44 protein-coding genes, 9 tRNA genes and 2 pseudogenes (2 of these 55 only partly in view) are annotated in these 57,671 nt (G+C 43.4%); 36 read left to right on the top strand and 19 right to left on the bottom strand.

Translation table 11 applies throughout. The annotated features are described in order from the left end of the window. Nucleotides 1-722, top strand: partial view of a type I glyceraldehyde-3-phosphate dehydrogenase gene (gene gap, locus C2M32_RS12360; RefSeq protein ID WP_105168681.1) — the 3' portion only. The gene continues 283 nt to the left of window position 1, outside the view; the window shows 722 of its 1,005 coding nt (coding positions 284-1,005); the start codon falls outside the window, past its left edge; the stop codon is at nt 720-722. Between the two features lie 106 nt (nt 723-828). Further along, nucleotides 829-2,625, top strand: a complete 1,797-nt coding sequence (locus C2M32_RS12355; RefSeq protein WP_105168680.1) for a tetratricopeptide repeat protein — start codon at nt 829-831, stop codon at nt 2,623-2,625. 19 nt (nt 2,626-2,644) lie between these two features. On the opposite strand, the gene rnt is transcribed toward C2M32_RS12355, so the two are convergent. After that, nucleotides 2,645-3,313 carry a ribonuclease T gene (gene rnt, locus C2M32_RS12350; protein WP_105169295.1) on the bottom strand — a complete coding sequence of 223 codons (669 nt, stop codon included), beginning with the start codon at nt 3,311-3,313 and terminating at the stop codon, nt 2,645-2,647. A gap of 199 nt (nt 3,314-3,512) precedes the next feature. On the opposite strand from rnt, the gene C2M32_RS12345 reads away from it, so the two are divergent. Beyond that, a complete protein-coding gene (locus tag C2M32_RS12345; protein WP_105168679.1) occupies nt 3,513-4,349 on the top strand; it encodes an OmpA family protein in 837 nt (278 codons plus the stop codon). Between the two features lie 65 nt (nt 4,350-4,414). On the opposite strand, the gene mnmC is transcribed toward C2M32_RS12345, so the two are convergent. After that, nucleotides 4,415-6,400 carry a bifunctional tRNA (5-methylaminomethyl-2-thiouridine)(34)-methyltransferase MnmD/FAD-dependent 5-carboxymethylaminomethyl-2-thiouridine(34) oxidoreductase MnmC gene (gene mnmC, locus C2M32_RS12340; RefSeq protein ID WP_105168678.1) on the bottom strand — a complete coding sequence of 662 codons (1,986 nt, stop codon included), beginning with the start codon at nt 6,398-6,400 and terminating at the stop codon, nt 4,415-4,417. A gap of 175 nt (nt 6,401-6,575) precedes the next feature. Between mnmC and fabB the strand changes: the two genes are divergently transcribed. Continuing rightward, the gene (gene fabB / locus C2M32_RS12335) at nt 6,576-7,790 is read left to right on the top strand and encodes a beta-ketoacyl-ACP synthase I (protein ID WP_105168677.1); all 1,215 of its coding nucleotides are present in this window, start codon (nt 6,576-6,578) and stop codon (nt 7,788-7,790) included. A gap of 103 nt (nt 7,791-7,893) precedes the next feature. Here fabB and smpB read toward each other — a convergent pair whose 3' ends face one another. Continuing rightward, nucleotides 7,894-8,376, bottom strand: a complete 483-nt coding sequence (gene smpB / locus C2M32_RS12330) for an SsrA-binding protein SmpB (RefSeq protein ID WP_070984725.1) — start codon at nt 8,374-8,376, stop codon at nt 7,894-7,896. A 140-nt stretch (nt 8,377-8,516) separates the two neighbouring features. Between smpB and C2M32_RS12325 the strand changes: the two genes are divergently transcribed. After that, entirely contained in the window at nt 8,517-8,951 is a 435-nt protein-coding gene (locus tag C2M32_RS12325; protein ID WP_070991484.1) for a type II toxin-antitoxin system RatA family toxin, read from the top strand. After that, nucleotides 8,951-9,271, top strand: coding sequence for an RnfH family protein (locus C2M32_RS12320; RefSeq protein WP_105168676.1), 321 nt, complete (start codon nt 8,951-8,953; stop codon nt 9,269-9,271). The genes C2M32_RS12325 and C2M32_RS12320 overlap by 1 nt, the downstream gene beginning before the upstream one ends. Before the next feature lie 86 nt (nt 9,272-9,357). Here the strand turns inward: C2M32_RS12320 and C2M32_RS12315 are convergent, their stop codons facing one another. Continuing rightward, nucleotides 9,358-9,717 (bottom strand): outer membrane protein assembly factor BamE, encoded by a 360-nt coding sequence (locus C2M32_RS12315; protein WP_105168675.1) that lies wholly within the window; start codon nt 9,715-9,717, stop codon nt 9,358-9,360. A 122-nt stretch (nt 9,718-9,839) separates the two neighbouring features. On the opposite strand from C2M32_RS12315, the gene C2M32_RS12310 reads away from it, so the two are divergent. Then, nucleotides 9,840-10,160, top strand: a complete 321-nt coding sequence (locus C2M32_RS12310) for a GIY-YIG nuclease family protein (protein ID WP_105168674.1) — start codon at nt 9,840-9,842, stop codon at nt 10,158-10,160. On the opposite strand, the gene C2M32_RS12305 is transcribed toward C2M32_RS12310, so the two are convergent. From C2M32_RS12305 to ilvC, 4 genes and pseudogenes are all read right to left on the bottom strand, one after another. Beyond that, entirely contained in the window at nt 10,088-11,023 is a 936-nt protein-coding gene (locus C2M32_RS12305; RefSeq protein ID WP_234401288.1) for a M28 family peptidase, read from the bottom strand. The genes C2M32_RS12310 and C2M32_RS12305 overlap by 73 nt on opposite strands. Beyond that, the gene (locus C2M32_RS12300; RefSeq protein ID WP_105168673.1) at nt 10,965-12,143 is read right to left on the bottom strand and encodes a tetratricopeptide repeat protein; all 1,179 of its coding nucleotides are present in this window, start codon (nt 12,141-12,143) and stop codon (nt 10,965-10,967) included. The genes C2M32_RS12305 and C2M32_RS12300 overlap by 59 nt, the downstream gene beginning before the upstream one ends. Nucleotides 12,144-12,344: 201 nt before the next feature. After that, nucleotides 12,345-14,257: pseudogene (locus C2M32_RS12295) on the bottom strand (methyl-accepting chemotaxis protein). A 284-nt stretch (nt 14,258-14,541) separates the two neighbouring features. Further along, nucleotides 14,542-16,014 carry a ketol-acid reductoisomerase gene (ilvC, locus tag C2M32_RS12290; RefSeq protein WP_105168672.1) on the bottom strand — a complete coding sequence of 491 codons (1,473 nt, stop codon included), beginning with the start codon at nt 16,012-16,014 and terminating at the stop codon, nt 14,542-14,544. A gap of 124 nt (nt 16,015-16,138) precedes the next feature. Between ilvC and ilvY the strand changes: the two genes are divergently transcribed. The 5 genes and pseudogenes from ilvY (at nt 16,139) to C2M32_RS12265 (ending at nt 23,697) form a co-directional block, all read left to right on the top strand. Next, nucleotides 16,139-17,032: an HTH-type transcriptional activator IlvY gene (ilvY, locus tag C2M32_RS12285; RefSeq protein ID WP_105168671.1), complete on the top strand. Its 894-nt coding sequence runs from the start codon at nt 16,139-16,141 to the stop codon at nt 17,030-17,032. Nucleotides 17,033-17,324: 292 nt separating this feature from the next. After that, entirely contained in the window at nt 17,325-19,070 is a 1,746-nt protein-coding gene (locus C2M32_RS12280) for a DUF4856 domain-containing protein (RefSeq protein ID WP_199886158.1), read from the top strand. Between the two features lie 87 nt (nt 19,071-19,157). After that, nucleotides 19,158-20,426, top strand: coding sequence for an imelysin family protein (locus C2M32_RS12275; protein ID WP_105168669.1), 1,269 nt, complete (start codon nt 19,158-19,160; stop codon nt 20,424-20,426). Next, a pseudogene (locus tag C2M32_RS12270) lies at nt 20,419-22,645 on the top strand (TonB-dependent receptor family protein). The gene C2M32_RS12275 and the pseudogene C2M32_RS12270 overlap by 8 nt, the downstream one beginning before the upstream one ends. 65 nt (nt 22,646-22,710) lie before the next feature. Further along, nucleotides 22,711-23,697 carry a sterol desaturase family protein gene (locus C2M32_RS12265; protein ID WP_105168668.1) on the top strand — a complete coding sequence of 329 codons (987 nt, stop codon included), beginning with the start codon at nt 22,711-22,713 and terminating at the stop codon, nt 23,695-23,697. Here C2M32_RS12265 and C2M32_RS12260 read toward each other — a convergent pair. Both C2M32_RS12260 and C2M32_RS12255 read right to left on the bottom strand, forming a co-directional pair. Beyond that, a complete protein-coding gene (locus C2M32_RS12260) occupies nt 23,694-23,921 on the bottom strand; it encodes a DUF3820 family protein (protein WP_105168667.1) in 228 nt (75 codons plus the stop codon). The two genes, C2M32_RS12265 and C2M32_RS12260, sit on opposite strands and share 4 nt — an antisense overlap. 127 nt (nt 23,922-24,048) lie before the next feature. Next, nucleotides 24,049-25,281, bottom strand: a complete 1,233-nt coding sequence (locus C2M32_RS12255) for an EAL and HDOD domain-containing protein (RefSeq protein WP_105169293.1) — start codon at nt 25,279-25,281, stop codon at nt 24,049-24,051. Between the two features lie 279 nt (nt 25,282-25,560). Between C2M32_RS12255 and putP the strand changes: the two genes are divergently transcribed. Further along, the gene (gene putP / locus C2M32_RS12250; protein WP_105168666.1) at nt 25,561-27,039 is read left to right on the top strand and encodes a sodium/proline symporter PutP; all 1,479 of its coding nucleotides are present in this window, start codon (nt 25,561-25,563) and stop codon (nt 27,037-27,039) included. A gap of 46 nt (nt 27,040-27,085) precedes the next feature. Here the strand turns inward: putP and C2M32_RS12245 are convergent, their stop codons facing one another. The 3 genes from C2M32_RS12245 to C2M32_RS12235 form a co-directional block, all read right to left on the bottom strand. Then, on the bottom strand, nt 27,086-27,985 hold the full coding sequence (locus C2M32_RS12245) for a substrate-binding periplasmic protein (protein ID WP_199886157.1): 900 nt from the start codon (nt 27,983-27,985) through the stop codon (nt 27,086-27,088). Between the two features lie 119 nt (nt 27,986-28,104). Then, on the bottom strand, nt 28,105-29,073 hold the full coding sequence (gene cysK, locus C2M32_RS12240; protein WP_105168665.1) for a cysteine synthase A: 969 nt from the start codon (nt 29,071-29,073) through the stop codon (nt 28,105-28,107). A gap of 134 nt (nt 29,074-29,207) precedes the next feature. Continuing rightward, a complete protein-coding gene (locus C2M32_RS12235) occupies nt 29,208-31,547 on the bottom strand; it encodes a carbohydrate binding family 9 domain-containing protein (RefSeq protein ID WP_105168664.1) in 2,340 nt (779 codons plus the stop codon). Between the two features lie 216 nt (nt 31,548-31,763). On the opposite strand from C2M32_RS12235, the gene C2M32_RS12230 reads away from it, so the two are divergent. The 13 genes from C2M32_RS12230 (at nt 31,764) to C2M32_RS12170 (ending at nt 37,428) form a co-directional block, all read left to right on the top strand. Further along, a complete protein-coding gene (locus tag C2M32_RS12230) occupies nt 31,764-32,909 on the top strand; it encodes a dicarboxylate/amino acid:cation symporter (protein ID WP_105168663.1) in 1,146 nt (381 codons plus the stop codon). A 176-nt stretch (nt 32,910-33,085) separates the two neighbouring features. Further along, nucleotides 33,086-33,736, top strand: coding sequence for a UvrY/SirA/GacA family response regulator transcription factor (gene uvrY, locus C2M32_RS12225; protein WP_105168662.1), 651 nt, complete (start codon nt 33,086-33,088; stop codon nt 33,734-33,736). A gap of 12 nt (nt 33,737-33,748) precedes the next feature. Next, a complete protein-coding gene (gene uvrC / locus C2M32_RS12220; RefSeq protein ID WP_105168661.1) occupies nt 33,749-35,572 on the top strand; it encodes an excinuclease ABC subunit UvrC in 1,824 nt (607 codons plus the stop codon). Between the two features lie 42 nt (nt 35,573-35,614). Further along, on the top strand, nt 35,615-36,160 hold the full coding sequence (pgsA, locus tag C2M32_RS12215) for a CDP-diacylglycerol--glycerol-3-phosphate 3-phosphatidyltransferase (RefSeq protein WP_105168660.1): 546 nt from the start codon (nt 35,615-35,617) through the stop codon (nt 36,158-36,160). Between the two features lie 222 nt (nt 36,161-36,382). Continuing rightward, nucleotides 36,383-36,458: transfer RNA gene (locus C2M32_RS12210), tRNA-Gly, on the top strand. A 15-nt stretch (nt 36,459-36,473) separates the two neighbouring features. Further along, a tRNA-Cys gene (locus C2M32_RS12205) sits at nt 36,474-36,547 on the top strand. Nucleotides 36,548-36,582: 35 nt separating this feature from the next. Then, a tRNA-Leu gene (locus C2M32_RS12200) sits at nt 36,583-36,669 on the top strand. Nucleotides 36,670-36,698: 29 nt separating this feature from the next. Beyond that, nucleotides 36,699-36,774 (top strand) — tRNA-Gly (locus C2M32_RS12195). Nucleotides 36,775-36,801: 27 nt separating this feature from the next. Beyond that, nucleotides 36,802-36,888 (top strand) — tRNA-Leu (locus C2M32_RS12190). Between the two features lie 86 nt (nt 36,889-36,974). Beyond that, nucleotides 36,975-37,050, top strand: a tRNA-Gly gene (locus C2M32_RS12185). A 91-nt stretch (nt 37,051-37,141) separates the two neighbouring features. Beyond that, a tRNA-Gly gene (locus C2M32_RS12180) sits at nt 37,142-37,217 on the top strand. Nucleotides 37,218-37,232: 15 nt separating this feature from the next. Next, nucleotides 37,233-37,306, top strand: a tRNA-Cys gene (locus C2M32_RS12175). Between the two features lie 35 nt (nt 37,307-37,341). Further along, nucleotides 37,342-37,428: transfer RNA gene (locus tag C2M32_RS12170), tRNA-Leu, on the top strand. Between the two features lie 271 nt (nt 37,429-37,699). Here C2M32_RS12170 and C2M32_RS12165 read toward each other — a convergent pair. The 3 genes from C2M32_RS12165 to C2M32_RS12155 all read right to left on the bottom strand — a co-directional run bounded on the left by C2M32_RS12165 (nt 37,700) and on the right by C2M32_RS12155 (nt 41,078). Further along, nucleotides 37,700-38,746 carry a hypothetical protein gene (locus tag C2M32_RS12165; RefSeq protein ID WP_105168659.1) on the bottom strand — a complete coding sequence of 349 codons (1,047 nt, stop codon included), beginning with the start codon at nt 38,744-38,746 and terminating at the stop codon, nt 37,700-37,702. 153 nt (nt 38,747-38,899) lie between these two features. Continuing rightward, entirely contained in the window at nt 38,900-39,688 is a 789-nt protein-coding gene (locus tag C2M32_RS12160) for a nucleoside-binding protein (RefSeq protein ID WP_105168658.1), read from the bottom strand. A gap of 82 nt (nt 39,689-39,770) precedes the next feature. After that, nucleotides 39,771-41,078: a Na+/H+ antiporter NhaC family protein gene (locus tag C2M32_RS12155; protein ID WP_105168657.1), complete on the bottom strand. Its 1,308-nt coding sequence runs from the start codon at nt 41,076-41,078 to the stop codon at nt 39,771-39,773. A 226-nt stretch (nt 41,079-41,304) separates the two neighbouring features. On the opposite strand from C2M32_RS12155, the gene dapB reads away from it, so the two are divergent. The 5 genes from dapB to C2M32_RS12130 all read left to right on the top strand — a co-directional run bounded on the left by dapB (nt 41,305) and on the right by C2M32_RS12130 (nt 47,924). Continuing rightward, nucleotides 41,305-42,108: a 4-hydroxy-tetrahydrodipicolinate reductase gene (dapB, locus tag C2M32_RS12150; protein WP_105168656.1), complete on the top strand. Its 804-nt coding sequence runs from the start codon at nt 41,305-41,307 to the stop codon at nt 42,106-42,108. 209 nt (nt 42,109-42,317) lie between these two features. Continuing rightward, nucleotides 42,318-43,454, top strand: coding sequence for a glutamine-hydrolyzing carbamoyl-phosphate synthase small subunit (gene carA, locus C2M32_RS12145; RefSeq protein ID WP_105168655.1), 1,137 nt, complete (start codon nt 42,318-42,320; stop codon nt 43,452-43,454). Nucleotides 43,455-43,469: 15 nt separating this feature from the next. Continuing rightward, nucleotides 43,470-46,652 (top strand): carbamoyl-phosphate synthase large subunit, encoded by a 3,183-nt coding sequence (carB, locus tag C2M32_RS12140; RefSeq protein WP_234401287.1) that lies wholly within the window; start codon nt 43,470-43,472, stop codon nt 46,650-46,652. An 80-nt stretch (nt 46,653-46,732) separates the two neighbouring features. Next, entirely contained in the window at nt 46,733-47,209 is a 477-nt protein-coding gene (greA, locus tag C2M32_RS12135) for a transcription elongation factor GreA (protein ID WP_105168654.1), read from the top strand. Between the two features lie 130 nt (nt 47,210-47,339). Next, the gene (locus C2M32_RS12130; RefSeq protein WP_105168653.1) at nt 47,340-47,924 is read left to right on the top strand and encodes a rhomboid family intramembrane serine protease; all 585 of its coding nucleotides are present in this window, start codon (nt 47,340-47,342) and stop codon (nt 47,922-47,924) included. A gap of 139 nt (nt 47,925-48,063) precedes the next feature. On the opposite strand, the gene C2M32_RS12125 is transcribed toward C2M32_RS12130, so the two are convergent. The 3 genes from C2M32_RS12125 to pabB form a co-directional block, all read right to left on the bottom strand. Next, on the bottom strand, nt 48,064-49,440 hold the full coding sequence (locus C2M32_RS12125; protein WP_105168652.1) for an L-serine ammonia-lyase: 1,377 nt from the start codon (nt 49,438-49,440) through the stop codon (nt 48,064-48,066). A gap of 89 nt (nt 49,441-49,529) precedes the next feature. Beyond that, nucleotides 49,530-50,099 carry an NUDIX hydrolase gene (locus tag C2M32_RS12120; protein ID WP_234401286.1) on the bottom strand — a complete coding sequence of 190 codons (570 nt, stop codon included), beginning with the start codon at nt 50,097-50,099 and terminating at the stop codon, nt 49,530-49,532. An 11-nt stretch (nt 50,100-50,110) separates the two neighbouring features. Then, on the bottom strand, nt 50,111-51,460 hold the full coding sequence (gene pabB / locus C2M32_RS12115) for an aminodeoxychorismate synthase component I (protein WP_105168651.1): 1,350 nt from the start codon (nt 51,458-51,460) through the stop codon (nt 50,111-50,113). Between the two features lie 156 nt (nt 51,461-51,616). Between pabB and C2M32_RS12110 the strand changes: the two genes are divergently transcribed. The 5 genes from C2M32_RS12110 to C2M32_RS12090 all read left to right on the top strand — a co-directional run. Continuing rightward, complete coding sequence (locus C2M32_RS12110; protein WP_105168650.1) at nt 51,617-53,143, top strand: fumarate hydratase; 1,527 nt, start codon at nt 51,617-51,619, stop codon at nt 53,141-53,143. Nucleotides 53,144-53,472: 329 nt separating this feature from the next. Beyond that, nucleotides 53,473-54,513, top strand: a complete 1,041-nt coding sequence (locus C2M32_RS12105; RefSeq protein ID WP_105168649.1) for a Leu/Phe/Val dehydrogenase — start codon at nt 53,473-53,475, stop codon at nt 54,511-54,513. A 72-nt stretch (nt 54,514-54,585) separates the two neighbouring features. Then, nucleotides 54,586-55,224 (top strand): CatA-like O-acetyltransferase, encoded by a 639-nt coding sequence (locus C2M32_RS12100; RefSeq protein WP_158678214.1) that lies wholly within the window; start codon nt 54,586-54,588, stop codon nt 55,222-55,224. Nucleotides 55,225-55,637: 413 nt separating this feature from the next. Continuing rightward, complete coding sequence (locus C2M32_RS12095; RefSeq protein WP_105168647.1) at nt 55,638-56,408, top strand: DUF3450 domain-containing protein; 771 nt, start codon at nt 55,638-55,640, stop codon at nt 56,406-56,408. A gap of 6 nt (nt 56,409-56,414) precedes the next feature. Then, on the top strand, nt 56,415-57,671 hold the 5' portion of the coding sequence (locus C2M32_RS12090) for a MotA/TolQ/ExbB proton channel family protein (protein ID WP_105169290.1). Its footprint extends 108 nt past the window's final position; 1,257 of the gene's 1,365 nt are visible here — the first part of the coding sequence; its start codon is at nt 56,415-56,417; its stop codon lies off the right edge, out of view.

Here is a 57,671-nt window from a genome sequence, read left to right as displayed (position 1 = left end):
TTTTAGAGTGTACGGGCTTGTTCACATCAAGAGAAGCGGCGGCGAAACACATTGAAGCCGGCGCGAAGAAGGTGATTGTATCTGCACCTGGCACAGACATGGATGCAACCGTAGTACATGGTGTAAACAGCGACGTGCTAAATGCACAGAGCAACATCATTTCTAATGCCTCATGTACGACTAACTGTTTAGCACCTGTTGCAAAAGCGTTGAACGATGTCATTGGTATCGAACAAGGCAGCATGACAACGATTCACGCTTACACCAATGATCAAAATCTAAGTGACGTTTATCACCCAGATTTATATCGTGCTCGTAGTGCGACTCAGTCGATGATCCCAACGAAAACGGGGGCGGCTAAAGCGGTCGGTTTGGTATTGCCTGAGCTTGCAGGTAAGTTAGATGGTATGGCGGTACGCGTACCAACCATCAACGTATCTTTGGTTGATTTAACCTTTATTGCTAAACGCGAGACAACCATTGAAGAAGTGAATCAGGTTGTTAAGGCTGCATCTGAAGGTGCCATGGCCGGTATTTTGGAGTACAACGAATTACCATTGGTTTCTATCGACTTTAACCACAATCCAGCGTCGTCAGTGTTTGACGCAACGCAAACTAAAGCCGATGGCAAACTCGTTAAAGTGATGGCTTGGTATGATAACGAATGGGGTTTCTCAAACCGCATGTTAGACCAAGTAAAAGCGTTGGGTCAGTTCTTGTAATATCCCACACGCTAGTCATTATATTAAAGAGCCGCTGTATAGCGGCTTTTTAATTTGCCTATTACATGGTAGCATCCGCGGCCGTTTCTCTTTTGCCTTAAAGCCTATGAATCAGTTATCGCGTATAAGCATGTTGCTGTGCTTAATTATTATTTTGTATACATTAACAGGTTGTAAAAGCTCGGCTGTTGCTCCTGTGAGCAACGAAGAGCACGATGAGAAATTCACTTTACTCATACAGCAATACAAAAAAAGTAGTGACGCAGTAAGCTACAAAGAGTTGTTTAATGCTTACTTGTCTACGAGTTTTATCAATATGTCGGCTAAATTAGATGCTCAGTATTTACAGCAAATGGAGACCATTAGTTTAGACCCCACGCTAGAGTGCGATGATTTCATCGATTGGCAACGGTATACCGTCAATAATTTTTTCTCGGTCAAACCACATCTTTCAGCGGCATCCTGTTATGAATCAATTGGCGATTTAGAACAAGCTCAATACCATGCTCAAACAGCAGAATTTCTGATAGAAGGAATTAAAAGTAGTGGTTCTGGAGAGCAATATTACTCTTCTTATGAGGTGGTTCTATGGGATGATGCGTATGATTTCATAGAGTTGTCTGAATTTGAAGTTATTGATGTGTATGCAAAATCAGGCGACCAATACCAAAGTGCTTATCTCATCTTTGTGGTCAATGACAGGTCAAGTGGTCAGCAGAGGGAAATAATTTTTGAAAATAATCGTGTTGTTCATAGGTTGCTAGATATCCCTTATCCTTTTGCAGCACTTAACAATAGCATAGAAACAAAGCTAGTAGAGCCGCTTATAGAAATTTCATCGGCAATGAAAATGCTAAAGGCAGGCACTTTTGCATCGCGCGGAGAATGGCATAAGGCTGCTTCGTTCTTTAGCGAAGTTGCCCAGCAGCAAAGCGCAGTAGCGAACTATAAGCTGAGCTTGTTGTGTTTAAAAGGGGTGGCAGCAGATGTTATGACGCAAGAGTGTAGCCAATACGCGTTACAAAGTGCTGATATGGGTTACCTCAATGGTCATGCGCTGTTGTCTATTATGTACGACCATGGACTTAGTGTTAGCAAAAATGCCAGGCTAGCTGATTGGCACCGACAAGCGGCAATACAAGGTAGTACAGCAGGGCAAGTTTGGTATGAACAAGCTGCGACAGTCAGATTAATAGATGGGCAGTTCACTAACTATTATTTGGCTAAGGCCGCTTCTTTGGGGCATTTAGGAGCGCAGTATGAAATGCTAATCCAAGATACTCGCGATGATGAAAATAAAATACCAAAAAGGCTGCAAGGTCTATTACCGCTGGCAGAGCAAGGTTATGTACAAGCTCAAACTATGTTAGGGAGAATGCTCGTCCAACATGGCAGTCATGATTCTGAACAATTATTACAGGCAAAATATTGGATTGATAAAGCCGCTGAATCTGGTGAACCGAGTGCACACTACTTGAAAGGTCAAGCGATGCAGTATGGCTACTTTTCAGAAAAAAACCTTACTGAAGCCTATAAGCACTACGAAAAGGCGGCATATCAGTTTCACCCATATGCACAATGGAAACTTGGCGAATACTATTTATCATCTAAGACGCCGCTTATTGGGGTGGCTTGGAATGGTATGTGTGCGTTAGCTAAGATTGCTGGTTGTCAATATAGCTTAGGAATGTTTTACAAAAATAACCTTCTCGCTTACGAAAAAGCATATGCGTACTTTAACTTGGCGGCACAACAGGCTCACGCTAAAAGTGAGTATGAATTGGCTTATATGTATGAGCGAGGGCTGGGTGTAAAAATAGATATTAGCAAGGCAAGAGCGCTATATCAGCGCTCGTGTAAGCAAAATTATACAAAGGCATGCAAGGCGTTGAATAACCTATAAGCACAAGCAGCCGAATGTCTTATGCGGGGTTGTTCGTTGTTGATTCGCTCTCCTCTACCACTGGCAACGGCCAGCCACCTAGCTCTTGCCACCTATTAACGATATGGCAAAATAGCTCAGCAGTGCGCTCAGTATCATATAAAGCTGAGTGTGCTTGCGCGTTGTCAAACTCAATACCTGCCGTGCGACAGGCCTTGGCAAGTACAGTTTGTCCAAGTGCAAGGCCGGCCAGTGACGTTGTATCAAAACTAACGAACGGATGAAAAGGTGTGCGTTTGATGTTGTTACGCTCGATAGCGGCATTTAAAAAGCCATGATCGAATGCGGCATTATGGGCCACTACCACTGAGCGCGAACAGCCCGCTGCTTTTTGCGCCTTTCTCACCATTTTACAGATTTCTTTAATCGCATCAGCTTCTACGACTGCTCCACGAAGCGCAGAGAACGGGTCTATTCCATTAAACTCTATGGCAGATTGTTCAATATTGGCGCCTTCAAAAGGCTCAACATGAAAGTGTAAAGTTTGATCTAAACTAAGGATGCCTTGCTCGTCCATTTTTAAGGTGGTAACGGCGATTTCTAACAAAGCATCAGTATCTTTATTAAAGCCTGCGGTTTCTACGTCGATAACTACAGGAAAGAAGCCACGAAAACGTTGTGAGTATAGAGTTTGCTCTTGATCTGCCATAATCTTATTGGTTGCTAAATTTGAGCCGCCCATTATACAAGGTGCATCAAAATATGCGAATCAGAGTTTGTGGGGATGACTGAGTTATGGGCATAATTATTGCATTTCAAGAACACAGTAGTGACGCCATAGCAATAAATTGGCAAAGCGGAGTAGAGCGGTGAGTATACGGGTTAATATTTTTGGAGTTGGAGTACTGATGGTTGTGATGAGTCAGCCGCAGGCGGCAATGCGGCAATATAGCGCCGATGCTGACTCATCTCATTGGGCAGTTGATAAGAAAGCGCGGCTCGAGTGTAGTCTAAACCATGAAGTACCTTACTATGGTGAAGCGGTTTTTAGTGTGACTGCCAGCAAAAATAAAGATCTAACCTTTAACCTCGATATGGTAGTACGTCCGGAGACGTATGCATTTGCTGGCTTGCAATCGGTTCCGCCAGTGTGGCGACCCGGTGTGCCTGCCCGTGATATCGGCCAGATGCAGCTACTGAAAAAATTTGATGGTGAACTGGATAATGTGTTGTCTTGGGAAATGCTCAGCGAATTAGAGAAAGGGTATTTTCCCACTTTTCATTATAAGGACTGGCAAAACAGCCAAGACCAGATCTCAGTGGCTTTATCATCCGTCAATTTTAAGCAGGCCTATTGGGCATTTTTACAGTGTAGAGACAACCTATTACCTTATAGTTTTGAAGATATTTCGTTTACGGTAATGAACTATAAGAAGAATTCTAGCGAACTGACTAAGTCTTCACGCAAGCGTTTGGACATGATAGGTGAGTATCTCAATAATGATCCAAACATCGAATCTATTTATATTTCGGCCTACACAGACAGTCACGGTGGGCGCTGGCCTAACTTGGAGCTGTCTCGCAAACGCGCAGAGGCAATCAAGGAATATATTACTGCAAAAGGTGTCGCCGCAGAGCGTATCGTGACCGAAGGGTTGGGTGAAAAGCGCCATGTGGCACCCAATGACAATGAGATTGGCCGAAATCGTAACCGCCGTGTGGTCATTCAAATCTCTCGACCTTAAAGGTTTCGGGTTACTCGACAATTGAACAACGCCGCTGATAAAGCGGCGTTGTTCATTTTAAGTGGTTAAATCTTATTACGAATGAGATCGCGTACAATAAACCGGTTTGGGTGGATCGCTTGATGAACGCGCTCGCTGTATGGGCGAGGCTCATTACATAAACTGGCTACTAAATGCTCGGTTGCCAGTGGCGCTGTACACAAACCTCGTGCACCAAACCCAGTGACAATATGAAGACCTGTATGTGGTTGTTGAGGCGCTGTAAAGCCATAGTGTTTACCTTTGCGCAAATTTGCAAAAGCTGTCATCAAATCTTGATTATCAGGTACTTGCCCTAGCATAGGAATATGATCCGCAAAACAGCAACGAACCGCCGCCTTGGCACCGCTTATTTCCCCGAGAGTTTTGGCGAAGTCACAATCGCCATAGAATTTATTCAGCTGTGCACGATTACTGTGATCGTCTTGTTCAGTCACCCTGCGGCTTTTGCTGTTCTTTTCAAATGTCGCACCCATACAATGCAACCCGTCATTGGCAGGGGTAAAGTAACCTTTGTGACATAGCACAGTTTGCAATTGAGATGAGTACTCGCTGGCTCGAACATGAGACACCTGACCGCGTACCCCTTGAATAGGGATGTCTTGAGTTTGCGCAAATCTGTCACTGTGTTCACCAGCACAGACAAAAACATCACTGAATGGACCAAATGACGCATTGGATGTGTGCAACAACCACCCCTCATCCGTTTTTTCAAGGCGTTCAACATCGGTGTTAAAGTGGCTTTGACATTGTCCTGTCTGTTTAGCCGCCTCATATATTGCCTGAGTAAGCTGAGCAGGATTAACCCATCCCGCTTGTTCGATATACAGCCCTGAGTATGGCAGCGTCACCCCCGCAATATCGCTGGCTTGCTCCGCCGTTACACTGCGGATCAGTGCCTCGGGCCAATTGTATTTCTCTACCAAGTTTTGTTGCTGTGCTTGTTTTGCGTCACTGACGGCTTGTAGTAACACACCACACCAATCATGGTCGAAATGAAAGCCCAAAGATGCAATATGTTGATAAAAGCGCTTTGCATATAAAAAGCTATGAGCGTAAAACTCGCTAGGTGGTGTGTTGTCAGCCTGTAGGTTAGGGTAAATCGCACCTTGGCGGTTGTGAGATGCGCCCTTGGCCAATGCGTTATCTTGGCACAGCAGTGTGCTGTGTATATTACGCTTACTTAGTTGATAAGCAAGGCAAGCGCTGGCGATACCGCCACCAATGATTGCTACTTGGCTAAGTTGTGATGGGGTCGTTGCGTAATAATCGGGCGTACTGGCGTAGCGATTGGCCGCGGCAAGTGTACCAACGACCATTTCTCTTTTGCGACCATAGCCTTTTACTTTCTTGCACTCGAAGCCCGCTTGTTGCAGCCCTCGGCGCACAAAACCAGCTGCGGTAAAGGTTGCGAAAGTGGCATTGCTGCGACTGAGATTTGCCATGGCATCAAATAATGATTGCTGCCACATATCGGGATTTTTGCTTGGTGCAAAGCCATCTAAAAACCAAGCATCTACAAGGGCCGTATCTTGGCAGCTAATACTTGGTAGTGAATCATGCACATCACCAAACCACAGATCGAGGGTAATATTGCCATTATCAAACTCTAATCGATGACAACCAGCCAACGCCATTGGGTACTGAGCACAAAGTTGTTCAGCGTAGGTGCTTAAGGTTGGCCATGCCGCAAGCGCTTTGACCAAATCATTGTGACTGATTGGAAATTTCTCAAAGGAAATAAAATGTAACCTTGGTAACTCATACTGGCTTTGCAAAGCATCGTATTGTTGCCAAGCATTGAGAAAATTTAGACCCGTACCAAAGCCTGTTTCGGCAATAACAAAGTGTTTTTGATCATGTTTGGTTAAGCGTTCCGCGATATGATTCTGGGTGAAAAACACATAATGAGACTCAGCGAGTCCGTCATCATTCGAAAAGTAAACATCGTCGAAGTTGTCGGCTACAGGCGTACCCAACTCGTTAAAGTGAATTTGTGCGTTTTGGATCATAAAGCAACGAGAAAATTAAAACTTTGCCGTATTTTACGCGTTTTATCGTGCTACGTCCGTTGTAATTTGTGCTAATTTAATTCAGAGTACGTGTGTACGCTGGAAAGCTGACCACTTTGTCATTGATTTCAGCGTAGAATAAACGCAATTAAGTAAAGACTAAGGGAATTTACCCATGAGAAGAGCCGTAATTACGGGGATCGGTGTTGTTTCTAGCATCGGCAACAACAAGCAAGAAGTATTGGAATCTTTGAAGGCAGGCAAGAGTGGCATTGCGTTCAACCAAGAGTTTGCTGACTATAAATTACGCAGTAACGTTTCTGGAAATATTGATATCGATGTAAAGCAGTTTGTTGATCGTAAGGCACATCGTTTTATGGGTGATGCGGCGGCATACTCTTACATTTCAATGGCGCAGGCGATTGAAGACTCAGGTTTGACTCAAGAACAGGTTTCAAATGAGCGCACCGGTCTGATTGTTGGTTCCGGTGGTGGCTCATCAAAATATCAGGTTGAAGCAGCTGACATCCTACGTGAGAAGGGTGTAAAACGCGTTGGACCTTATATGGTACCTCGTACCATGGCCAGCACAGCATCAGCGTGTTTAGCGACACCTTTTCAAATCAAGGGTGTTAACTATTCAATCAGCTCTGCGTGCGCAACATCTGCACACTGTATTGGTAACGCAGTTGAACAAATTCAACTAGGTAAGCAAGACGTGATCTTCGCCGGTGGTGGTGAAGAGCTACATTGGACTCTGGCGATGGAGTTTGATGCTATGGGTGCACTGTCAACTAAATACAATGATACACCTGAAAAAGCCTCTCGTACCTACGATGCTAACCGTGATGGTTTCGTTATTTCAGGCGGTGGCGGCATTGTGGTTGTTGAAGAACTTGAGCATGCTTTGGCTCGTGGCGCACATATTTATGCTGAGATAGTAGGCTACGGTGCCACTTCAGATGGTTACGACATGGTTGCACCATCAGGTGAGGGCGCAGTGCGTTGTATGAAGCAGGCTTTGGCTGGCGTTGAAGGTCCTGTGGATTACCTAAATACACACGGCACTTCAACACCCGTGGGTGATGTAAAAGAGCTTGGTGCGATTCAGGAGCTATTCGGCGACAAATCACCTGCTATCAGCGCAACAAAAGCAATGACAGGACATGCTTTGGGTGCTGCAGGTGTGCATGAAGCAATTTACTCATTACTGATGTTGGAAAATAACTTCGTAGCACCATCAATCAACATTGATGAGTTGGACGAACAAGCAAAAGGCTTGGATATTGTGACAGAACGTCGTGATGTCGAGTTGCATACTGTGATGTCAAATAGCTTCGGATTTGGTGGCACAAACGCGACACTAGTAATGCAAAAATATAAAGGCTAAGTCTTGAACTTTGTCTTGGAGCCTCGCATTTGCGGGGCTTTTTATTACGCGTTAGAAAACCGGTGCTGACAATAAAAAAGCCTCTAATCAGAGGCTTTTTTATCTATCTGGCTTTATGTTTCATTAAGCGTTCTTTTTCACGAGACCAGTCTTTCTCTTTGGTATCAGCACGTTTATCATGCATCTTCTTACCTTTGGCCAAGTGGAACTCTAATTTTACCCAGCATTTTTTCCAGTACATAGCCGTGGCAATAAGAGAGTAACCCTCACGCTCAGTTGCACCAACGAGACGATCAATTTCACGTTTGTTGAGCAATAATTTGCGATATCTCATTGGATCGCAAATCACATGTGTAGAAGCGCTATTTAGTGGTTGAATTTGACTGCCTAATAGAAACGCTTCACCATCTTTTAGGTGAATATAAGTGTCGGAAATGTTGACCTTACCAGCTCGGATACTTTTTACTTCCCAGCCTTGTAGTTCAATACCCGCTTCGAATTTATCGTTTAAAAAATACTCATGACGCGCTTTTTTGTTTAACGCGATGGTATTGCTTGTTGATTTTGATGATTTTTTCTTTGCCATAATGGCCTAGTTTACCTAGAAAAGAGAATAGAAAACAGCGCTTTTTTTATTTTGCAGGTTATTTTCCCTTAGCGGGGGGTCACATACAAGATAAATCTTAAAAAGCTTGCTAAAATCGGCGCAAATGAATTGGAGTACCTATGCCACAAATAGAAAAAACCGCGTTGGTGATGTATAGCACCCAAGAGATGTTTGATTTAGTTAACGATGTTGATGCTTATCCAGCTTTTTTACCGAATTGCTCTGATGCAAAAATACTTCAAGCCAATGAACAGAGTATGACGGCCAGCTTAGAAATATCTAAAGCAGGGTTGAAGAAATGGTTTACCACGAAAAACAGTTTTGATGGGATGACTGTACATATGCAGTTAGTTGAAGGTCCATTTAAATCTTTACATGGCCATTGGCAATTTACGGAGCTGGATGATCAGGCGTGTAAAGTCAGTTTGAAGTTAGAATTTGAATTCGCGAACAAGTTGATAGAAATGGCGTTTGGCAAGGTATTTAACGAAGTAGCAAAGAGCATGGTTGCTGCATTCACGCAACGCGCTAAAACGGTATATGGGGCCAGATAATGATTAAAGTTGAAGTGGTATATGCCATTCCACATAAAGCAACATGTATACAAGTCGATGTGGCTGAAGGCACTTCTGCCGAACAAGTTGTGATGCAGTCAGGTATTTTAGAAAAATGCCCTGAAATTGATGCAACTAACCTAACTCTTGGTATTTGGAATAGAACGGTAAAGAACCATCAAGTGGTAAGAGAAGGTGATCGTATAGAGATTTACCGTCCCTTGATAGCTGATCCTAAGGACGCTAGACGTCGTAGAGCTGAAAAGGCAAAAGAAGAAGGGCGTGCGAATAAGATAACAGGTGGTCGGCCCTTAAGTTAGCGGTATTTTCCAGCTTGAGCTGGATGCGGTAAGTGATAGTCATTAAAAAAGGGCGGAGTCGCCCTTTTTAGTTGATTAGTGTGTGTTTACTGGTCAAGTGGAATATTGAACGATTCAGGCTCGTCAAAATCACCAGTGATTTTTGTCAGCTTATCGCCATCGAAGTGTACTGTAAGCGATTTGCGTTGCTCTGATTCGCGGTCAATATTGAATACATAAGCGTAATGCCATGTTTGGTCGTTAAAAGCGTCTTTAGCGATAGGGCTACCTAGGACGAACAACACTTGCTCGCGAGTCATGTTGACACGTAGTTTATCTACATCTGACTGCTCTAAAAAGTTACCTTGTGGCACATTGATGCGGTATACCCAGCTTGAACAACCAGATAACATCACAGTAATTACAACAGCACTGAGCCATACAGAAAGGGATTTATTAGACAGCATGTATTTGTGTATCCTTATTTTGTGTTATTTGCATGATACTGATTAAGCGCAGAAGGTAAAGCTTCTTGTGGAACTTCGACCATACATGCAGGAAAAAGTTTCTCCATAGTAGGTATTTTGACATGGTGACAGAGCCAAAAAACACCAGAAAGTGGTTTGTTTATATTGTTGAAACAAAATTTGGTCATTGGTATACCGGCATTACCACAGATGTTGCGAAGCGATTTGACGCTCATAGTGCAGGGACTGGCGCTAAAAACCTCAAGGGAAAGGGACCATTGACGCTAGTTTTTAGCCACCCAGTGGGTGATAAGAGCGAAGCCAGCAAACTGGAGTGGCAAATTAAAAAGTTGTCAAAAGCACAAAAAGTTCAGCTGGTACAGTCCAAGGGGCAGTCAAGTAACGCGACCATAAAGTCGCTGATGAAATTGACCACGTGCTGATACTTTTCAAAATCTATTTGCTCGATTGTATCTTTGACACTGTGATGGTTTTTATCTTCCCCCATGCCAAAATATAAATAGGGCAGTCCCGCTCTGTGGAAGGCATAGTGATCGCTGGCTTTGAGCCAGTCGACACGTTCGGTGCCAACCAGCCTACGCATTCTTTGTGGTGAACTAGCGAGTTTTAATTTGAAGTCATGGGCTTTTAAGCTTGCCAGCACCTCGACGTATGGTTTAGCTGTGCGCGAATGCATCACATAAAGGGTACTTTTTTGGTTCAGAGCCAACATATCTAGGTTAATGTTGAGCGCATACTCCTGCTTATTCATCTTACTAGTATAATACTTAGCGCCGTGCAGCCCTTTTTCTTCAGCATCGGTGGCCAATAAGATAACAGGATAAAAACGCTTTGCGTCTTTTAGATGCTGTGCCACGGCCAATAATGCCGCTGTGCCCGAGGCGTTATCATTCGCACCAGCGTAGATTTTATTACCTTTGGTACCTAAATGATCATAATGTGCCGAAACAACGATGGCTTTGCCACAGGGTTGGGCATTGCAAGGGAGCTTTGCGACAACGTTATGGCCGATGGCTTGTGCGCTGAAGCCAATTTTGAATGAAAAGCGTTGATACTCAGTTTGTAATCCCAGTTGTTGGAATCTTTCATAGATAAATTGCGCACTGATGTTGGGCTTATCGCTGCCAGCACTTCTACCCGCATGTGCGGGACTGGTGAGTGTTACTAGGTCATCAAAGAGTTGCTGCGACATCGCCAAAGGCGATGCGCAACACAATACAATGGCGCTAATTTTTAGCCACAGCTTGTAACCACTGTAACTTGCCTTGATAACGGTGACGGTCATGGTCAAACTCAGAAAGCTCATAAGCTTTTGATAAATAATGCTTTGCACGTTCAAGGTCATCTCTCAAATAATATACTTTGGCCATGCCAAAATAACTGTCGTGTAAATTGTGATCAAGCTTTTTAGCTCTACGGAAGAATGAAAGGGCTTCGGAGTATTGCTGTGCATTAATCGCTTCATTACCTTTAACTATGAGGTAATAAGGGTTATTTTTGCGTTTCTCTTCAAGGCGGGCAATAATTTTTTCACCTTCATCCGAGCGATCAGTGAGTTTATAGAGTACGGCGAGATTGCCCAGTACATTATTGTTTTCTGGATTGAGCGCTAGTGCTTGCTCGTAAGCTTGTTCAGCTTGTTGATGAAAACCTGCTACGCGGTATAGGATCCCCAAATTACCCCATGCGCCAGAATATTCAGGGTCCGCGTTGACAGAGGCAGATAAGTAGCTATAGGCTTTATCATGATCGCCATTGACCAGAGCCATTGCGCCCTTGTTGCTATAAAACATTGCTAAAATGCGTTGCTTGCTGATGTTGGAAGTACTAAACGCTTGTCTGCGACTGTTAGGGTCAAAGTCAATAACTATCGACTTTGGTCGTGTATATAAAATGTGGCTGTTTTCTACACTGCGATTTGTTTCTGACACAACCAAGTTTACATGACCCGTTAGTAAACTGTAGCCACGGCTTTGATCCCAATATTCAGGAATATGAACGCGCTGAAATTGCGCATTAAATCCTAAGTGCTCCGCGAGGCTATACGCCAGAATTGATAACGACAGGCAGTTAGCATTCAAATTGTAGTAGGCCTGTGATGCCGTTAAGTTTGCGTCAGATTGATACGCTAAAGACGATTCACCATTATCAACGAGAAACTGCATCAGCGCTTTGGTCTGTTCTAGTTGAGGCGTTCCACTTTTAAAAAACAGGGTTAATTGTGATGTGATTTTCGAGTCCAGTTGAAACACATCATGTTCGGATTCAACCGCTATACGTTTGAACGTGCTATTGAGTGCGATGCTCTGATCAATCGACACCGAACTTTGTGTGCTGTTACAGCCTGTTAGTGTCAGCGCACTCAACAAGGCCGCAAGGCACAGAGTTTGTCTAAATATTGGCATAACATATTTCCTGATACAGCTACATTTTTATAGCATAGTTGATATTTCAAGCCGTTTGACAGTTTAAGCGTTACAAATTATTTCGCTTGCTACCAAAGAAGACCGTTGCTAAACGATAAATATTTCAGGTTTGCAAATGTTATAGTGTTGTACTGGAGGGGAGAGGAGTTTGGCGGCCTTTATGACCGCCAATTCAGTAGACTATTGTTGCTCAAAGCTGGCAACTAAGTCGTCTAGAGATTTTGCAGAGCCAGCGAGTGCTTGAATCGCATGTTCTGTATTTAGCTGTGCACTTGTCACTTCATCACTAATGGTACTGATGTGTTCAATACTGCGTCCCACATCGGCAACAACATTACTTTGTTGCTCAGTGGCTGCGGCGATAAGCGTAGTCATATCATTGATTTGGTTAGCCGCCTCAGTAACATCAGACATTAATTCTACAGAGGTTTGCATGCTCTCGACGCTTTGCTCAGCCTGCTGTTTGGACTGATTGATTTGCGCCACAATAGCGTCTGACGTTTGGGTCAGTTCACTGATAGTGGCTTGTATTTCATCGGTTGACTTTGAAGTTCTGCTCGCGAGGGCGCGAACTTCATCGGCGACAACAGCGAATCCTCGGCCATGCTCTCCAGCTCGGGCTGATTCTATGGCAGCGTTCAGTGCCAACAAGTTAGTTTGTTCTGAGATACTACGAATTGCATCAACGATATTGGCGATTGACTGTGTTTTCTGAACGAGGGTTTCAACTTCATGTGCGGTGGCATCAATATCACCAGCCAGTGTTTGCAGAATTTGCTGGCTCTGTTGAACTCGCTGATGGCTTTGCTCAGATGACGCTTTACCTTGTTCGGTCAGTTTTGCCGAGTTATTTGCACTGCCGGCAATCTCTTGCACGGTAGCACCCATCTCATTGATAGCAGCGGCAACGCTAATGGTCTGAGACTTCTGCTCGTCCAATGCTTTTGAGTTTTTGATACTTTGCTCAAACACTTGTTCACTGGCTGTGCGAATATCGCGGCTCTCACTGGCCACCATTTTGATTGCAGATTCAATTTTTGAGATAAACTCGTTAAACCCATCAGCCAAAGCTTGCAGCTCGGGCTGATTGGACTGTGGAACTCGATAGTGAAGTTTAGCGTCACCACTACCTAAACGCGCGAATAGTTGTGCCATATTAGACAATGGCGCGCTGAGGTTTTTTGCCATCAACAAACTGATAAAACTGGCGATAACGGCTGTGATCAGTGAAAACAGAATAATCTGTCCTTGCAGGGCGTTTATTTCGTCAAATACTTCTTTAGAGGGGACTTGCGCGATGACGTACAAGTCGGTTTGCTCAATTGGGCTTGCCGCTACGATGGTATCGCGGCCATCAATGACAAAGGTGCTGGACGAAAATGCTCTACTAGTTAACAACAGGCTGTTGGCATTACGACCATAAAAATCATTTAGGTTAGACTTAGCGACCTTAGATGCATCAGGATGAAGTTGTACCTGGCCTTGTGAGTTCACTACGTATACAAAACCGGTTTTTTCTATTTTCATTTCGCTTAGCATACGCTGCATATCATCAATACTTTTGGCCAGCCCTGCTAAGCCAATGCCATTTGTTTGCTGATATTAACAAACATTTTTACATCACCAGGTGCTTCCTGGAAGATACTAATTGAGAACGGTTCTGCGCTTTGGGTAAAACCAAAAAACCAACCGTCTTGTTGCTGGTTAAGCACCCGTAAAAAACCATCTTGGTTCCAATACTGTGCACTTTGGCGGTTCGCCCAAGATGCTGTCACTAAGTCGTATTGCCTAGCGATACGTTTAAGTTCATCAACCAGCATTGCTTCATTCAATGTTCCTTGTTTTGCCATCTCAACAATGAACTGATTGCTAGAGAGTTGTTGTGCAGCACTTTTTAGTTGCAATATTTGTTGTGCTATTGATTTATTAATACTCTCTACTTTGCTTGGTAGTTCCGACTCCAACATCCTTTTTTCAGTCATGGTCTTGGCACTGTAAATCGCAGTGGCGCCAATAACGCTGGCAACAATAATTGCGATTAAGCTACCCAGTAGGGTGATCCTTTGAGTGATAGATAAGTTATACATCCGCATTTAATTACACTTTTTACCGAACTGAATTAAATATTCTAGCATAACCGATTATTTGGGCATATTATTTCTGTCATCAAAGTTTCCGATGTGGTTGTAAACACAGGTTTTATTATATAAACCTATAAATTAGTTATATAACTCTAATTGCTGATTTATACCGATTAACCTACATATTTGGAACTAAAATAGAAAAAGCCCATCGCATAGGCTGATGGGCTTTGGTTTCTAACAAGCGAACTGTTAAAAACTGGCAAGGTTGCTCAGTAACTTGCCTAGGGAGAGGGTTAAACGATTTTTTTCATCGCCGACATGTAACCACGCAATGTTTCACCAATTACCTCAACAGGGTGAGTGCGAATAGCATGATTCACTTTTATCAACGCCTGGTTGTCAACATAGTTGCTGTTGTCGCTTAGACCTTGACCAATCACATCGGTATTGATTTTGCTCATAAATGGTTTAAGTAGCGGCAAACACGCATGGTTGTACAGATAACAGCCATACTCAGCTGTATCAGAAATCGTTCTATTCATTTCAAACAACTTCTTACGAGCAATGGTGTTAGCTATCAATGGCGTTTCATGTAATGACTCATAATACGCCGACTCATCAATGATGCCCGCAGCGGTCATGGTTTCAAATGCCAACTCAACGCCTGCTTTTACCATTGCCACCATTAAAATACCCTTGTCGAAGAACGCTTGTTCGCTAATTTCTTCATCAGTATTTTGTTGCTTTTCAAAAGCGGTGTTAGCGGTTTCTTCGCGCCATGAAAGTAGTTTGGCGTCGTCTTCTGCCCAATCTGCCATCATGCCTTTTGAGAATTCTCCGCTGATAATGTCGTCCATATGTTTGTTGTACAGAGGACGCATTATTTGCTTTAGTTCTTCACTTAACTCAAATGCTTTTAGTTTTGCTGGGTTTGATAAACGGTCCATCATATTAGTGATACCGCCGTGTTTTAGGGCTTCTGTGATCACTTCCCAGCCATACTGGATGAGTTTTGAAGCATAGCTAGCATCGATACCTTGCTCGACCATTTTATCAAAACAAAGTAGTGAACCGGTTTGTAACATACCGCATAGGATTGTTTGCTCACCCATTAGATCCGATTTTACTTCGGCAATAAATGAAGAGTGTAATACACCTGCTTTGTGGCCACCGGTACCCGCTGCGTATGCTTTCGCTTGAGCTAAACCTTTTCCTTCTGGGTCGTTCTCTGGGTGAACAGCGATAAGGGTTGGTACACCAAAACCACGTTTGTACTCTTCACGTACCTCAGTACCTGGACACTTAGGTGCAACCATGATTACAGTGATGTCTTCACGTACCTGCATACCTTCTTCAACGATATTAAAACCGTGCGAATAGGCAAGTGTCGCGCCTTGTTTCATCAGTGGCATGACTGCTGTTACCACCGAGGTATGTTGTTTATCAGGCGTTAGGTTAAGCACAAGGTCTGCACTTGGGATAAGTTCTTCGTAGGTGCCTACGGTAAAGCCATTTTCAGATGCATTGATAAATGACTGACGCTTTTCTTTGATGGCTGACTCACGTAATGCGTAGCTTACATCCAAGCCTGAATCACGCAGGTTTAACCCTTGGTTTAAGCCTTGTGCACCACAGCCAACAATGACCAGTTTCTTGCCTTCTAATACTTTTACCCCGTCATCAAATTCTCTAGGGTCCATAAATTCGCACTGTGCTAATTGAGCAAGTTGCTCTCTTAGGGGTAACGTATTGAAATAGTTCGCCATGATATTACCTTTATAAAATCATTTGTTGTTAGAAATAATGATAGCTTGAGCATAAGCCCTGTTATTAATTACGTAAAATGATATATTTGAATTATTATATTTCATTTAATGAAAGGTGGGCGATGTGGACCACAAACAACTACGCTATTTTTTGACTTTGGCGGAGACATTACATTTCGCAAGGGCCAGTGAGTTATGTCATGTGAGTGCCCCCACACTCAGTAGACAGATCAAACAACTGGAACAAGAGTTAGGCACCGAACTTTTTATTCGTGATAACCGCAGTGTTATTTTAACGCCTCACGGTAAGGCGTTTGTAGAATACGCTCAGGCGACGTTAGCCAAATGGCGGCAGTTTAAAAGTGAATGTCAAGATAATGAAGGGCCATTAAGTGGGGAGTTGAGTATGTATTGCTCTGTTACCGCCACCTACAGCTTTACCTATGAATTATTTGCCTTGTTTCGTAAACAATACCCAGCGGTTGAACTAAACCTCAATACGGGCGATCCCGCGTTTTCGATAAACCATGTACAAACAGGTAAAGAGGATTTAGCGGTAGCGGTTAAACCTTCTGCGTTGCCGCAAGGTTTGGCATATTTGCCACTTGGTAAGTCACCTTTGGTGATCATTGCACCAGTAATGGATTGTCCGCTTACCGATGTTTTAAATCGCTATCAAAATAGCCCAGCATTATGGGCAAACCTACCTTTTATTATGCCTGAACATGGTGTGCTGAAAGAGCGTGTTGATGGCTTTTGTACGCAGCAAAAGCTCACACCTAAAGTTTACGCGCACGTATCTGGGCATGAAGCAATGGTTGCTTTGGCAAGTTTAGGCTTTGGTGTGGCGTGTGTACCACAGATTGTGTTGGATCAAAGTCCTTTTAAACAACAAGTGCAATACTTAGACACCCGAGGAATGTTAGAAGACATCGAAATTGGACTAGTTTGTAAACAGAAGCGACTACAAGACCCTGTGGTCAGCGCGTTATGGCAATGTGCCATGACACTATTTTGAAAACGTATATTGTTTTGCTTTTGAAAATGATAACACAATGGACGTTACCGACATTTTACAATGGGTTTAGAGCCGTATAAATCGCTACTAACTAAATAAAAACAGGTGTTTATCTGAGCCGTTAATAATGAGGTTAGTGGTTACTATTTTACAGCTTAGTCATAGTTTGTTGACGATTTTCCCGATCTTTATGCAGGCAACGCAAATAATATTGATTGTCATTTAGATATGTGTATACTTTACCCCCAGATCAAGAAATATAAATATTAATAATTTTCTGAGGAAATCATTGATGGTTTTACGAAAGTCTCTCTTAGCTACTTCAATTTTGGTTGCAACATTGGGTTTAACTGCATGTGGCGGTTCAAGTTCTGGCGATTCAACGACTAATCCAGACACCGATACACCAACAAATAAAGCACCAACAGCGATTACCTTAACAGCACAAGGTGACGTAAACGAGAACGTAGCAGGTCAAGTGATTGGTACGTTAGCGGCAACCGATGCTGATGCAAATGAAACATTCACTTTCTCAACTGAAGACGAGCGCTTTACAATTGATGGTGCTTCAATTGCGCTAAAACCAACAGTGACACTGAACTATGAAGCTGAACAAGAAGTATCAGTTGACGTTACCGTAAAAGACAAGGCCAACAATACGTTTACGCAAACGTTAACTTTTGCCGTTAAAGATGCGCAAGACTATGATTTTGTGAACAGCACATCAGGTGAGTCAAGCGTATCTTACTCAGGTCAAATCGCACGCCACGTGTTAATTAAAGAGCTTTACAACTACATCGGCAGTGCAGAAGGTTTAGTCGCTGACGCGCAAACAATGACAGCGGACGAGCTATTAGCGCAGTTAAATAAATACTACAAAATCGCAGATGCTGACTATGATGCGATTGCTCAAGGCATGACGCTGACGGTAGTCGGTGATTCTACACAAACAACGCTTGCTGATATCTCAGGTAGCCACAAAGACCTAAGCGGTAAAATTGCAGGTAATGATGCCAAGGGTCAACATAAAAATTGGACTGAAGGTGACTTTGAAGGTTGGGCAGGTCTTGAGACTAACACGCCAGAAGGCCTAATCAATGCATTATTTGCGCAACTTGTTGAGCGCGTCCAAACTCCTTCAGTATCAACGCCAAACGGCAAAGAAATCGAAACGCTTTATGTAACGGCTGATGGTGTTGACCTTAAGCAATTAACACAAAAATTCCTATACGGTGCCGTGGCGTTCTCACAAGGTGCAGATGATTACCTAGACAACGCAACAGCAGGCAAAGGCCTGTTAACTAGCAACATCATTGAAGGTGACGCAAAGTATAGCGACCTAGAGCACCAGTGGGACGAAGGTTTCGGTTACTTCGGTGCAGCGCGTAACTACGCAAGCTACACAGACGAAGAAATCGCAGGTAAAGGTGGCCGTGACGGCTGGCAGGGTTATAACGACTACAATGCTGATGGTAAAATTGACTTAAACTCAGAGTACAATTTCGGTAACTCAACCAATGCTGCAAAGCGTGACTTGGGTTCGAAAGATGCTGAAGCTCCTACTGACTACAGCAAAGAAGCCTTTGATGCGTTCTTTGCAGGTCGTAAGCTTATTTCTGACAACGTGGGCACTGAGTTAACAGACGCACAGCTAGTTGAACTAAAAGCATACGCCGTTGCTGCTACAACAGCATGGGAGAAGTCAATCTCTGCCACTGTGGTTCACTACATCAACGATACAATGCAAGACTTAGAAGAAATGAAAGCGGGTACTTATGACGCTGACAAATTTGTGACTTTGGCTAAGCACTGGTCAGAAATGAAAGGTTTTGCACTTAATCTACAATTCAACCCAGAGTCACCGTTCAACAGCGCAGCCAATGCTGGCAAGTTCGCGCAAATGAACGAGTTAATGGGCAATAAGCCAGTAGTTGGTACAGAAGCGGATATGGAAACATACATCGCGCAACTACAGCAAGCGCGTGATATTTTAGAGCAAGTGTACGGCTTTGACGCTGATGTTGTTGCCAACTGGTAATTAACACACAAATTAGACTTTCAAAAAAGGTTAGCTTTTAGGAGCTAACCTTTTGTCGTATAAAAAATCTATAAAAAGAGGCAATTGATGGCACCAACATTAAAACCTTTACTATTAGCAAGTACCGTCGCGGCACTGTTAAGCGGGTGTGGTGAAAGTACCTCAAGTTCGGTGGGGGATAACTTCGCTGACAATAACGACGACGTTGTTATCAGTTTTGACCAAAAAGCACTTTTGGTTAATTTGACCGACAACGTTATTACTCCAACATTTGAAGCGTTTGCAGACAAAGCGCAGTCATTACCAAGTCAAGTGAAGGCTTATTGTGACCTAGAAGCGGCTTATGATCCGAGTATGCAAGATGATGCCGAAAAACAGGCATTAGATGCAGCGAAACAAGTTGCTCAAAATGCTTGGCGTGAGACGATGATCAGTTGGCAACATGCTGAGTTGATGATTGTTGGGCCATTACTTGAAAACGATAAAGCGCTGCGTAACGACATTTATTCTTGGCCCAATGCCAGTACGTGCAGTGTTGACCAAGACGTGGTGTTTTATGAGCAGGGTAATATAAACGGTGTTGCTTACAATATTCGTAATCGCTCAGATAAACGCAAAGGTCTTGATGCCCTTGAATATTTGTTGTTTAACGACAACCAAGATTACAGCTGTAGTGCGGTTGCTGCCGGTGATATTCTCACTGACTGGAATGCACGCGCTGAGCAATCGCGTAAGGTGGCGCGTTGTAAATTTGCAGAGGAAGTGGCCAGTGATTTGAGCCATTCAGCCCAAACCTTGTTGAATGAATGGAACGGTGAGCAAGGCTACGGTCAGGTATTAAAGAATGCGGGAGAGCCGGGCAATAAGTTTGCAACGCAAACCAAAGCTATCAACGAAATCTCCGATGCATTATTTTATATGACCGAAGAACTTAAAGATTACAAGTTAGCCACTCCATTAGGATTATTTGCTAATAGTTGTGGTCTAGAAGCTTGCCCGCAAGAAGTTGAATCGGTATATGCCAAGCATTCGATAGAGAATATCAAAGCGAATATTGATGCGTTTGAGCAGCTTTTCCTCGGTGGCAGCAGTGAAAGTAACAGCGCAGGGTTTGATGATTTCTTAGATGAGCAGCAGGCATCGGATACCAAACAAACCATGTTGCAAGGTATAGCTAATGCAAAAGCCGCGGCAAACGCGCTTGAAGGTAACTTGCAAAGCGCACTGACTAACGATGAGGCTGGCGTAACCAATACGCATACTCAAGTGAAATCGGTGACCGATCAGCTTAAAAATGACTTCATCAATAAGCTTGCACTAGAACTTCCAAAAACGTCGGCAGGTGACAATGACTAAAGGACCTTTTATGCAAAAATCTATGTTGGCGTTGGCAGTCGCGATTGCGATGCCAAGCGCGTTGGCAGCGGATAATGATGGTGAATTAGAACATATTCAGATCCTCAGTCACTATGACAAGCTTCGTACCGAAGCGGGCTCTGCTACTTTGCTTAGCGAAGAGGATCTGGCAAAGTATGAGTACGATGATATTCACCGTATCTTAGCATCGGTGCCGGGTGTGAACATTCGTGAAGAAGATGGCTATGGCTTACGCCCTAACATCGGTTTTCGTGGTGTAACGCCCGAGCGCAGTAAAAAGATCACCATCTTAGAAGATGGGGTGTTAATTGGTCCATCGCCATATTCAGCGCCCGCAGCGTATTATTTTCCAGTTACTACTCGTATGACGGCGGTTGAAGTATTTAAGGGCCCAGCGGCAATTAAATACGGTCCGCAAACGGTTGCAGGTACGTTGAACTTGATCACCCGTCAAGTCCCCGAGTTTACCGAAGGTGGTATTGATGTTGCCGCCGGTAGTGATGGTTATCAAAAGGCGCATGGTTATTTTGGTTCAGTGGTTAATAACATCGGCTTCTTGCTCGAAGGTGTCAACCTTCAAGCTGATGGTTTTAAAGAGTTAGATGGCGGTGGCAACACCGGATTTAACAAAAATGATCTACTCGCCAAGTTTAACTATAAAATGCGTGTAGGCCAGTTTGACCATACATTTGGATTAAAGCTTTCTTATTCAGATGAACAATCAGATGAAACCTATCTGGGTTTAACTGACTCAGATTTCGCTAGTACGCCTTACCGTCGTTATGCTGCGTCTCAGGATGCATTGATGGATACTGAGCACCAGCAAGTGATGTTCTCTCATTATTTAGAAGGCGACGATGTTCGCGTCACTACTCGAGTTTATCGCAATGACTATGAGCGCGCGTGGCGAAAGCTCAATGGCTTAACGAATAAAAGTAGCTCGTTGTCACAAATATTAGCTAACCCTGAAGAGTATGCCGATGAATATGCAGTTATTTCAGGCGCGCAAGATTCTGTGTTGGCAGGTCGTAACTCTATCTTTTTGACGATGGGCACGAACGACCGTGAATACTATTCGCAGGGTGTGCAGGTTGATGCATCGTTTAAGTTTAAGTTGTTTGATTTGCAACACAAACTTTCAGCAGGTGTGCGCTATCATGAAGACGAAATAGAACGTAAGCACTTTGAACAAACTTATGCGATGACATCGGGTCAGGTAGCGAATACGGGTCAAGATAAGGTCTTCACCACCTTAGATACAGAGGCTACCGATGCTTGGTCCGTTTATGTTGAAAACCCAAATTACGGTTGATGCCTTGACGTTAGGTGTGGGTGTGCGTGGTGAGCTGATGGAGATGCACTACCAAAACAACAAGGATGCGCAAGATTGGCAAGACAAGACGACGCGTATTTGGTTGCCAGGGGTGAGCGGTTTTTACAAGCTATCAGAAGAATCTGGCCTGTTGTTCGGTGTACATCAAGGATTTGTGCCATCTTCACCTGCACAACCGACCAATGTTGAACTTGAGAAAAGCGTTAATTACGAATTTGGTGGTCGCTTTAATGATGGTGTGACTCAGTTTGAGTTAGTGAGCTTTTACAATGATTACAGTAACCTAAAAGAAAGCTGTAGCCAGTCTAACTGTGGTATCAATTCACAAATCGATCAGGAGTTCAATGGCGGTGAAGTTGATGTGTATGGTTTAGAGGCACAGTTCTCACAACGCTATCCATTGAGCCTGAATTTAGAGATCCCCTACGGGTTGGTTTATACCTACACACAAAGTGAATTTAAGCACGCCTTAAACTCTGAGTTTGCGCAATGGGGAAGGGTTGAAAAGGGCGACGAATTGCCTTATTTGCCTAACCATCAAGCAACGTTTAATATTGGCTTAGCAGCGCAGAATTGGCAGCTTTCAGTCGCGGTAAAATACGTCAGTTCGATGCCAGAAGCGGCGGGTGTGAGTTGGAGAGATGATGAACAGGGTATCTTGGTAGACATTCCATTAGCTGGGAAAAAAGTCCCCTCGAATATTACCGTGGACTTATCTGCAAGCTATGAGCTTGGTGACTACGGTAGAGTGTATGCCAAAGTAGATAACCTACTAGATGAAACTGAAGTGGTGAGTCGTCGCCCTTATGGTGCGCGACCGGGTAAACCGCGTCAGTTCTCACTAGGCTACAAATATCAGTTTTAATTTTAGTCGCTGATATTAAGTTATAAATTAAGGGTCACAGAGTTGGCCCTTTTTTTGAGGTAAACATGTTAGAACAGATGTGGCAGAGTTTTGTTGCTTTGCCGGGTTACTTGCTCGATGCGAATAAGCGTATTTATCTGCCTTACTTGTTGAGTGCGGTTATTATGGCTGTGCCGGTGTATTTTGCCACTCAATTACAACAGCGATCAGTCAGTGGCTTTTTACAGTTTTTGTTCCCTAAAAAAGTATGGCTATGTAAAAGCGCACGCCTTGATTACTGTTTGTTGGTTAGCAATGTGCTGCTTAAAGCCGCGCTTTTTGCGCCAATTGTGCTCACTATGGTGCCAGTGGCGATAGCGACAACGGAGCTGCTCGAATGGGTCTTTGGGAGAGCGTTGCACCTTGTTTGGCCTGAGGCGGCAGTGATCGCAATATTCACTCTAATGTTGTTTATCGTTGATGATTTAACACGTTTCCTATTGCATTTATTGTTACATAAAGTACCGTTTTTTTGGGAGTTTCATAAAGTACACCATTCCGCAAAGGTGTTAACGCCATTTACCATTTATCGTTCACACCCTGTAGAGAGTTACCTTTATGCTTGCAGAATGGCGCTGACTCAGGGAATAGTGGTTGGGCTGGGTTATCACTTTTTTGGTACTGAACTGAGCATGTACGATATTCTGGGTGCTAATGCCTTTGTGTTTATATTCAATATTTGTGGTGCCAATTTACGCCATTCTCATATCCGTTTTAGTTGGGGCGATAGCATTGAAGGGTGGTTTATTAGTCCTGCGCAGCATCAAATACATCATAGCGATAATCCACAACACTTTGATAGCAACCTCGGCTCAGCGTTGGCCATTTGGGACAGAATGTATGGCTCTTTGATAAAAGCATCGGCGGCACCGAATATTAATATTGGTGTGGGTCAATATGATGCGGGGCATGATTCCTTAACTGCAATTTATTTGCAGCCATTTAAGCAGGCGTGTTTGTCATTATTGCCAAAAAGGCGCATTTCCAAACCGCCCATCGATAAATTGGATTAACGGCTAGATTTGGTTTGCAATAAAGGCATGAGTAGCTGCTCAAGTCCGTTGAGCTTAACCTCGTAGATCATGGCCAGTTGCTCTCCCAGCTTACCTTGCGGGAAACCTTGCTGTTTAAACCAAACCACATAGGGTTCAGGAAGCAGTAACAGCGGGGTGCCTGCGTGTTTTCCAAATGGCATTTTCGTATTAATAGCAGCGACAAGCGCTTGTTGATCGAACATGGCAATACATTTTTCGGTAAAAGAATCACAAGTGTAACAAGTTATCTAGTGCTTGGCATCTAAACGCACCTGAGCTTAGGTGCGTAGGTTGGGCGAGAGACTATCAGCGGGAAAAATCTATTTGTGACTAATGCATTTCACACGCGAGCACTTGCATTTGTTCATTGCACCAGTTAAGCGCATCGTTGTACGCCAAAGGTAAGACATCAGGGTCGATGTTGAGTGCGTGACATTGTGCTTGTGCGGCTTGCCAGTCCGCTTGTTCATAACTTTGCACTATCAATAACAAGTGTGCCAATGGGCCTTCACCGTTCACCAACGCCTGTTTAATCGAATCAACCAATGGCAGCTTGTCCATAATATTTTCCATGCTGTCGTCTCGAATAGCGTCTATCAGCGACATCATACCGGTTAAAAATGCTGGACCCACATATTTTTTACTGTTGGCATTTAACGCCAGTTGCTCACAAAATCTTGCCCGAGTTAAAGATAGCTTTATCAGCTCTGCTGGTTTTTCTGGTGATATTTGCGCGGCAAATGTGAGTGATAGAAATCTTTTTAATTCCTGATTACCCAAAGCTACCAATGCTTGCTTTATACTGTTTATTTTGGTTCTTCTCTTAAATATTGCAGAGTTAGTGTAACGTAACAATTTATAAGAAAGATTAATATCTCGTTCGAATATAGGAGTTAGCTTTTTAATATCAACATATTCATTAACTGTTTCGCTTAGCAATCGAGTGATTGATAATTCACTGGCGCTGAACATTTTACTGGTGAGCATTTCGGGTTTTGCAAAATAAAACCCTTGGAAAAGAGAAAAGCCAAGTTGTTTTAATTGATCCAACTGCTGGTGGTTTTCAACTTTTTCAGCAATCAACTTTATATGTTTGTGTTGTTCAATCTCTTTCATGATGAGATAGATTTCAGGCAAGGGCGTACAGCTAACATCAATTTTCAAATATTTAATGTATGGATAAAAATGTCGCCAAGCGGATTGATGGCGATAATGATCTAAGGCGATACGATAGCGCTTGGCGTGTAGCGCTTTAACGGCGTTTAGCAGTTTTTTTCCAGGCTCAATAGATTCAATAATTTCAATTACCATATGCTCAGGAGGCAGCATAAATGGATAACCAAGTAGTAAGGTATTTAAGGTGAAATTTATAAATGCAGGTTTATGGTTACTTAGTTCTGCAAGCTCAAAATAGAACTGACTTCCTTCTAACAATTGAGAAGTTGCCCTATCAGCATTGATACTCGGGAAGACATTATTCGGCCCATTACGAAATAATATCTCATAGCCTATTGGTTCGTTATTATTGTCAAAAATAGGTTGCCGTGCTGCGTAAAAGTTCATAAACACCACAAAATAGAACCCTTCTATTATTAATGATAGTCAAAATCCATTCTAATTCATTATTTTGACACGTTGTGTATCAACCGTTTTTACTTAATCAAAGCTGTATGGATACTGAACATATGTTGACCGGGAAACGTGATCGACTATGCTGGGGTGTGCAGAATATTCATGATATAGTCAGTCGACACTAATAATGCCCTCTATTTAATGCCAATAAGAAAGGCCAATGCTGGATAATTGTCATTGAGTAGAGTGCTGATAACTGAGGAGGTAACTTTGGAATTAGGCACGATAATTTCGCTTGTATTGTACTTTGTAGTTATGCTGGGCATTGGTTTGTACGCCTATCGTAAATCAACCAGTGATGTCTCTGGTTATATGCTTGGAGGTCGTAGTTTGCCACCAAGTGTCGCAGCTCTGTCAGCAGGTGCTTCGGACATGAGTGGCTGGATCCTTATGGGTTTACCCGGAGCCATGTTCGTTACCGGTTTCAGCAGTACTTGGATAGCCATCGGTTTGGTGATTGGTGCATGGCTAAACTATATCTTGGTCGCACCAAGATTGCGTGTTTACACCGAACTTGCTAATGATTCAATTACAATTCCTGATTACTTTGCTAATCGCTTTGAAGATAAAGGTAACGCACTGCGTATTGTTTCTGCGTTAGTGATTATCGTGTTCTTTACGTTATACACATCATCGGGTGTGGTTGCGGGAGGCAAACTATTTGAAAGCTCATTTGGTATGAGTTATGAATCTGGATTGTACATCACCACAGGTGTCGTTGTTCTTTACACTTTGTTTGGTGGTTTCCTTGCGGTGAGTCTGACCGACTTTGTGCAAGGCTGTATTATGTTTATCGCTCTTATTTTGGTGCCTGTCGTCACCTATTCATTGCTTGATGCCCCATTATCGTCAACGTTAGATGCGGTTAACCCGCAAATGCTGACATGGGTTGGCGCAGGTGGTGCAATCGGTATTGTATCTGCAATGTCTTGGGGCTTAGGCTATTTCGGGCAACCACACATTATTGTGCGCTTTATGTCAGTGAGAAGTGTCAAGGATATGCCAACGGCACGTCGTATCGGTATGTCGTGGATGATCATCGCGGCGTTAGGTGCGGTTGGTACGGGTCTATTTGGTGCAGCTTATTCTCATGAAAAGGGTATTGTTGTTGACGATCCTGAAACCATCTTCTTGATCCTTTCTCAGTTACTGTTTCATCCTCTGATCGCTGGATTTCTTTTAGCTGCTATTTTAGCGGCGATTATGAGTACTATTTCGTCTCAATTGTTGGTGAGCTCAAGTTCATTAACCGAAGACTTTTATAAGATTTTTGTGCATCGTGAAGCAACGGACAAAGAACTAGTATTGGTCGGTCGTCTTAGCGTCGTTGCAGTTGCATTGTGTGCTATTTATCTAGCCTACGACCGAGACAGTTCAATCTTAAGCTTGGTAAGTAACGCATGGGCTGGTTTTGGTGCGGCGTTTGGTCCGTTGGTATTGTTAAGCTTGTGCTGGCAGCGGATGAATTTTGCTGGCGCTTTAGCGGGTATGGTAACAGGGGCCGCAACCGTATTGGTATGGATTTACGCACCTATTACCATAAATGGTGAGACTTTAAGCTCAATCATTTATGAAATTATCCCAGGGTTTGTGGTCTCAACAATTACAATTGTCGTGGTAAGTCTGCTGACATCAGCACCGAGCGAGCCTATTCAAAACTTGTTCAAAAAAGTACAAAGTGAGCTCTAAAGCTTTACTGAGTGACGAATGAAAAAGCGCCTTATTGGCGCTTTTTTTAAAAACATTCTAAATTGCCCATTTCGATAATACGATCTGTTTCGCCGCTATTACTAAATTGGTAAAGGCTTTTATTAATATCGTCTAGTACTTGTCGCCATTGTGGTTTACTTTTGCTCAAAGCAAAGTATAAATAGTTATACTTTAATAGTTTTGATTCATTCTCGATATTGCTTAACAGTTTAACCTTTTCTGGTTTACTCAATTGCGAGTAATTAACAGTGAATCGTAGTACTTTGGGATCACCAATAATTAAGTCCACACGCTTGCCAACCAGTAATTTGACTAGTTGCAAATCGTCTACCGCTTCGATGATAACAAACTCGCCATTATCCATCATGGCATCAAATTCAGGCGTGTTTTGATAGCCTCGAACAACACCGATCTTTTGTCCTTTTAAAGAAAGTAAATTACCGTCAAACCTATCTTTGTCACCTTTGCGTTTGAGAAAGCCAATTTCTCCACCGGGAAATGAGTTAGATAGTGCTAACATTTCTCTACGTGTTTTACCTGACACATAATCCGATGGCGCAGAGTCTTCAATGTAGTATTCAGGCATTAGTATGTCGGCTTTGCCTGTTTCGGCAGCTCTGACCGCACGTGCCCAAGGTAAAAATTCTACGTGTACTTTGTAACCTTGCTCGGCCAGAACAGCCACCGCAAATTGAAATACCCAGCCTTTGTTACACAGTGCTTGACCGATATATGGTGGCCAGTCCAACGTCACCACTCTTAATAGCTGTTTTTTTCCTTTGGGGTTGTAGAGGTAACCATTTTCATACTCAACCCCTTGTACAAGGTGATAACTTGCATCTTTGAAGTAACCGACATTGGTGACGCTTTGGGCGAATACTAACGGTGTAAGCAGCACCATAACTAAGATTAAAGCAATACGCATGGCAATTTATGGCTGAATAAACAAGATATTTTCTAAGTTTAGAAAATGAAGAAGAATTTTCCATGATATTTCAGGCACAAAAAAACCGGCTCTCGCCGGTTTTTCGGTATTAATACTGATTATTGTACAAGCTCTTGCTCAGAGAATTCATCTGCAAATAGTGGGCTCGATAGGTAACGCTCGGTTGCGCTTGGTAAAATAACAACAATGTTCTTATCAGCATTTTCTGGCTTTTCAGCGATACGCTTAGCAGCAACAACCGCCGCGCCTGATGAGATTCCAACTAAGATACCTTCATCCTTCATTAGCTGGTGGGCCATCGCAATAGCATCTTCATTTGATACCAGCTCAGTGCCGTCAATCAATTCGAGATCAAGGTTGCCAGGAATAAAGCCAGCACCAATACCTTGGATTTTATGAGGACCAGGTTTTACTTCTTCACCAGCAAGTGTTTGCGTGATCACGGGTGAATCAGCAGGTTCAACAGCAATTGCTTTAACCTGTAGGCCTTTTTCATTTTTCAGATAACGAGTCGTTCCTGTGATAGTACCGCCAGTACCAACACCTGCAACGAAGTAATCAACTTTACCGTCCATCGCTTCGAAAATTTCTGGGCCAGTCGTCTCAAAGTGGATTTTAGGGTTTGCAGGGTTTTCAAACTGCTGTAGCAAGATATACTTTTCAGGATTACTTGCTTGAATTTCATTCGCTTTTTCAATAGCGCCTTTCATCCCTTTAGCGCCCTCGGTTAGCACTAAGTTTGCACCCAGTGCTTTAAGTAGCTTGCGACGCTCAAGGCTCATAGTGTTGGGCATAGTTAGCGTTAGTTTGTAACCACGAGACGCTGCTACGAATGCTAAAGCGATACCTGTGTTACCAGACGTCGGCTCGATAAGTTCTTTGTCTTTTGTTAGAAGACCTGATTTTTCTGCTTCCCAAATCATAGAAGCACCGATACGACATTTAACGCTGAAACTTGGGTTACGAGCTTCAATCTTTGCGTATACGTTACCACCTGTCACGCGGTTTAATTTTACAATCGGAGTTTGACCAATTGTTAGGCTGTTATCTGCGAATATCTTAGACATTGTGTTCCCTTAGGTGCTCTAGGTTTTACTTAACATCACACTTTACTTGGCTTTATATAAAATTGAAGTAAAGAATGGCTATAAGATATATCAAATATGCTTATAGCCAAAAGAAATATAAATTTGATTTCTTATTACATTAGCCAAGCGTAACTAAATTTAGCAAAGAAGGTTTTCTCATCTTTTGTAAGTCGTGACAGATCATCATCTTGGTAGCCATTATCTGCATAACCTGCAAAGAATACAGTCTGAGGGTTCAGTTTGTATGAGTAGAGCAGTTGTGTGCTCAACCCTTTATAAGTTGCGTCAACCTCATCAATATAGTTACTGACATTTCTGTCTATATCAGTATAGATAACAGCGATACGTAAATAACTATTAATATTGAATTGATAGGTCAAACGGGCATCGGTCAGATTTGCGGTGTACACCTTTGCGCCATCGGCATCTAATGTTTCGTAACTATGTCTAAAGTTCACCTCAAAGTGTTTACCCAAATTTAGATTGATAACAGGTCGTGCAAAATACATTTTCCCAACGCGATTGTTTGCAAGGTCCACCTTATTTCCGGTTCTTAAATTCAGTCCTGCAAACAGCCCTGAAACAGGTTTAATCTCCATGTAGGTCCAGAGCACATTTTCAGAAAATATGTCGCTATTGTTGTCTATTTTTAGGCTGGCTTTGTTGTGTCTTAAACCTCTACGGTTTCTATGTTCAACACCAAAATCAATAAAGCTTTGCAGAGGTCCATCAATGGCTAGATTAGTTTGGATCTCTTTTTCTAATAAGTCTCCGTCATCATTATGGGTGATATCCCAATCGGTATACCAGCGAGCTCGGTTCCACCAATTGTCTTGCTCACCGTACCAACGGTATTCAAAGCCAGTCAAAAATTTATTGAAATCAACCTGAGACATAAAGCCCATGTCGGCTCTAAGATCAGCTCCAAAGCTTTGGTAGCTGGTGAACGCACGCCAATGTTTGGTGTTGTGCTCGTAATCAACAAGATATCCCAAACCATTCAAATCATCCTGCTCTAACACGCGCAAAACACTTTCATTGTAATCGCAGTCTTGGTCTGCGGAGCATGTTTCAGTGGGGAAGGTGGCGCAATCTCCTTCGTCGCCATCACACAGCTCCTGCACGAACGCTTGGCTGTAATTGGTGTTGGAGCCAAGTATCTGAAGGTTAAAGGTATCACTGGCCGTGGGCTGGTATTTAGTGTCAAAACTCACGACCTGATTTTTGTAGCCATCACTGTCTCTTAGAGTCGCTGTAGAACCAACTGATAAGCCATCACTCATATCAAAGCGGTAGCGAAGTGCAGCATTGTTACTCTTTTGTTCCAAAGAGACGATGCTTGACCCGAGGTTGCCAGGCACCATGACATTAAGGTGTTCGTCATTGGTAACAAATAAGCCATAGGTATGGCCCGATTTACTGCCTGATAATTTTACACCGTAATCAGGTGCCGCAATGTTTCTGGTATGGATCAAATTTAAATGTGAAGAGAAGTAGTCGGCGTTATCTAAAAAGAATGCGCGTTTTTCTGGGAAAAATAAGCTGAAGCTGTCGTTGACACTTAGCTGACCAGTGTCAGCTTCCACTTGCGAAAAGTCCGGATTCAGCGTGGCATTCAATGTGGTGTCGGGAGTGATAGCCCATTTTAAGTCTAAACTCGGATCAGTACTGTCGCTATCTTCCCAATCGGCGATATCACTACCATCAATGTCTCGTGTTTGAGATTTGCTTAACACCAGTGAAGGAATAACGGCAATGTTATTGCCTTGTTTGGCAGATTCAAAGCCTGTGTACTGAGGCATTTGACAGATCCAACAGTTATTAGCGTGTGAGATCTGCATGCTGGAAAGCCTTAATCTTTGATCTCTTGGTAAAAATCGCAAAAACTCCATTGCCATTTGTTTAACTTGCTTGGAATCATCGAAATTAAGGACACGTAAAGGAATTTCTATTTCAACGTTATAGCCTTGTTCATGTATGACCCCAGCGCTGTCCCAGATACCATTCCAAGAGTTGTTTTCATTCTTGGTTAATTCATCTTCAATTGAATCTTGTTGTACACCCAGTGGATTAATAAAAAACTGGTAAGCGCTACGTTTATTGTTAAAAGAGTCAATCTTGATACCAACTAGATCATCATTCCAAGCACGGTCTCTATCTCGAAAGAATGCGCGGATCAGCTCTGGGTTCGGGTCGTCCGCTTTAAATGCGACAAATAAGGACTGACCGTTTTCATAAACATAGGCTGTGGTAGTCACTGGGCTGGGTGTGTTTTCTTGCGGCCAAGTGACATTATTGATAGCGATTTGCTTGGCTTGTTGCCACACAGGGTCGTCAAGTTTACCGTCAATTATTGCTGAAGCGTCGATAAATGGGAGTGGTTCAACCGTTTCCTTGGCGCTCACACTCAAAGTAAGGAGTGAACTTAATGCGAAAATAACTTTGTTTATCATGCTGCTAAATATATCGTCATAGAGTGGGCAACTATTTAATAATATGCAGGTAATGTTAACAAACCTTTCGCGTTAGTCTGCAGTTTAATGAGTTAAATGTCCTTTACTTAGCGCATTGCCCACTTTACAACAGTTTACATTCAATGTTCAGCCATTGGTGGCAATTGCGCTATAAAACGTGATACAACAACGCATCGTTTTAGTTAGAGAAGTATTATGTCGTTAATTCTTAAACTTATTGCTGGTATTTTGGGTGGTATTGTCGCTGGTCTCTATTTACCAATGGGGCTGGTTGAGCTGTTATATACCGCTAAAGTGATAATAGGCCAACTAATTAGCTTTACTATTCCTTTGATTATTCTATTTTTTATTGCGTCTGGTATTGCCGGATTACCAAAAGGGTCTGGTCACTTGCTTGGTAAAACCGTCGGGTTTGCATATGGCTCGACTATCATTGCCGGTACACTTGCTGTAATTTTGGTCAATGCGTTTATTCCTTTTTTCGACGGCGCGTTGAGTTATGAAGCCACATCAGCAATAGAAGTAAAAAGCTATATTAACGTTGAGATCCCTCCATTAATGGGCGTGATGACCGCGTTAGCAACGGCTTTTATCTTTGGTATCGGGATCAGCCAATTAAATCTGACGACACTAAAGGAAGTCACTGATCAGGGCAGGGATGTGATTGACGCGTTATTGGCTAAAGTGATCATTCCAGCACTGCCTTTTTACATTGCTGGTGTGTTTGCTGAAATGGCGGTAGCAGGTACGGTTGTTGATACGCTTAGTACTTTTGGTATCGTTTTGGTAGCGGCTATTGTTATGCATTGGTTGTGGTTGACGGTGTTGTATGTAGGAAGTGGTATTTTGCTTAAGCGTAGCCCTGCAGAGCTAATCAAAAATATGCTTCCTGCTTATTTTACGGCGATAGGTACTATGTCTAGTGCTGCTACTATTCCAGTATCATTGAGAGCCAGTAAAGCCAATGGTGTGAATGATGAAGTTGCGAACTTTTCAGTGCCTTTATGTGCAACCATTCATTTATCAGGGTCAACGATCACAATTGTCACCTGTGCCATGGCGGTCATGCTCCTTTCGCCAACTATGGCCGTTCCGTCATTAATACAAATGTTGCCATTCATTTTTATGTTGGGAGTGGTGATGATAGCAGCGCCCGGTGCTCCTGGTGGTGCGGTGATGTCTGCTTTAGGGTTACTTACCTCTATGCTGGGTTTCAACGAAGCGGCTGTAGCCTTGATGATTGCGCTGTATCTGGCACAAGATAGTTTTGGCACAGCTTGTAATGTAACCGGTGATGGTGTGATAGCACTTTGGGTGAATCGCTTTTCGCAGCGCGCATAACCGTAAATATTGCACTAAACTCAAAGGTGATTGAGATGTCACCCTTGGGTGATCATTTTGTAAACAATACACGTTTTTTGTGTGTGAAAATTTATTTATTTATATATTTCTATGGTAATCTGGGTAGGTTGTGATTTAAAGTCACAGGGCCGAGGTAACAGTGAGGGGATGTACTATTGATTAACGTACTTTTAGTTGATGATCATGAACTTGTGAGAACAGGTATTAAACGTATATTGGATGATGTGCGTGGCTTTAAAGTGGTCGGAGAGGCTAAAACTGGTGAAGAGGCGGTGGCATTTTGTCGTCAAAGTGAACCAGACATTGTGTTAATGGATATGAACATGCCTGGCATTGGTGGATTAGAAGCGACAAAAAAGATATGTCGCTATTGCCCAGATGTTAAGGTGATTGTATTAACCGTTCACTGCGAGGATCCTTTTCCAAGCAAAGTAATGCAGATTGGTGCACACGGTTATTTGACCAAGGGCGCAGGCCCAGATGAAATGATCAACGCGATTCGCGCTGTTAACGCGGGACAACGCTATATTGCACCAGAAATCGCTCAGCAAATTGCGTTGGCTCAGTTTAGTGGTCGTAATGATGAGAATCCCTTTCAGTCGTTGTCTGAGCGTGAACTACAGATCATGCTGATGATCACCAAAGGTGAGAAAGCCCAAGACATTGCTGAACGACTGAATTTAAGCTCCAAAACCGTCAATAGCTATCGCTATAGAATGTTTGAAAAGCTTAACGTGGGCGGCGATGTAGAGTTAACACACCTCGCAATTCGTCATAAAATGATAGACATTGATACTACACACTAACCTATCATTTAGATGGCCGTATTTGATCACAAAGCATTTCTCAAAACCTTGAGCACAGAGCCTGGTGTTTATCGTATGTATGACGACGAGCATCAGGTCATTTATGTGGGTAAGGCTAAAAACCTCAAAAAACGTGTTTCGAGTTATTTTCGCGCTAACATTCCTGACAGCAAAACTCGCGTTCTTGTTAGTAATATCTGTAATATTGAAGTAACTCTTACCAACACAGAAACAGAAGCGCTACTGTTAGAAAATAATTTAATAAAGAAATATCAACCTAGATATAATATCTTACTTCGAGACGATAAGTCTTATCCTTACATATTTTTGAGTGGTCACAAGCATCCTCGGTTGGCATTTCATCGTGGTGCGAGAAAATATAAAGGTGAATATTTTGGGCCTTTCCCAAGTAGTGCTGCGGTTTCTGAAAGCTTGCGTTTGATGCAAAAGATTTTCCCTGTTCGTCAATGTGAAGATGTTTATTATCGAGCGCGAAGCCGTCCATGTTTGCAGTATCAGTTAAAGCGTTGTAGCGCGCCTTGTGTTGGTAAGGTATCAGATGAAGACTATTTCGATCAGGTTGATCTGGTGCGTCAATTTCTCAATGGTAAATCACAGCAGGTGATTGCGAAGCTAGTAGCGCGTATGGAAACTGCCAGTATGGCACTGAATTTTGAATTGGCAGCAAAGTATCGCGATCAAATTGCATTATTGAGACAGATGCAGGAACAACAATCAATTGCTGGTAATTTTGCCGAAATGGATGTCATTGGTTTTGTGCAGCAAAATGGTTTATGCGCGATACATATGCTGATGATCCGTGAACATAAAGTACTGGGCACCAAAACATATTTTCCTAAAGTGCCTAAAGATTCACTGCAAGATGAAATACTCACCTCGTTTATCGGGCAGTATTATCTCAGTGGTGGTACGCATAGCCGTATTGCGAAAGAAATTATTTTGCCTTTTGCATTGCAAGAACAAGAAGAGCTGGCTTGCGCTTTAAGTGAAGTAGCACAACGAAAAGTGATATTTAGAGCACAGGTACGTTCAGAACGAGCGCAATATCTCGCATTGGCGAATAAAAATGCGCTAAATAGCATTACTGTAAAACAAAGCGCTCAAGATTCTATTAACAAACGCTATGCTCTACTCAAAGAAGCACTGCAAATGAGTGATATACAAAGAATGGAATGTTTTGATATCAGTCATACCATGGGTGAGAATACTGTGGCATCGTGTGTGGTATTTGATGCGCAAGGACCAAATAACAAGGAATATCGCCGCTACAATGTGACGGGGGTGACGCCGGGAGATGATTATGCAGCCATGGATTTTGCGCTGAATAAGCGATATGGAAAGTTACAGGATGAAACTAAAGTGCCTGATGTCATTTTTATAGATGGAGGGAAGGGACAACTGGGCCGAGCAGAAGCTTTTTTTGCTGATTGGTCGTTAGATAAGTTACCATTACTCGTCGGTGTTGCCAAAGGCACAAGTCGTAAGCCCGGCTTAGAGACATTATTAATTGATGGTGGGCGTAGAACGGTTAATTTAGACAGTGACTCTCCGGCGTTACATTTAATTCAGCACATCAGGGATGAATCGCACCGCTTCGCTATCGCAGGACATCGTAACAAAAGACAAAAGCAGCGCACTCAGTCCGTATTGGAAGAAATTGAAGGTGTTGGTCTTAAGCGTCGTCAAGCGCTTTTAAAATATTTAGGTGGAATGCAAGGGGTGAAGTCCGCTAGTATCCATCAGCTAAAGCAAGTTCCCGGGATCAGTCCTAAAACGGCTGAAAAGATATTTAACCATTTGCATGACAAAGCTTAAGCATTCATGCGAACATAAAGAAAAAGACCTCACTAAGTAGTTATGTGGAATATTCCAAACACACTTACAACATTTAGGTTGTTACTCATTCCTGTATTTGCAGTGTTATTTTATTTGCCTTACTCATGGGCATTTTTTGCAGCTGCATTCATTTTTTGGCTCGCCTCTGTAACCGATATTCTTGATGGCTACCTGGCTCGTAAACTAGAGCAATCAACACCTTTTGGAGCATTCTTAGACCCAGTTGCTGATAAGGTGATGGTGAGTGTTGCTCTGGTCATGCTTGCGACTTACTACCAAAATTATTTCGTGACCGCGGCGGCGATCATTATCATCAGCCGTGAAATTGTTATCTCGGCACTTAGAGAGTGGATGGCTGAACTGGGCAAGCGTGACGATGTTGCGGTATCTTCGCTTGGTAAATTTAAAACGGCTGCACAAATGCTCGCCATTATAGGTTTGATTTGGCAATACGCACCTTGGATGATTAATTTAAGCTATGCGTTATTGGCCGTGGCCACGTTATTAACTGTCACGTCAATGGTTGCTTATTTACATGCAGCGAAGGCAGAATTGACCAAATCTTAACTCGAAGTGCTTATTAACACATCAGTTTAGATAAATTTTGAACAAACGATTAAAAACATTCATTTTTTATATTGACGCGTTTCGTAACTTCTGTAGAATGCGTCCGTGTTGAGAGGGCAGCACGCCTTTGATGTTAAAGATTGCGAGTATAACTCAGCTGAAATTAGAAAGACGCGACCAAGCTTCTTAATGATTTCAACTCAGTAAAGCGCATTTAAAGATGCGAGTATAGCTCAGCTGGTAGAGCGCGACCTTGCCAAGGTCGAGGTCACGAGTTCGAACCTCGTTACTCGCTCCAATCTTTAATCAAGTCGGCGGAATGGCAGAGTGGCTATGCAGCGGATTGCAAATCCGTCTACCTCGGTTCGACTCCGGGTTCCGCCTCCATATCTCAACACTCCACATGCGAAAGCAAACCCGATGCCCGGGTGGTGGAATTGGTAGACACAAGGGATTTAAAATCCCTCGCTGGTAACAGCGTGCCGGTTCAAGTCCGGCCCCGGGCACCATTTAGATTAGAGATGTATCTCAAAAAGATGCGAGTATAGCTCAGCTGGTAGAGCGCGACCTTGCCAAGGTCGAGGTCACGAGTTCGAACCTCGTTACTCGCTCCAATCTAACGCTTTAGCATAAGACCCGATGCCCGGGTGGTGGAATTGGTAGACACAAGGGATTTAAAATCCCTCGCTGGTAACAGCGTGCCGGTTCAAGTCCGGCCCCGGGCACCATTTGATTGCGAGTATAGCTCAGCTGAAATTAGAAAGACGCGACCAAGCTTCTTAATAACTTCAACTGATTAAAACGCATAAGTGATGCGAGTATAGCTCAGCTGGTAGAGCGCGACCTTGCCAAGGTCGAGGTCACGAGTTCGAACCTCGTTACTCGCTCCAATCAAATATCAGGTCCTCTTTTTGAAGTTTGCGAGCACAGCTCAGTTGAAATTCGATTAATTCTTCAACTGATTAAAAGCGCATTAGTGATGCGAGTATAGCTCAGCTGGTAGAGCGCGACCTTGCCAAGGTCGAGGTCACGAGTTCGAACCTCGTTACTCGCTCCAAACTTTCGATAAGACGGCGGAATGGCAGAGTGGCCATGCAGCGGATTGCAAATCCGTCTACCTCGGTTCGACTCCGGGTTCCGCCTCCATTTATCACACTCTCCACACGCGAAAGCAACCCGATGCCCGGGTGGTGGAATTGGTAGACACAAGGGATTTAAAATCCCTCGCTGGTAACAGCGTGCCGGTTCAAGTCCGGCCCCGGGCACCATTTTAAAATTTTCTCAACGACTCTATTAAACACACATTTACTTCACACGATGCAATCTTGTCAGCGGTGTTTTTATATCAGATGACATTTAGCAGGTGAGTGAGGGTGAGCGCTTGTTGTAATCATGCAACGTGTCTACTGTTATTTGAAAAATTGCGATCACTTAATTTATAGGTCACTTCGCAATGCCTCAATGTCGATTATTAGTCTGTGGCCCATAGGTTTAGGGGAGCTGCTACTACACGTACATAGCAGCACCGTTTGTCTATTTTTATCGCTTATGAAATGGCAGATCTCCTACACACATACTATTGATGGGGGCACTGTGGCGCAGCGCCACGGTATTTGCTGCGGTGTTAGCTAAAAATACTGTCTGTGCCCCTTCGGTAAAGCTGTCGTTATGAATACACTGAGGGCGAATCGCCAGCGCACTGCCGTTGAGTGGAATTTCAAACATGGTGAAATGATACTGCTCGCTGGTGACGGTGCGGAAATAGTCATCCTCTTGCTGTGTATCAACTCTGCGACCTAACAAAATACGTGAAATTGTATGTTGTCCAAATACGGGGTCTTTACCTTGAGCTGGCAGCCAGATGTGTGGAAAAGGGTGGTGTTCAACAAACAAACCACCTCCTTTTGTGGGTCCGAACTGATACTCAGTCACGTACTGTGGCAGCTTTTGGTCATATTGGATGCCCCACAGGTCTTGATTAAATCCTAGTGCAAACTCTTCTTCGGGTTCAAGTAGCTTACCGCCATAATATGCGAGCGTCCTATTAAAATGATCTTGAGACTCTTTACTGTCACCATAGCGCAACAGCGGAAAATGCAACTCATCCACATCACAAATCAACTGGCCCGTACTACCAAATACATTAGCTGAGCCATCAAGGCCGGTAATGCCAGCTCCGTCTACCGCAGCGGTCCAAAAGCCATTGACGAGCAAGGCATGTTCACGCGAGGGGGGACGATGTGTGTATTCTCTGTGTAGCCTATTTAGGTGTTTGATGAGGGTTTCAGTTTCATTTGTTGCTGCGCGTTTGCTAGGTACTACCTGATTATGGGCATTGATATCCAAATGCACGAAGGTTCCTGAACGTATAGGGCCAAATAGGCCCGTGGTGGTCAGCAGCATCTCACCACCTGCATCACGATTTAAAACGGCTCCATTTAAGAAATCAAAGTTATCATCTAAGTCTCTATCTGATACACCTTGTGTGACATTTTTCCAACGGGCTTCTTTCATCTGGCTTGCTCTGTAATCGCTCAGGGTTTCTCCAGCGAGGGCACTCACAGTTTTAACGGTAACATGCGACATTTGCTTCTCCTTAGGCTTAGCTTATGGGTTATACCACCCGCCCATGGGCTATTGAAACCCAATAGGCAATGGCAAGTACTGCAATTAAAGTACAAAATATAGCTATCTGATATTACTGCTTGTTACATGCATCTAGCCGGTCATGGCACGGGATTAAAATGTCCATACCAAATGCAGCTGGGGCGATGACTCGTTGACTGAGGTCCCCAGTTTGTTTCGCCAAACCTGCCACTCAACACCTAACATTAGGATGTCGCTGTTGTGACCCAGTGCATTGCCCAAGTCCCACTGAAATGCCATTTGCGCCAGTATCCAGTCATTAACGTATTTTCCTGTTTCATCACGTCTTGAGCCAATGTATTCAGCGTGGCCAGTAAAGTAGAATTTTTGTGCTCCTAGCTGATAGGGATACCCCCATGCTAAATCGAGCATAAAGGTATTATTGGTTTGCGGGACACCTTGCTTAGCCAAACCTGCATTATCATCAAAGTAGCCCGTGAATGTGGTAGTCAGAAATTTGAATCCAGGAATATCCCAACTGAGTTTTATGCCCGGTAAGTACTTCATCACCTTAGTATCATCACCGGCATTAACGCCCAGAACAAAGCCCATATCTTTCAATCGCCAAAAGTTATAGTTCCAGTTAAATAGAGTCTTAGTGCTGAAAGTAACATAAGCTTCTGTGTAGATATCACCGTCATTAAAGCCGTCAGGGTGATCATCATCCAAATAGTCGATAAAAAAGAAAATATCACCAAATTCATGAGCAGAAGCATGTTGTAGAGAGAGGATATCGGTTATGGATTCTTGTTTAGAAAAAGGTTGGATGAGTTTCCCGCGGTTAATGTGGAGCTGCGTTTTACTCCAATAAGCAGCATAAGACACTGATGAAAAAGAAAATAGTACTAAACCGAGAGTGCAGAGCAAGACTTTATAATTCATACATATCCTTGAGTCTAGGTGTATTGTTGTATGAATTATAGACAATGCGCTCGCAAACGGAGCGCATTTGTGCGATGAGAAATTAGGCTTTGTTTCTGCGTAAGCAGATAACGGTGATGGCAGTGAACGCAAGAATAAAGCAGTAGAATGATGAGGTTGACACATCCCACGGGCTGATCTTAAAGGTAGCGCCCAATAACAAAGCTTGTGCACCATAAGGCAACGAGCCTTGCATGACGCAGGCGAAAATATCCAGCAAGCTTGCAGAGCGTTTGCCACTTATCTGGCCATCATCAGCTAGTTTTTTAGCCACAGGCCCTGCAACAATGATACTGACCGTATTATTGGCAATACATAGATTGCTGACTAAAACCAATGCGGCAATTCCCAGCTGATCGGCTACTTTTCGATGCCATTTAGCCACAATAGAGGTTAATTTCTGGATTTTTAATGCGAGGTAATCTAAACCACCGTTGATGCGAATAAATTCAGACAGGCCACCAATGAACATTGATAGCAAGAAAATCTCCTGCATGTCACTGAAACCTTTATATACGTCTTTTGCAAAGCTTCCGGCTTGATAATCTCCCGTAAAACCCATCGCAGCGGCAAATACAATACCACTGAATAGCACAACAAAGACGTTCAGTCCTGCTACTGCCAGTACCAGAATAAAAATGTACGGTAATACAAGCAGCCATTCAAAAGGTTTAGCATCGACGACTTGAGGTTCTGGGGTTAAGAATAGTAATAACAAGACTGTTAGGATTGCGGCTGGTAACGCAATTTTTAGGTTCTCTCTAAACTTATCCTTCATTTCACAGCCTTGGGTGCGTGTAGCGGCAATGGTGGTGTCTGAGATAATCGATAGGTTGTCGCCAAACATAGCACCAGAGACTATGGTACCGGCCATAAGGGCTGGATCAATACCCGTTTTCAACGACACCGCATAGGCAATCGGCCCAATCGCACCTATGGTTCCCATTGAGGTTCCCATTGCGGTTGACACAACTGCTGAGATTAAAAATAAACCAGGCAGTAAGAATGATGCTGGAATAAATGATAACCCCGCATTGACTACGGCATCAACACCACCCGTTGCACCCGCTACGGCAGAAAAGGCTCCTGCGAGTAGGTAAATCAAACACATGGTGATAATGTTGTTGTGTCCCGCGCCCTTTATAAACGTTTCGACACTGTTATTAATACTACCTTTGTTAATTAAGAAAGCGACGACTATCGCAGGTAAGATAGCAACGGGTGCTGGTAACTGATAAAACGCATAATCAACCCCTTGGGATTGAAGGTATAACCCCGCGCCGAGGAAAAGCCCGACAAAAACAAGTAAGGGTAATAGCGATAGCTTCGCATGTAGAGTGTTTGGCTGCATTGTGCTCCCCAAAATTAAATACCACAGCCAGAGATCCTTTATTAGCTGTATTTAAACTTCAAACGCCCGCAATAAGTAAATCGGCGAAAGCTGGAAGTTTATACATTTAGACGTCCAAAGTCTACGGTATTCTGTTATTATTGTTCTTTCACTGACTATGGCATAGAGAATTGATAAACTCTATAGCCTAGAACAATAAGCTAACCTTTTCAGATCGAGTTAAGACATGGATAAAATTGGAATTTTTGGTGCTAATGGCCGTATGGGTCTGGCGTTAGTAGAGGCGTGTACTCAAGCAAGTAACACTGATATTGCTGCCGCAGCGGTGCGTTCAGGTTCAGAATTGCTGGGTACTTTGGTCAGTAGTAAGCAGCCATGTGCGCCAGAAACTTTAGTTTTCACTGACGAGGAACTTCTGGTGCAAACTGGTGCTAATGTACTTATCGACTTTACTTTACCAGAAGGTATGAAGCGCCATTTACAGCTTGCTGTCTCAAATAAATTGCCTATGGTAATTGGCACAACCGGCTTAACTGCTGAGGATATGGCGTTGTTGAAAGACGCAGCACAGCATATTCCAATTGTTTTTGCTCGCAACTTTAGCGTGGGTGTGACCTTATTATTGGATTTAGTAAAAACGGCTGCCACTAAGTTAGCAGATGAACTGGATATTGAAATATTCGAAGCGCATCACAGGAATAAAATAGATGCTCCGTCTGGCACGGCACTGGCAATTGGTGAAGCGATTGCTGAGGCAAAAGGGTGGGATCATGAGCAAGTAGCGCGATATGACCGCACAGCAGTCGAGCAGGCCAAATCTCAAAATGAGATCGGTTATTCGGTGCTCAGAGCTGGAGATATAGTAGGTGAACATACGGCTTATTTCGCAACTATGGGCGAAAGGCTTGAATTAACTCACAAAGCGACATCTCGTCTGACCTTTGCGTCTGGTGCAGTAAGGGCTGCGAAGTGGTTGAGAAATAAACCAAATGGACTTTATGACATGCAAGATGTGCTCGGATTGAAGTAGTAAACATACTTTTTTAGCGCTTTCGTGAATTTTTTTTATAAAAAGCACTATTTCTAATGTTTTTGTTGCTTGGGTTAGACGAATCTATGAAATTGCTGTAGACTATAACGAATTTGCCAAAAATTAATAACTGCGTGTTACCAAGCGCTTTGTGAACGGGATGAAAAGCGTTGTAGCTTGCTCCCGTTTTTTACCATTAGGAGGTTAACTTGACTAAATCCGCCCTGTTAGTCCTAGAAGACGGCACAGTGTTTCGCGGTACTGCTATCGGTGCTGACGGTATGTCAGTCGGTGAAGTAGTATTCAATACGTCTATGACTGGTTATCAAGAAATCTTGACTGACCCGTCTTATGCGGAACAAATCGTAACGCTGACTTACCCGCACATCGGTAATACCGGTACTAACAGTGAAGACGAAGAAGCGGACCAGATCTGGGCGAAAGGCCTAGTGATCCGTGATTTGCCTTTGCTAGCCAGTAATTTCCGTAACGAGCAATCGTTAAGCGACTATCTAAAAGCTCGAAATATTCTAGGAATTGCTGATATAGACACTCGTAAATTGACACGTATCTTACGTGACAAGGGCGCACAGAATGGCTGTATCATTGCAGGTGACTCACTTGATGAGAATCAAGCACTAGAAGCAGCAAAAGCGTTCCCAGGTTTGAAGGGCATGGATTTAGCCAAAGTAGTGTGTACTAAAGAGCAGTACACTTGGAAAGAGTCAAGCTGGACACTTGGCGAGGGTTATAAGACCCTTACGGCAGAACAAGAAAGATTTCACGTAGTTGCTTATGACTTCGGCGTTAAGAAAAACATCTTACGCATGTTAGTTGACCGCGGCTGTAAACTTACCGTAGTGCCTGCAGAAACCTCCGCTGCAGACGTGTTGGCACTAAATCCAGACGGTATCTTCCTTTCAAATGGCCCTGGCGACCCTGAGCCATGTACTTACGCCATTGAAGCGATTAAAGCATTTTTAGAAACAAACACACCTATTTTTGGTATCTGTTTAGGTCACCAACTACTGGCGCTTGCTTCGGGTGCAAAAACAGTAAAAATGAAGTTTGGCCACCACGGTGGTAACCATCCAGTTAAAGACCTAGACCGTAATGTGGTAATGATCACTGCGCAAAACCACGGCTTTGCCGCTGATGAAGCCAGCTTACCTGAGACATTACGAGCCACTCACGTATCGTTGTTTGATGGTACATTGCAAGGTATTCACCGTACAGACAAGCCAGCATTTAGCTTCCAGGGTCACCCTGAAGCCAGCCCTGGCCCGCATGATGCGGCACCGTTGTTTGACCATTTCATTGACCTAATGCAAGCCCATAAAGCTTAAGAGAGCGGAGTAACAATGCCAAAACGTACTGATATAAAAAGCATTCTTATCTTAGGCGCAGGCCCAATCGTTATTGGTCAGGCGTGTGAGTTCGACTACTCAGGTGCACAAGCTTGTAAAGCGCTAAGAGAAGAAGGCTATCGAGTTATTCTCGTAAACTCAAACCCAGCAACTATCATGACAGACCCTGAAATGGCCGATGCGACATATATCGAGCCAATCCATTGGGAAGTGGTAGAAAAAATCATTGAAAAAGAAAAGCCGGACGCGGTATTGCCAACCATGGGCGGTCAAACTGCACTAAACTGTGCGCTTGATTTAGACAAGCACGGTGTGTTGGCCAAGCATGGTGTTGAGTTGATTGGTGCTACAGCTGATGCCATCGACAAAGCAGAGAACCGTGAGCGTTTTGATGCGGCGATGAAAAATATCGGCCTTGAGTGTCCGCGTGCAGAAATCGCACACTCAATGGAAGAAGCGCATGATGTTTTATCTCGCATTGGCTTCCCATGTATAATTCGTCCGTCATTCACCATGGGCGGTACCGGTGGTGGTGTTGCATACAACCAAGAAGAATTCGATGAAATCTGTACTCGCGGGTTAGACTTATCTCCAACAAGCGAGCTTTTGATTGATGAAAGCTTAATCGGTTGGAAAGAGTATGAAATGGAAGTGGTTCGCGACAAGAACGACAACTGTATCATCGTTTGTTCAATCGAAAACTTTGACCCAATGGGTGTTCACACCGGTGACTCAATCACCGTTGCACCAGCGCAAACCCTGACGGATAAAGAATACCAAATCATGCGTAATGCTTCGATGGCGGTATTGCGTGAAATCGGTGTTGAAACCGGTGGTTCAAACGTTCAGTTTGGTGTTAACCCAGTTGACGGTCGTATGGTTATCATCGAGATGAACCCACGTGTATCTCGCTCTTCGGCGCTTGCGTCTAAAGCGACTGGTTTCCCTATCGCTAAAATTGCAGCCAAGCTTGCGGTTGGTTACACACTAGACGAGTTACAAAACGACATTACGGGCGGCGCGACACCTGCATCGTTTGAACCTTCGATTGACTACGTTGTTACTAAGATCCCACGTTTTAACTTTGAAAAGTTTGCTGGTGCGAATGACCGCTTGACGACTCAGATGAAGTCAGTGGGTGAAGTGATGGCGATTGGTCGTAACCAACAAGAATCATTGCACAAAGCGTTACGTGGTTTGGAAGTTGGCGCAACGGGTTTCAACCCAATCGTTGCGCTGGATGACCCAAAAGCAAAAGAAACCATTATTCGTGAACTACGCGAGCCAGGTGCCGAGCGTATTTGGTACGTTGCTGACGCAATGCGTCACGGCATGAGCGTTGAAGATGTCTTTGAATTAACTAAGATTGACCCTTGGTACTTAGTACAAATCGAAGACATCATCAAAGATGAAACAACAATTGCTGAAGTGGGTATGGCTGGTCTGAACAAAGACTTCCTGCGTCGCTTAAAGCGTAAAGGTTTTGCTGATGCACGTATCGCAGAAATCGCAGGTGTGTCTGAAGGTGAAATCCGTAAAAAGCGTCACCAGCTAGATATCGTGCCAGTCTATAAGCGTGTTGATACCTGTGCCGCAGAATTTAGCTCTGATACCGCTTACATGTATTCGACTTACGATGAAGAGTGTGAAGCGAACCCATCAGATAAAGACAAAATCATGGTTATCGGTGGCGGTCCAAACCGTATCGGCCAAGGTATTGAGTTTGACTACTGCTGCGTACACGCGGCGCTTGCGATGCGTGAAGATGGTTATGAAACTATCATGGTTAACTGTAACCCTGAGACTGTATCTACAGATTACGATACCTCAGATCGCTTGTTCTTCGAACCAATCACACTGGAAGACGTACTCGAAATCGTACGTGTAGAAAAGCCAAAAGGGGTGATTGTACAGTACGGTGGTCAAACGCCACTTAAGCTAGCTCGCGCACTTGAGGCGAACGGTGTTCCAATCATTGGTACTTCACCGGATGCAATTGACCGTGCGGAAGACCGTGAGCGTTTCCAGCAGCTTGTCGAGCGTTTGAATCTTCTTCAGCCTGATAACGCGACGGTAACTTCACTTGAAGAAGCGGTCGCTAAATCTCAGGAAATTGGCTTCCCACTTGTTGTTCGTCCATCATACGTACTGGGTGGTCGCGCAATGGAAATCGTATACGACGAAGATGATTTACGTCGTTATATGACTGAAGCGGTATCTGCATCAAACGAGGCACCTGTGCTGTTAGACCGTTTCCTTGACGATGCAATCGAAGTCGACGTGGATGCTATCTGTGACGGTGAGCAAGTGATCATCGGTGGTATCATGGAGCACATCGAACAGGCGGGTGTTCACTCTGGTGACTCAGCATGTTCGCTACCAGCTCACACATTATCGCAAGAAATTCAGGATGTAATGCGCAAGCAAGTGACTGATATGGCACTTGAACTTGGCGTTGTAGGCTTGATGAACACACAGTTTGCGGTAAAAGATGGTCAAGTTTACCTCATTGAAGTGAACCCACGTGCAGCACGAACAGTACCATTTGTATCTAAAGCGACAGGCGTTGCCCTAGCAAAAGTTGCGGCACGTTGTATGGCGGGTCAATCACTCGTTAGCCAAGGCGTGACAAGCGAAGTTATCCCTCCTTATTACAGTGTAAAAGAAGTGGTGCTACCGTTTGCCAAGTTCCAAGGTGTTGACCCACTACGAGGCCCAGAGATGCGTTCGACGGGTGAAGTAATGGGTGTTGGTGAAAACTTCGCCGAAGCGTTTGCAAAAGCACAATTAGGTGCTGGTAATGCTTTACCACGCGGTGGCCGCGCGCTACTATCTGTGCGTAACAGCGACAAGTCACGTGTTGTTGAGCTTGCTAAAATCATGAAAGAAATTGGTTTTGAGCTAGACGCAACCAACGGTACAGCCAAAGCCTTAGAAGAAGCAGGCATTGAAGTACGTCGCGTGAACAAGGTATATGAAGGTCGCCCTCACATTCTTGATAGAATCAAAAATGGTGAGTATAGCTACATAGTAAATACCACTGAAGGTCCCAAGCGATCGAAGACTCGAAGGTGTTACGTCGTGGTGCATTGCAACATAAGACAAATTACACCACCACGCTTAATGCAGCATTTGCTAACTGCTCTGCACACGCAGCAGACGACAGAAACACGGTAAATTCTGTACAAGAGCTACACCAACGATTGAACTAAGGACTAAACCAGGGTTTAAAGGCCCTGGTATTAAGTGAGATACTTATGCAATCAATTCCGATGACAGTGCGAGGCGAGCAATTGCTTCGCGAAGAACTTAACCATTTAAAATCGGTGGTTCGTCCAAAAATTGTTGCCGATATCGCGGACGCCCGCGAACACGGAGACTTAAAAGAAAATGCTGAATATCACGCAGCGCGTGAGCAGCAAGGTTTTTGTGAAGGCCGTATTCAAGAAATTGAAGCGAAGCTTTCAACTTCTCAGGTGATTGATGTCACGAAAATCGAAAATAACGGTAAAGTTATTTTTGGTGCTACTGTGACTATCTGTAATGTTGAAACCGATGAAGAAGTTAAATACCGCATTGTGGGCGATGATGAAGCTGATATCAAAAATAACCTTATCTCGGTTAATTCACCAATTGCGCGTGGTTTAATCGGTAAAGAGTTAGATGACACAGCTAACATTAAAACACCGAATGGTACGGTAGAGTATGAAATCATCGAAGTTGAATATATCTAACTGAGTGCAAGTTTATAACTTAAAAGCCGGGCTGTGATGCCCGGCTTTTTATTTTGTGCCAAACACAGATATCTGGTAATCGTCTCAATGGTATGCATAAAATAAGGCTGCTAAAACTTTAAGGGTGGCTATGACAAAGCAGTTCTCTTTAGGCAACTTCAAACTGGTTGTTGCAATGTTGGTGGTTATGTGGAGTGTGCACGTATTAGCTAGTATCACAGGTATCGGATTTAGCCAATTTGGGCTTGTACCATGGGATAGCACTCGATTGTATGGCATTGTGACTTATCCATTCATCCATGGTGATTGGCAGCACCTCATAGGCAATACATTCGGTTTGTTGATCAGCGGTTACTTAGCAAGTCAGTTACCATGCTTTAAGCGTTCTACGGTGGTGATATTCGTGCTCACCGGCTTACTCGTTTGGCTATTCGCCAGCTATGCAATTCACATTGGCGCGTCGGGTATTGTGATGGGCTATTTTGGCTTTATCATGGGCAGTGCGATTTTTAGACGTAACTTATTGAGTTTTATCATTGCGCTGGCTTTGTTCGCCATCACTCAGTACTTTCAAATTAGCTTAGTGGGTACCTTGTTCTCATTTGATGAAAGTACCAGCGCATCGAGTCATTTATTTGGTTTTATTAGTGGCTGTGTTGCGGCATATATGTTCAGGAATACACTGTCATATTCAGCTAAAAAGGCAGCAAGTTAAACTTAAAAATCAGGTGTGTCGCTCGGATAAACAGCAACGCGGTGTTGGCTGTTTGCATACTGAGGGTAGAAAAGTGAGCTTATCATACCGACTAAAGGTTGTTTGGATAAGCTCATTAAAAGTGAAATCAAAGAGTCAATTAACACTCGATAATGTTAACGGCTAAACCACCTCGGGCGGTTTCTTTGTATTTGGTCTTCATATCATTACCCGTATCGAGCATGGTTTTGATCACTTTATCGAGTGATACTTTTTGCTCGCCCGTACCACGCATGGCAAGACGTGATGCGTTAATGGCTTTTACTGCGCCCATGGCATTGCGTTCAATGCAAGGTACTTGTACTAGACCACCGACAGGGTCACAGGTTAGGCCTAAATTGTGCTCCATACCGATTTCAGCCGCGTTTTCAACATGTAATACGTTACCACCCATGATCTCAGTTAGTGCACCCGCGGCCATGGAACACGCTACACCCACTTCACCTTGGCAGCCAACTTCGGCACCTGAAATCGACGCGTTCTTCTTGTATAGAATACCAATCGCAGCCGCAGTTAGTAGGTAACGGGTGGCGATTTCTTCATCAACTTCTCTAATAAAGGTGTTGTAGTACATGAGGACGGCTGGCAAAATGCCTGCCGCGCCATTTGTTGGCGCTGTGACCACTCGACCACCCGCTGCATTTTCTTCGTTCACTGCCAAAGCGAATAAATCGACCCAATCCATTGCGCGTAGCGGATCGTTGTTATTTTCAACGTTTAACTTTAAATACAAGCTGGGAGCTCGGCGTTTTACTTTTAGACCACCGGGTAAGATTCCTTCCGTGCGCATACCTCTTTCTATACAGGCCTTCATTACCTGCCAAATATTGAATAACTCGGCTTTAATCTCCGCCATTGGACGAAGTGTTTTTTCATTCGCCATCATCAACGAAGAAACGCTCAACCCCGACTCTTTACATAAACCAAGCAATTGCTCCGCGGTGTCAAAGGGGTAAGGGGCAGGGTTTTGCTCGCGAATGTCTAATGCGGCTTGCTTTTCTTGCTCAAACTGTTCATCAGTGACGATAAAGCCACCACCTATTGAGTAGTAAATCTGGCTGTGAATTTTGTCTTTGCCGTTAAGGGCAACGATTTCCATCGCGTTAGAATGTTTTGGTAGGGTCTTTCTGCGGTGAAAAACAATCGCGCCTTGCTTTGGAAATTTAACTTTATGGCTCTGATCCAGATAGATAACTTGCTCTTGTTCGATTTTTTCTAGGATATCTGGGACCGCATCGGCATCAATGGTTTCAGGATCATGGCCCGCTAACCCTAAAATTACAGCTTTTCCAGAGCCGTGACCAATACCGGTTTGCCCTAATGAACCAAACAGTTCTACTTTGACTTCGGTTGTTTGTGTCAATAAGTCTTTATCTTGTAGGTCTTTTACAAACAATCGCGATGCGCGCATTGGACCGACGGTATGAGAGGAAGAAGGGCCAATACCGATACTAAACATATCGAATGCACTAATCATATTTTTTACTCAACATTGCCTTTGAACGGGCGCACATCATAACGTTAAAACGCGCCCTTGTAACCCGTTGTGCTATGAAATTACTATGCCTATTTTAGCAAAGTTATAAAGTTTTTGACTAAGCTTGCAGTTGCTCCCCAAAGCAAGCCGTGAGGAGTGATATAACCTGGAAGTTGTCGTGTTTTACCTGCCAGTTGCAGCGAGTAAGTTTGCCAGTTTTCTGGGTTAGCCAAGTCATTGATAGTGATAGTGAATGCTTTTTCAACTTCGGCACTGTCGGTATGCCACTGTGCATGAGGTGACAATGTAGCAACAACGGGGAAGATGTTAAATCCAGTTAATGTGATGTGCTTGTTAAGTGTGCCAATAGGAGTGATATGGTGCGCAGCAATACCAAGTTCTTCTTGAGTTTCGCGTATTGCGGTCATTTGTAAGCTTACGTCATGAGGTTCGGCCTTCCCCCCAGGAAAGCACAGTTGAGAAGGGTGGTGCTTCAGATACGCAGACCGCTTACACAGCAGCAATGCAGCCAGTCCATTTTCTTCGGTCAAGGGGAGGAGGACGGCACTGGCTTTTACTGATTGACGGGCGACGATACGAGGCTCTTCATATTGTACAGAGCTGGTATAAAAGCGGGTAATAACTTCGTCTAGTGTCACGGGCCATGTTCTCAATTATCTAAAATAGGTAAGATCTTATTCACTTTATGATAGGTTTCCTGATATTCAAGATTGGCTTGGGAGTCAGCAACAATTCCGCCTCCAGCCCAACAGTGAATTTGTTCATCACAACATACCAGTGTACGGATTGTAATTGAAGTATCCATTCTACCGCAGGCACTTAAATATCCTATTGAACCACAATACACGCTTCGTCTATGTGGCTCTAGTTCTTCTATGATTTCCATAGCCCTTATTTTAGGCGCACCAGTGATAGAGCCACCGGGGAAAGCGGCCTCTAGTTGATCAACCGCGCACTTACCAGCGGCCAGCTCGCTGGTCACGGTACTCACTAGATGATGTACCGCAGGAAAGCTTTCAATCGCAAACAGACTGGGCACCTGTACTGAACCCGGTTTGGCCACTTTCCCTAAGTCGTTGCGAAGCAGGTCTACGATCATGACATTTTCTGCTCGGTCTTTGCTACTTGTCGCCAGACGCTGAGCTTGCTGTTTATCTTCAATGGGGTCAGCCAGACGGGGCAAGGTGCCTTTGATCGGTTTCGTTTCAACTTGCTGCTCATTAACGAGCAAAAAACGTTCTGGGGAAACTGACAATATAGCGCCAGCGCCAATATTCATATATGCAGAAAAAGGAGCTTTGTTATGTGCGCGTAGTTTCTTATACGCAAGCCATGGCTCGCCACTAAACTTGGCGCTAAATCTTTGGGCGAGATTAATTTGATAACAGTCGCCACTGAGCAAGTATTCTTGAATTTTCTCAAATTGGCCGTTGTATTGTGCTTGGGTCATATTTGAGCACCATTTGGACGTCAGCGTAAATGTCCGATATGTAGGTGATTTTTCAGCCACTCTAGCAAGATAGTCGCAAGCATTATCCACTTTTGGCTGAGAGACGTAATACCATTGACGGTTTTGGTTGTCGAAAATAAGCGCATCCAAATATAGGCCAATACTCATATCCGCAAGTGCGATATCTTGAGTTGCCTGAGTTGGAAGTTGTTCAATATAGCGTCCTAAATCGTAGCCAAAATAACCCAACCAACCACCGCAAAACGGTAAATCAAAAGGCGCTTTTTCGTGACATAAAGCGCCCAGCTTTTCTTTCATAATTGCAAAGCAGCTTTGTGTTTGCAATAGACCATCTAGATAGATGTCACCAGCTTTTGCTTCTAACAGGTGTTTAGGGTTGATACTGATGATATCAAAGCGACTATTTACGTGCTCGGCATTACTAGAATCTAGTAATATCGCATGGGGAAGGTGTGCAAAGTGCTCAAAAACGGCGTCAGTTGAAAGATTTAGAGTTAACTTTTTACAATTGATTTGGTCATTTAGCATTTACTTGAACCTGAAAACTAGCCCGAAACGGGCGGGGAGGTTATCATACTTATCTATTTTTCTATAGTGGCTTAGTGACTCACATAAAAGTTCACTATTTTTAGATGTATTAAGTTATTAACCAAGACGTTTAATAACACAAACTAAGGAACCGTCATGAGTATGATCCGTCAGCAAGACTTCATCGACAGTATTGAAGATGCTTTGCAATATATCTCTTTTTATCACCCTCTGGACTTTGTACAAGCTTTGGAAAAAGCTTATCACAAAGAACAAAGCAAAGCGGCCAAAGATGCTATTGCACAAATTCTAATTAACTCGCGTATGTCAGCTGAAGGTAAGCGCCCGCTTTGTCAAGACACGGGCATTGTTACCTGTTTTGTAAAAGTTGGTATGGATGTTAAGTGGGATAAGACAGATCTAACGGTTCAACAAATGGTAGACGAAGGTACACGTCGCGCATATTTGAATCCCGATAACCCGCTACGAGCCTCAATTGTTGCCGACCCAGCGGGAAGCCGAAAAAATACTAAAGACAATACTCCTTCTGTGGTACACATTGATATGGTGCCGGGCGCAGAAGTTGAAGTGATGATTGCGGCAAAAGGTGGCGGCTCAGAGAACAAAACGAAAATGGTGATGCTTAACCCATCTGACGATGTAGCTGCATGGGTTGAAAAAACCTTGCCATTGATGGGAGCGGGTTGGTGTCCTCCTGGTATGCTAGGAATAGGCATTGGCGGCACGGCAGAAAAGGCGGCAGTGCTAGCGAAAGAATCACTGATGGACCCTGTTGATATTCACGAGCTGATTGAACGAGGCGCAGAAACCGCTGAAGAAAAACTACGTCTAGAGATCTTTGAACGTGCCAATAAATTAGGTATAGGTGCACAGGGCTTAGGCGGTTTGACCACTGTTGTAGATGTTAAAATTAAGACAGCACCAACACATGCGGCATCTAAGCCAGTGGTAATGATCCCGAACTGTGCTGCAACACGCCACGTGCACTTTACCTTGGACGGTTCAGGTCCAGCTGACCTAAAGGCGCCTAAATTAGAAGATTGGCCTGAGGTTACATGGGAAGTGGGTGAAGATACCCGTCGTGTGAACTTAGATACGCTGACCAAAGCGGATACTCAAGATTGGAAAATGGGTGAAACCGTTCTATTGTCAGGAAAAATCTTAACGGGTCGTGATGCAGCGCATAAGCGTTTGCAAGATATGATCAACTCGGGTGAAGGTTTACCAGAGGGTGTCGATTTTGAGAACAAATTTATTTACTACGTAGGTCCTGTTGATGCTGTCGGCAACGAAGCGGTAGGTCCAGCTGGTCCGACAACAGCGACTCGTATGGATAAATTTACTGATATGATGCTGGAAAACACCGGTATTGTTGGCATGATCGGTAAAGCCGAGCGTGGTCCTGCAACAGTTGAGTCAATTAAGAACAATAAATCTATTTACCTAATGGCGGTCGGTGGAGCTGCGTATTTAGTTGCAAAAGCAATCAAAAAAGCGCGCGTTGTTGCATTTGAAGACTTGGGTATGGAAGCAATTTATGAATTTGAAGTTGAAGATATGCCAGTAACCGTGGCGGTAGATAGCACGGGTGCCAATGCCCATGAGCAGGGACCTGCGATCTGGAAGGCAAAGATTGAAGAGCTCGACGCCAAGCTGAAGTAATTTCACTCTCATTGAGTAGACAAAGCCGTATGATGGTCAATCATACGGCTTTTTTTGTAACTATAACTGTACATCCGGTTGGTGCTTTACGTTTACGTAAACATCCCTTGCGGTATATTGAAATTTATTAGCTAAATAAATCGAAAACCCAGTAATATTGGGGCTGTATATTTCAGATTTGAAATATATTTAACTACATTATTCAAATTAATTGTAATTAGTAGGATGATCATCTCATTTTCTGGCGTGTGCGCTAAGTTAGTGTTAGAGTTTTGCCAATTTCAGCGCTATCAACACCTTCAAGGTGAGACATTATCGGAGAACTAAAAGTGGCTGTATTTAACCAAGTTGAATTTGATAATCATGAACAAGTGGTATTTTGTGCCGACGAAGCGTCGGGTTTAAGAGCCATCATCGCAGTACATAGTACTAAGTTAGGTCCAGCGGTAGGCGGCTGTCGTTTATGGAACTATGCGAAAGACGAAGATGCAGTTTACGATGTGCTGCGTTTATCAAAGGGAATGACCTACAAAAATGCAGTGGCTCGTTTGCCATTTGGTGGCGGTAAGTCAGTGATCATCGGTGATGCGAAAGCCATAAAGTCTGAAGCACTGTTCAGAGCATTTGGTAAGCACTTAGAGCGCTTAGGTGGAAGCTATTACTCTGCTGAAGATGTGAACATCACCACAGGTGATGTAATGATGATGCATAAAGAAACCAATTATGTACTTGGCTTAGAAGGTAAAAGTGGTAATCCGTCGCCTTTCACAGCGCTAGGGACGTTTTTAGGAATTAAAGCGGCTTACCAACATAAGCATGGTCATCAAGAACTGGCGGGCGTCAAAGTCGCTGTTCAGGGGCTAGGTGCAGTAGCCTATAGCTTGTGTAAGTATTTACATGAAGCGGGTGCGCAACTATTTGTGACTGACATTAACCAAGACTCAATAGATAGAGTGGTGTCAGAATTTGGTGCGACTGCTGTAGGCATTGACGAAATCTACGACTTAGACGTCGATGTGTATGCGCCATGTGCGTTAGGTGCAACTATCAACGACAATACAATTCCACGTATTAAAGCAACGATTATTGCTGGTTGCGCTAATAACCAGTTGGCTGAATCACGTCATGGTGAAATATTACGTGAGAAAGGTGTACTGTATGCGCCTGATTATGTGATCAATGCAGGTGGTATCATAAACGTATACTATGAAACCAAGCCTGAAGGATATAACAAAGAAGATGCAACTAAGCACGTAGAGGGTATTTACGATACCTTGACGGAAATCTTCGCACGTTCTGAAAGTGAGCAGAAATCGACGCACATCATCGCAGATGAACTTGCGCAAGAGATCATCGCTCAGGGCTTGTAAGCTCAATATTGTTCGAATCAAACGCTTGAAAAGGGTATGCTCTGCATACCCTTTTTTGATGTATGTTGTAGTATGAAAAAGATCAACCTAGACACTTGGCCACGCGCTCAGCACTTTTATTTTTTCAAAGGGTTTGATAAACCACAGTTTAATATTACTACCAACCTTGATTTATCGTTGTTGTATCAATACGCCAAATCAAAGCAATACTCTTTTACTGATTGTTATCTGTATTGTTTACTCAAAGCTGTAAACGGTTACAAGCCGATGCGCTATAGAATTGTTGACGAACTTCCTGTTGAAGTAGACGAGCTGATAGCAAGTACCGTCTTTTTGAAAGAAGATGATACGTTTCGTTTTATCCCCTTGATGTTGCAGCGAGACATCAGCGAGTTTGCGGCTCATGCTGCAAAACAAAAACAGCAGTTTTTAAATAAGACCCTATTGGATGAGCAGTTTACGCTACGAGAAACTAGTGTGGCGCAAATTCATGTCTCTATTTTACCCTGGTTTAATTTCAGCAGCTTCGAGCATGCAACGACCAACACGTCAGCATGCGCGGGTATTCCAAAGTTTGTATTTGGACAGTATCAAAAGGACAGCGGCCTGATACCACTCAACATAGAAGTACATCATGCATTGTTAGATGGTATTCACGTTGCGCAATTTTTGACTACACTTAATAAAGTAATTTCAGAGCTAATTAAATAAGCGGTTGAAATGTAGACAATTAGCTAAAAATCTTAAAATGATGCAAAAATGGCAATGATTTTTTAGTTATAAACTTTATTGTTTATAATATTCAAAGGTTTATAACGGCTCGCAGCGAAATTAAAGAAGAGATCACAAAGCAAACCTTAGTTGTAATCAAATGTAAATATTGTGATGTAACTGCTTTATTATCAATGGTTATAGGAGGGGCTTAAAAAATATCATGTTAATTTTTTGTTTTATATCGAGTTTATTTTTTTAAAGCTGGAAAATTTGTTTTGCGAGTGAAGTTGACACGACGACTTGCATTTAGCATTATTGGACAGTTGATATCTGTTAAAAGATATCAGGGTTGCTCCCTAGTAGGGGGTGATAAAATTATAAAAGTAACATTACTTAATTGGTTGGGAACTATGTCTGTTAAAATCAGAAAGAGTCTTGTAGCTACTGCGCTTCTAGGCGCAACAGCATTTGCAAGCAGCAATGTGATTGCAGATCCTTTGAACGACGTACAAAAAGTAGGTCAACAAACTCAAATGGCTGCTAAAAAGTCTCAAGAAAAGATCGACAATATCTTCGGTCAGACGCAGGAAATGATCGGCGAATACCGCAGTGTTGTTGACGAAACTGAACTGCTAAAAGTTTATAACGACCACGTTGCCCGTTTGGTCGCTGACCAAAGAGCTGGCATCGAATCTTTTGATCGTCAGATCGGAACTATTGAAAAGACAAAACAGGACGTTGTGCCTTTGATGTATCGCATGATCGATACGCTTGAGCAATTCATCAAAGCGGACGTTCCGTTTGATACAGAAACACGTATGGGTCGCGTTGAAAAATTACGTGAACTACTTTCGAATTCTAAAGTAACTACTTCGGAAAAATTCCGTCAAGTGCTTGAAGCTTACACTATTGAAACTGATTACAGCTCAGTAATGGCTGCTTCTCAAGGTTCACTTGAAATTGGCGGCAAAAACATCAACGTTGATTTCGCACGCCTTGGCCGCGTAGCTTATGTTGCTCAGTCTTTTGACTTAAAGCACGCATGGGTTTGGAACAATACTGCTAAACAGTGGGATGAGCTAGGTGAAGAATACCTTAAGCCTGTAAAAGACATGATCCGTATCGCACGTGGTCAGGCTGCCCCAGATCTAGTTGCATTACCAATCTTTGGCGCGGAGTAAGTGAAAATGAAGAAACTATTTAAAGGCTTTGCAGTAGCCGCTGCACTATCTGTTTCTGCAGGTGCCGCGCTAAATGCACACGCAAATACAGAAGCTCTTGATAAAATCCTACAAGAAGTAAAACAAAACCGTATTTCTGAAGGTAAAATCAACAAGCAACGTGAGCAAGAATTCTTATCTTCTCGCGCAAACCAACAATCGCTTCTTAACAAAGCGAAAAGCGACTTAGCAGCTGAAAAAGCTCGTGGTGATCGTTTGAACAAAGAGTTCAAGCAAAACGAAATCACACTTGCTGAAAAAGAAGTTGAGTTAGCAAACGCTACAGGTACTTTAGGTGAGATGTTCGGTGTTGTACGTCGTTCAGCTGCTGAAGCTATCGGTTCAATCGAAGCATCACTAGTATCTGCTGAAAAACCAGGACGCGCTGAAGTACTTCGTTCTCTTGCAGCTGCAAAAGAACTACCAACTACTCGCGAACTAGAAGAGCTTTGGATTGCTTTCCAAACTGAAATGACTGAGTCTGCAAAAGTATCAACTTTTGAAGCTCAAGTTGCTGAACTTAGCGGTGAAATCAACGTTAAGCAGGTAACTCGTGTAGGTAACTTCAACTTAGTTACTAAAGACGGTTATGTACTTTATGATGCAGCTAACAAAGCAATCACTCCATTAGGTAAACAACCTGATGGTTACGTGTTAGACACTGTTGATTCGCTACTTGGCACATCTGCTGGTTCTTACACTAAGTTTTACGTTGACCCAACTCGTGGTTCAATCTTGCGTCTAAACACGCAGCGTGCAACGGTTGAAGAACGTTGGCACCAAGGTGACACGGTTGGTTACATCATCACTGCATTATTAGCAGTAGGTGCGTTGCTAGCACTTGTTCGTTTCCTAGACCTAATGATGGTTGGTTCGAAAATCAAGGCGCAAATCAAAAACATCAACACGCCAAACACAAACAACCCACTTGGTCGTATCTTGAAAGTTTACCATGACAACAAGAACCAAGACGTTGAAAACCTAGAGCTTAAACTTGATGAAGCGATTCTACGTGAAACGCCACGCATTGAAGCTGGTATCAACATCATCAAGATCTTAGCTGCTATTGCACCGCTACTAGGTCTACTAGGTACGGTTGTTGGTATGATCTTAACCTTCGAATCAATCACGCTATTTGGTACTGGTGATCCGAAGATCATGGCAGGTAACATCTCTCTAGCGCTAGTAACTACAGCTCTAGGTCTGATTGCTGCTCTACCTCTA

The sequence above is a fragment of the Pseudoalteromonas sp. T1lg23B genome, from assembly GCF_002964665.1.
Classification (GTDB): domain Bacteria; phylum Pseudomonadota; class Gammaproteobacteria; order Enterobacterales; family Alteromonadaceae; genus Pseudoalteromonas.
This window is presented reverse-complemented; position numbering and strand designations above follow the sequence as displayed.

Coding starts and splice junctions, on each gene's coding strand:
- C2M32_RS12155 (WP_105168657.1), bottom strand. CDS start 41,078: ATGCAGCCAAACACTCTACATGCGAAGCTATCGCTATTACCCTTACTT.
- uvrC (WP_105168661.1), top strand. CDS start 33,749: ATGGCCGTATTTGATCACAAAGCATTTCTCAAAACCTTGAGCACAGAG.
- C2M32_RS12320 (WP_105168676.1), top strand. CDS start 8,951: ATGATTAAAGTTGAAGTGGTATATGCCATTCCACATAAAGCAACATGT.
- C2M32_RS12265 (WP_105168668.1), top strand. CDS start 22,711: ATGTTAGAACAGATGTGGCAGAGTTTTGTTGCTTTGCCGGGTTACTTG.
- C2M32_RS12325 (WP_070991484.1), top strand. CDS start 8,517: ATGCCACAAATAGAAAAAACCGCGTTGGTGATGTATAGCACCCAAGAG.
- C2M32_RS12310 (WP_105168674.1), top strand. CDS start 9,840: ATGGTGACAGAGCCAAAAAACACCAGAAAGTGGTTTGTTTATATTGTT.
- pgsA (WP_105168660.1), top strand. CDS start 35,615: ATGTGGAATATTCCAAACACACTTACAACATTTAGGTTGTTACTCATT.
- mnmC (WP_105168678.1), bottom strand. CDS start 6,400: ATGATCCAAAACGCACAAATTCACTTTAACGAGTTGGGTACGCCTGTA.
- C2M32_RS12100 (WP_158678214.1), top strand. CDS start 54,586: ATGAAAAAGATCAACCTAGACACTTGGCCACGCGCTCAGCACTTTTAT.
- smpB (WP_070984725.1), bottom strand. CDS start 8,376: ATGGCAAAGAAAAAATCATCAAAATCAACAAGCAATACCATCGCGTTA.
- C2M32_RS12355 (WP_105168680.1), top strand. CDS start 829: ATGAATCAGTTATCGCGTATAAGCATGTTGCTGTGCTTAATTATTATT.
- dapB (WP_105168656.1), top strand. CDS start 41,305: ATGGATAAAATTGGAATTTTTGGTGCTAATGGCCGTATGGGTCTGGCG.
- greA (WP_105168654.1), top strand. CDS start 46,733: ATGCAATCAATTCCGATGACAGTGCGAGGCGAGCAATTGCTTCGCGAA.
- C2M32_RS12345 (WP_105168679.1), top strand. CDS start 3,513: ATGGTTGTGATGAGTCAGCCGCAGGCGGCAATGCGGCAATATAGCGCC.
- C2M32_RS12095 (WP_105168647.1), top strand. CDS start 55,638: ATGTCTGTTAAAATCAGAAAGAGTCTTGTAGCTACTGCGCTTCTAGGC.
- C2M32_RS12260 (WP_105168667.1), bottom strand. CDS start 23,921: ATGTTCGATCAACAAGCGCTTGTCGCTGCTATTAATACGAAAATGCCA.
- C2M32_RS12275 (WP_105168669.1), top strand. CDS start 19,158: ATGGCACCAACATTAAAACCTTTACTATTAGCAAGTACCGTCGCGGCA.
- rnt (WP_105169295.1), bottom strand. CDS start 3,313: ATGGCAGATCAAGAGCAAACTCTATACTCACAACGTTTTCGTGGCTTC.
- C2M32_RS12280 (WP_199886158.1), top strand. CDS start 17,325: ATGGTTTTACGAAAGTCTCTCTTAGCTACTTCAATTTTGGTTGCAACA.
- ilvC (WP_105168672.1), bottom strand. CDS start 16,014: ATGGCGAACTATTTCAATACGTTACCCCTAAGAGAGCAACTTGCTCAA.
- carB (WP_234401287.1), top strand. CDS start 43,470: ATGCCAAAACGTACTGATATAAAAAGCATTCTTATCTTAGGCGCAGGC.
- C2M32_RS12305 (WP_234401288.1), bottom strand. CDS start 11,023: ATGACCGTCACCGTTATCAAGGCAAGTTACAGTGGTTACAAGCTGTGG.
- C2M32_RS12160 (WP_105168658.1), bottom strand. CDS start 39,688: ATGAATTATAAAGTCTTGCTCTGCACTCTCGGTTTAGTACTATTTTCT.
- C2M32_RS12235 (WP_105168664.1), bottom strand. CDS start 31,547: ATGATAAACAAAGTTATTTTCGCATTAAGTTCACTCCTTACTTTGAGT.
- C2M32_RS12255 (WP_105169293.1), bottom strand. CDS start 25,281: ATGAACTTTTACGCAGCACGGCAACCTATTTTTGACAATAATAACGAA.
- C2M32_RS12300 (WP_105168673.1), bottom strand. CDS start 12,143: ATGCCAATATTTAGACAAACTCTGTGCCTTGCGGCCTTGTTGAGTGCG.
- C2M32_RS12245 (WP_199886157.1), bottom strand. CDS start 27,985: ATGCGTATTGCTTTAATCTTAGTTATGGTGCTGCTTACACCGTTAGTA.
- cysK (WP_105168665.1), bottom strand. CDS start 29,073: ATGTCTAAGATATTCGCAGATAACAGCCTAACAATTGGTCAAACTCCG.
- C2M32_RS12230 (WP_105168663.1), top strand. CDS start 31,764: ATGTCGTTAATTCTTAAACTTATTGCTGGTATTTTGGGTGGTATTGTC.
- C2M32_RS12130 (WP_105168653.1), top strand. CDS start 47,340: ATGACAAAGCAGTTCTCTTTAGGCAACTTCAAACTGGTTGTTGCAATG.
- C2M32_RS12125 (WP_105168652.1), bottom strand. CDS start 49,440: ATGATTAGTGCATTCGATATGTTTAGTATCGGTATTGGCCCTTCTTCC.
- fabB (WP_105168677.1), top strand. CDS start 6,576: ATGAGAAGAGCCGTAATTACGGGGATCGGTGTTGTTTCTAGCATCGGC.
- pabB (WP_105168651.1), bottom strand. CDS start 51,460: ATGCTAAATGACCAAATCAATTGTAAAAAGTTAACTCTAAATCTTTCA.
- C2M32_RS12315 (WP_105168675.1), bottom strand. CDS start 9,717: ATGCTGTCTAATAAATCCCTTTCTGTATGGCTCAGTGCTGTTGTAATT.
- C2M32_RS12165 (WP_105168659.1), bottom strand. CDS start 38,746: ATGTCGCATGTTACCGTTAAAACTGTGAGTGCCCTCGCTGGAGAAACC.
- C2M32_RS12110 (WP_105168650.1), top strand. CDS start 51,617: ATGAGTATGATCCGTCAGCAAGACTTCATCGACAGTATTGAAGATGCT.